Genomic DNA, 56,187 nt, shown 5'->3' on the forward strand with positions numbered 1-56,187 from the left:
CACACCATAATCGGTTCCGGTTGCCAGACCGAATACACTGGCCCCCATTAATCCACCAGCCAACACTGTCGCACTGGATACAGGTTCGGACATTCATCCCCCTCTGGTTGTGTGGGTCCTCTCAGTTATGAGGGGAAATAATAAATATCCTCCGGCATAGCCGGAGGATATTTATTCATAAAGAACACAATTAAGAATAATACCGATTTAATTAAAATAACTTGATCTCACAGTTGAAGAATGAATAATAGCGAGCCCTGCCAAGGCAGGGCATAGAAATAACCAACGAGAAGAAATAGGTAGGAACTAATGAAAAACACCGCTCTGGGTAAGTTCATTTTTATCGTCGGCACCGCGTTACTGCTCGGTGGCTGTAGTGGCATGGTCATGCCTCCCTATGCCACCCACGGTACATCGGTCGGAATCATTGCGCCGGCGGGAGGCTATAGCGAGTGGCACACGGATAGCCGCAACCACACCACAGGAGACAGTCACAGCCAGTCACAGGGAAACTGCACCCAAAGTGAAGATAGCCAGCTCAGCGAAAATGGTCTCACACGGACACACCAAAGCAACTGTAACACCCGTAGTCAAACCCACAGCAGTAGCACCAGCAAAACCCGCTCCAGCAGCGTCGGTTTCAGCGTCGGGGGGCCTGTTGGTGCTAGCATAGGGTTGATCAAGCAGATGGAGTCGATGAACCGTGCGCCAGCCAACGATATGAGTAGTAATGAGATGTTCAAGAATTTCGGTTTCTAGCACATAACGCCACCTGGTACCGTTGTGGTGTCTGGCCCGGCGGCTATCTGTAACGACTCACAATCGAAAAAAGTCAGACTCGCAATCAGCGCAAATTTTGGCTCACAATAACTGCAACTGAAATCGGACGTGGACTCACGCTAAGTGAGAGCGAAATCCGACGCTCAGAGCCAAATGAGAAGTTTTTTCCATTGGCAGTAATTGTGAGCCAGCAAAAATAGATTGTGAGTCCATTGAATGGGGATCGTTGTGCATTTTCATAAGCCTCACCTCCGATAGCTCGGATGGCGCAGTGTGAAGTAGGAAGGCCGCCCGGTGGATCAACGACAAAACTCAGAGGGATTATTCCGGACGGCACAAACAGAAAAGCCCCGGCAATCACCGAGGCTTAAATTGTTGCCGGTTACCGCTCCGGCGCGATCAGCAAAAGCTATCGCGGTATCAGATTGTGGTCCTGCCTGTGTGAGCTTTGCGGTCGGCTGGAACATGTAGACTCCGCATCACTCCCCGCACTTTGTCTTATTGGCGTCGGGAATCCATAAAAGAAAACCCCGCCGAGGCGAGGTTCTTAATTCTTGTAACGTCACAGGCATAATAACCCATCGTTGGAATCAGGTTAGCCATTTTCCGTTAAGTTTGCAATAGCTAAATTATTTTGGTCATCGAGTCACGTTTCCCAGAACCTTTTCTGCATACGATTCCTCAATATGGCAATGCTCCACCAGCCGATCGAAAAACAGTTTATAGTTGTACCGCCATACCATTTCCGTTACTCCTAGTGCTTTAAAAATCTCGGTATCTTTGAGACGTGGGTAGCCTCTTCCCTTGCATCTTGGGCATTTTTTATAAACCGGCACGCCCTGCAACTCAGATTTTTTCTTATCGAGAATTTCTCCGCGTCCCCGGCAACGACATTCATTTTTCACATGGCCTTTGCCATCACACGCCTTACACACTACGCGCACCTGCTCACGAACTGATTTCCACACCTCCCAGTCGGACGGAGAAATACCTTTCGTATCTTTTACCCATTTTGGTGGCTTACCATCCGGATAGGTAACCTTGTTCGTGAAAACCTCAGCATCAATTAATTTAGCACCATGACAGCTACTGCACGTCACCAAGCTGGCCGCGCTGAGGGAATAATCGCGAAATACATAACGCGCCATAGTGTCGAGAAATTTTGAACGCTTACCCTCTTCCATTTTCCGTAATGCCCCATGCCGTTCTGCACGCTGCTCTGCTAATAGCCTGATATAGGCGATGATATTTTCAGAAGATAAAACCCCAGCTTTTGCAAGATACAATTCAATACCCACTGCGGCTTTTGCAGTAAGTAGCCCGAGGGATGCCATTACGTCAGTAATAGTCAGCGTATCAGACGTTATTCCGCATGGTACTGCGCCGGGCATCATGGATTTAGGTGAAAAATATTTCGGTAAGGACTCAAGATTCATTTCGATGCTCCCGTTTTGCTTCAATGCGGACGTAATTACGAAGAATGCGGTATGCCACAGGAAAAGATCCCCGGTATCGATAAATTCGGAGACGCAACCAGCGCATGCGGAGTATCTCGATCAGTTCTGGTTTCATGCGGCCTCCAGCTTTTTTAGCGCACGCAGATCCGCCAGAGCCGCGAGCCTGATTTCCTTCAGCTCCTCGACCGTCCAGCGGTGCGGGGTGTTATTGTTCTCGAGTGCCAGCACCGCCGCCTCACCGTAACGCTCAACCAGCGCGGTACGATATGCTTCGATGTTCCCTGATTTGTAGACGTTGCAGACATCACACTGAAGATGGATGTTGAAGCGAGTGAAGCGCAGATGTCCGGCGGCGGCCGTACTTCTGTAATGGCCTGCATGCCATGCGAACGCCGTCTTCGTTCCACAGGAGATGCAACCGAGTCCTTCTGCCAGTTCGGTTTCGCGGCAAATGTCATTTACGGCGCGCTGCGTCAAGTCAATCCAGTGCTTCAGCGGCTTAACCGCGGCTTTCCGCTGGCGCCAGGTGGCGCGTTCTTTTTTCTCAGCGGCGCGCTGAAGGGATTGCGCCTTACGTTGCGCGGCTTCGCGAGCTTTTCTGGTTTGTTCTTTGCCGACGGCGCTGGCGCACTGGTACGAGCAAACGATCTGCCCCTCGCGTATCGGGTGAAACCACTGGCGGCATTCTTTGTTTGCGCACTTACGGCGCGGTAATTTAGCCATGTTCACCCCCAGACCTTTTGGCGTAAGGATTTTGGCGTCCGCACCCGGTGTGCATATTCAGGTAATTTCGCGCTGACAGTCCAGGTAATGAAGTCAGGGTTCAGGCTCTTTTCTGTCCTTACGCCCCGCTTCTGATAATCCGATATCAGCGTGTCGGCCTGCTCGGTTGTGCAGTCATGATGATGGAACCAGGAGTATTTCATCGCCATCACCCCGCAAAGCTCATGAGCTGGGCGGCGGCGTTCCCGGCCTCGCGCTGAGTACGGAATGTACGTGATAAAATCCAGCGCCAGAGAACATCAAGCGCAGATTTATACAACTGCTGAAATTCGACCTCATCCATACTGGAAAAAGCGATGCTGCGGGGATGTTTGCGAAGGGTGCCGTCCGGTAGCTGGATGGCGTCATAGTGACCAGCCTCAACCGTCACCCATGCGCGGTAGGCATCGAAAGATTTAAGAAGGGCGACGTCCCCGGTTCGCAGGGTAGCTACGTTATGGAGGTACTGTTCCGCCGCCTCGTTAAGGGCCGGGGTATATTCCTGGCCTGCGGAGTCGCAAAGAAAATTAACGAACCCGGAGATAAGTTTCTGTTCCCGCGATGTGACCGTGCCGCCCGTTGGCGTCCAGTAGTCGAAACCAAGCTGAAGGAGTTTAAAAAATCGTTTATGAAAGGCGTAGTTGCGGACACGCTTAAAATCGGCGTGTATCCACTCACCGATTTTTACTGAGCGCAGGAAATCCCCACTCTCCGGCGTCGCCGGGAGCAGAAGCCCTGATGAGGTTTGCTTGACCAGTTGTAAATGCGCCATCGTTCTCTCCGGTGGCGCAGTAGATTGGGAGTTCAGCCCTCAGACGAGTATAACAAAGGATGATTATTCATGATAACCGGCCCTGATAGTCAGCTCATTAATCAGGGTATCGCTCCCCATGATGTCATTTTGCAACAACGGCAGAAACCGGACATAGCGGCCATCCCGATACATCAATGACCTGTTGCAGTCAGGAAAAAAATCCATTTCAGCAATTACTGTCATGTCATCACGGCGAATAACAGCATATTTACAAGTGAATGTTTTATTTAATTTTTTCACGGTGTCTCCATAGATAACGAACTTGAGCATTTTTAAAGCATCTTCATTCTCACCATGAATATATAGCTGGCTACTAATTATCATTATTGATAAATATGACTGATTTTTGACCACATGCAATGACATTTTCACTGTGTTCTATTTATAATTTTAAAACTGGTGATTTTTGACATGCTCATTTCCCGGGCATTAAAAAAACCGCCGGAGCGGGTTGAATGTGGGTGCATTGAGGATACCTGACACATCAGGGGCGGCGGGGATTTCTCCCCGCCGGGTCTCTTACCCCTCAAATTCGTAAGCCGTGAAGACAGCGGCCTCCGTCTGTCCGTACAAAGTTCATATTCATCTGATAATATTTAATCAGACACTACTTTAAGGTAAATTTATCACGCTCGGTATTAAAAAAACATTCACTTTTTCTAACTATCATACCCATACAGATAGGCTCCCGACTCAAAGGATGCTCTAATCCCTGACACACCAGGTTGAGGAATGCCTCTTTGTCAAATAAGCAACAAATATCTGACTGTGATGATACTTTAACAAAAACACCGTTTGTTGGAATATCCAGCGTTATCGGACAAGTTAAATGTTCTTCAGAACATGCAAAACTTCCTGCTTCAACCTGAAAACTACAGAAATTAATCCTAACAGGTAATAAATCTCTTATGTTGGCAGGTTGAGTATTAAAATGGTATCTAGCGTTCTGGGATTCAGAAAAAGTTAAAGATGCAGGCGGTGCAGGCATATTCCATGTACGATTTAATTGGCGTGCCAGCCTTTCTGCATTGCTAAACCTTTCTGGATAACTCCTGCGAATATCACTATAAACCTGCCCCGGCTCACGCCATGGAACCACCTCAAATGCTCCTTCGTCGGGGCTATGACGTACCAGGTATAATGCATCACGTAGTTGCACCTGTATTTCAGTCGGCCCAGTCGCGCCATCAGGAGGTCTGGCTGCATTACGTATACTGTCGAGAATATCCGAGGGTAATGTCTCTATTCTCATATGGGTATTTAAATATACATTTGGAAAACTTAATGGCATATTTCATTTCCTTTTATATTATTAAAGTTAAGAACACAGTAGTTATTATTTTTTTGAAAACATACCCCACACCATCTCACTATCATCCACACCTAACTAATACTTAAACATCCTGAATGATCTAGTATTTTTAATGCAACGCTTTCAATCAAATTTAGGACATATTCCATTTAGTCTGTTCATTATTCACACGTAGTTTCAGACGGGACTCAGCACATCCTTCCTGGTATTCGATTTTCATTCAGATTTCGCCTCCCGGTAATTTCCCCGATAAAATGCCAGTACCCTTTGCATCGTCACGCTGTTCCGGCACTCCGTACAGATAACGTTTCTGGTCCGGTCGTAGGAACGCACCACACCCTCCGGTGTTTTCAGAAAGCGGGTAATCCTGGCATCTTCACGTTTCTGCTTCCAAAGCAGGAAAGCCTGTTCCGAAGGGAAAATACCGCTTCTCCCGGCCTGATACAGATCCCCACAACTTTCCGCCTTTTCCAGGTAGTGACGGGCTGAAAAAATGGTTAACCCCGTTATCTTCCGCAGTTCTCCAAACGTCATCCGACCGTGGTTTCGTACCAGTTCCGTCAGGCGCTTCTGTATTTCAGCTTTCTGCGCCGGTGTGTAATTTCTGCTCATAAGTCCCCCCTGTTAAAGCCTTCCCGCCGCCTTACGCCGTCTGAATTCTTCCATCATCAGTTGTGCCGGGGTTGGCCCTGCCGGATGACGCGGCGCTGCCAGTTGACGGCGTACCGGCGGTATGCTGAAACCATTACCGACGTGTTTTGTCCACTTCGCCAGTAACCGTTCTGCAAGTCGTTTCAGTTCGCCTTCCGTCATCTGGTGCTCAACGCCCGTTCTGCGCATCTCGGTGCAGATGTGATACAGAACCGGCTGAGGCCACGGATATTTATCACTGCCGGAGTAGCGCCAGGACTCGTTACGCCAGTGACGATATTCCGCCAGCACCGCATCGGCTGTGAGACCAAACGCATTAGCTCCGCTTTCAGAAACCAGCGAAATAAACTCAGCCAGGTCCGGCGGCCATGTCTCAGCCGCCCGGCATCGCTCCATACACTGCTGACAAATCAGCCGGATTTGGCGCTCAGTCATCGCCCCAATCTGGGCCACCCACAGCTTCGAAGGTGCCGCGCCGTTCTTCTGCGTCCATCGGTTCGAATAAATTTCCCCCATGACTTCCCAGAGTCGCCAGGCCGTCTCCGTCGCTGGCGATCCCGTTTTCGCGTTCCCACTGCACGCGGGCTGCCCTGATTTGCTGTACTGCCCGCGATGCGGTGCTGTCTGGCTGGATTTCTGCATGGTTTTCTCCCCTGCTGGCTGGTTTCGCCTTTGCCCTAACGTGGTTTACGTGACGGGCGAATTTTTGTTCCCACTGGATTTGTGTGAACACCTTTCCCTCCGACGTCCAGTAATCCCTGAACGCGACAAGCTCCGTAGGTAAATATTCCGGCTCTGGTAACGCAACGCCCCACTGGGCGGCCCGTTGTCGGAAATCCAGCGAGGGATGCCAGTCATCCATCATTGAGAATTTCCCGATCGGCTCGTTCAGGCCTTCCCGGTATTCCGGTTCAGTCACGACAGGCTGTTCCATAATTCCAGGCTGACTAACCGGAGCACTCGCGCGCGCGCACGCGTTATGTGTGGGGTTTAATTCTTTTAGATCTATATCTTTATTAGTTCCCTTTTTGTTGGCTTCCTGTTTAAACACCAAACCAACACCTGTTGAACTTGTGTTACTTCCACTGGCGGCCTGCGTTTTCTTCCTGTTCCTTCTGGACTGAACAGATGCTTTCCCTGCTGCCGACTTTTTCGCCAGAACATCCCTGACCGCAGCGAGATCATTTTCGATACGCTCATGAATCCATTCAGTACCGTTATCAATGAAAAACTCTCTCAGGGACTCTTCCACTGCCCCCCAGCGTTCACTGCTAATCCGAGCAATTTTTGCCAGCCTGCTTTTCGGGATAGCTCTTCCGGTCTGCCAGTAATTGAACATCAACAGCAAATAGGCTCCATGCTCCTCGGCAGAAAGGTGCATGGTGTCCGCCAGATAATCAGCGATGTAAAGCTGCATGTATGGAAGTGCGGCCATAAAGCCTCTCTACGCTCTTTTCCGGGCGATAAAACATAAAAAATTACTCACTCTGGTACTGCTGGCGATAACCGCTACGTAACGCCTGTAACGCATATATGGCCTCGTCACACTTTCGCTCAAAATCCGCCAGCGGCGCGCCAAGAAGTACCGCGCTTGCCACTGCGGTTTTTTTAAAAGCTGTGAAAGCAGGTATTCAATGCTCTGCCCTGCCGTTATTCGTTTATGCAGTTCCGGCGCACTTTTGCGGATCGCCTCCAGAATAGCGGGGATCAGCGCAGAGAATTTCTCGCAGTGCTCCGCCGTTTCCCGTTTCCGCCAGCGCTGAAAAATGTTTATCCGGTTACGGCGCCATGCGTCGTAATCCACCGTTCCGTCGTCACGCTCGATACGGTGAACCGCTATTTCCGGTCGCGCCGGCTGCTCCAGGAATGCGCGGGTGATCAGTTGCGTGGCGGTTTCCTGGGTTATCTGTAGATATGCCAGCCATGACGATAACGCCTGACTGGCTGTTTCAGGGGTGATCATGGTTGTTCACCTTCGCTAATATGGTTCTGCTATCGTTCACATGAGGCGGGAAAACATCATCAAGAACACAGCGAGATCCCAGATGGTTAAGTGTGGCAACAATTTTTCGGCACTCCTCCAGTCCGGGTGTGCGAAAATTTGCTTCGTAGTTCGCCAGACGGCTCTGTATCCATCCCAAATGAGTCGCAAGCTGCCTTTGAGATAGCCCCAGTTGCTTTCTGTATGTTGAAATTTTGTTCATTTAAAACCTCCGCCACAATTCTAAACACAATTTGTGTTGCATGGTCAAGCTGTTTTGTGTTTTGCGTAAATCACGCATCGTGATAAAAGGGAGCCATGAGAAAAGAAAATGAAAAAATTGCCGCCAGCCGGCTTAATGATGAGATCGCAATGCGCCTCAAGGAGCGCAGACAAAAACTCGGCCTGTCTCAAGGTAAACTAGCTGAGATTTGTGGATGGACTCAGTCACGCATAGGAAACTATGAAGCAGGAAGTAGAAATGTTGGGGTGTATGATGCAGTTGTACTTGGTGAAGCACTAGGTATTTCCCCACCCGAACTTCTATTTGGTGAAAGGGACTCCTCGCAGGCATGGCTAAGTGATCAACATAAAAAATTGCTTGAGTTATTCAATCAGTTACCAAGCTCAGAGCAACAACGAATGATTGATCTCTTTGAGGTTCGTTTAAAAGAGATTGATGACTATGTTGAAACGTACCTAAGAAATCGCCTTAAAAACTCAACTCAACCTCCAGAAAACTAACTTAAGACTTGACCTGAATAGTTTAAAACCTGCCACTGGCGGGTTTTTTATTGCCTCAAGCCCAGCAGAACGCCCCCCCCAACAAAAAACACATTTTGTGTTGACAATTGCGCATCATTTCGTGTTTAATGAATTCATCAAGACAACGTCAGACCAGATAACAGCCGGACAATACCATGAGTTATCCCGCTGCTGAGTCGGGCTAAGTAGCCAGCCTGAGGCATACGAACATGACGGCAGTTGTTGTTAAGTAACAAGCGCAGTAGATAAAACGTTCCGCCGCCGGGCGTTAAGCGGATGAGGGAAAAATGAAAGCAATCGACTTAGGCAACAATGAATCTGTGGTTTATGGCGTATTTCCCAATAATGACGGTACGTTTACCGCCATGACGTTTACCAGAAGCAAAACTTTCAAAACTGAAGCTGGCGCACAACGCTGGTTAACAAGAAACCATTGTGAGTAAGAGCCAGACAGGAAGCCGGATTCAGAAAAGCATCCGGCGCAACACGAAAGCGCACTACGCAGAACCTTCCCTTGTCAGGTCTGTCGTTTAATCCACTGCGACAGTGCGCTTCCGGTTGCGAGTGGAACCCGTGACATTGCTGTGTGTAGTCTTTGGCGGTACCAGTTCATTCCTTTCTGGTTTCCGCCCTTTTTAAAGCGAATTTTGTGGTGTGGTGAATGCGGCTAAGCGCACGCGGCACAGTTAAAAAGACATAACGGTCCTTCATGTTGTGGGTGGAAATAGTAGTCGGCGGTAATGGTTAACTGGTTATCGTCACCTGGAGGCACCAGGCACCGCACCAACAAAATTCGCTTATAAACAGGCAAAGAGGATAAAACGATGAAACCTGTCATTACACCTCGTTCCGACTGGATGCGCAGTCCGGTTAAACAGCAGACTGCAATAAACAGAAAACCGGGCTTGATTCGTAAAATTTATACTCTACTCACCCAGAAAGGAGACCCGACATTAATTAACTGCGCATATTGTCAGAAAGCAATACCGGAAGAGACCGCATACGAATATGAACTGATATATATGCACGGAACGCTTATTTCACGTAAAAAACAAAAATATTGCAGTAAACGCTGTGCCAGCCATGACCAGATGGCACATGAACTTTAATTAATCATTTACTGAAACAATAAAACTATGCCAGCAATGGCAGGGATTCACTCAACCTGAAAAAGGAAATAAAAATGAAAAATACAACGCCTGATGCAGCAGTATTACAGGAACTAAAAGAACTCACCAGCCGTATATTTAAGATATGCGAGCAAAACAATATGCCGGTAGTTATTGGCTATTCATACGAGTTAAGCAGAAACGAAGATGGCTATTCAATAAATAAATCAATAACTGCATATGCAGATGAAAAAACAGGAGCATGGGACTCCACTATAGCCGCAGCAGCCATGTTGCTCAAAGTGAAAGACGTCCCCAGGGAGGTTATTGGTGCATTGAAGAGCTTGTCTGTTGCCAGTGATTTTGCGCGGGCGATGTCTGAGGCCTCAAAGGAAAAAAGCCTGCATTAAATGCAGGCGCTTCCCCGGCTTTACATCCCGGCGATGCTGAGGTGAGCGACCAGACCCACCACCAGAGACATGACCAGTGAGCACCCGGAGAGGATTTTCACTGGCAAAACGATTTTAATCTTAACTGAGGTTAAAAAACAATGAGCATTAAGCAGGAAGAATATTCATTTTATTACAAGGTTAAAAATGAAAGTGCCAGGAAACGCCTCGGCTTTAAAGCCGGTTTTTTCTGGTGTACAGCTAAAAAGCAGTCACTCTCCCTCTCCCGTGGCGAACTGGCTATGGATGCTGCCGGATTTGATGAAGCTGATTTTGCCAGACCTGTACGCGTACATTTTCCGGTAGAAAATGACATTCCGCCCGAGGGTGTCTTTGACACTAAATTTTGTGAAAACCGCGAACCCGGTGGCGAAGACGGCAAAATCCTGACACTTATCCCCGGCGCAGCTTCTGCTGTTAAATCAGATGAAACAGAACGCGCCGACGGTGCTGGCACTCCTGCCGGAGAAAACGGGATACAGGAATCTCATAACCCGCCAGCAAACCCTCAACTGACCGTGGTTGCGACACTGGCGTTCCGCCATCGCGTTCTGGCACAGTATATTGGCGATGGAGAATATCTTTATCACGTCGATACAGACCAGAAAAAAGAAATCGCGTGTCTGGAGATGGATACTCAGAATACCACTGTCCAGAACCTGATACTCGCAGCAGAAAATGTAGAGCCGTTCAAAAAAGCTATCGAGCACGATATTCACAAAGCAGTGAATGCGTATAAACAGGTATTTCCTGTCGATGGAAAAGTGCCTGAGTTATGCACCACTATTAAGTTTTTTAAGGAATGGTTCAGTGCTGAACACATTAACCGCGGCCTGCTGGTTAAGGAATGGGCTGAGCGCCTGAAGAATAAACCTGCGCCCGTTAAAAAAACCGGGCCACATAAAGTAATTGTCGCCGACGTAAATAAGCCAGAACGTCCACGCCGTAGCGAAAAACCGACACACAGAACGATTAACTATGAGCTCGCCTGTGGTTTCTGTGAGGAGCTGGATCTGAATAACCTGCGTCCTGCAATGGATTTTGCAAAACGTATCATCGCCGAAGACCGGGAAGACTGGAAACAAATGTCGATGACAGTGGGCATTATTCCCGACATCAAAGGCTACGACCGACAGACCATTATTGACCTGGTACGCAAAGCGCCAAAGGCCGTACATAACGGTAATCCTGATCTTCGCCGGACGTGGTGCGAAAGCTTTCTTGCCGTTCATGGTGTTCGCGATCCGGACTGGTACGAATATGTGCCTGATAACACCCCAACAACCCATGAAGAAAATGCAGCAAGGCTTCGTCAGGCGGGCAAATGTCTGCGGGATATTGAGACAGGGAGATTTCAGTGTGATGAAGAAAAACCGCAACCGACAGGCGAACTGGCAGATGAACCAGCAACGCCTGAAGCAGTGGAACAGGACACAACTGAACATCATCCGGACCCGCAGCCGCTGGAGAATGAGCCACCTGTAAGCCAGACAGAAGCAGGCTACCAGAAAATACGGGCAGAACTGCACGAAGCACGTAAAAACATTTCACCCAAAAACCCGGTTGATGTTGGTAAACAACTGGCAGCCGCGCGCGGTGAATATGTCGAAGGCATCAGCGACCCTGACGATCCGAAGTGGGTTCATAACAATTACAGCGCCTCAAATCAGGGTGAAAAAGAAGAAGTGGTGCCAGAGGAAAAACAACCAGCAGCAGACCCGGAGGCTGTCACCAGAAACGCGGACGGGACTTTCGATGTCTCAGCGCTATTCCCGCCCCCCTCAAACCAGACCGAAAAAACGGAAGCCAGAACAGAAAGAGATGGAGAAACGCCGAAAGAGAGTAACCAGCAGGAAACGGCTGGCGATACAGGACAGGAAATTACAACGGACGGTGGATCAGGTACTGGCGGTGATGAAGCTGGCGAAGCGGCAGATCCCGTAGAAAACGGAAATTTCACTGTCCCTGATGATATACAGCCAGGTATTTACTATGACATCCCTAACGAGGCGTATCACGCTGGCCCCGGCGTCAGTAAATCACAGCTTGATGATATCGCAGATACACCAGCAATTTATCTTTGGCGCAAAAATGCCCCCGTGGACACGGAGAAAACAAAATCTCTCGATACAGGAACGGCTTTTCACTGCCGGGTACTGGAACCAGAGGAATTCAGTAAACGCTTCATCATCGCACCGGAGTTTAACCGCCGTACCAGTGCAGGAAAAGAAGAAGAGAAAACCTTTCTGGAAGAGTGCGCCCGGACAGGAAGAACCGTGCTTACGGCAGAAGAAGGCCGGAAAATCGAACTTATGTACCAGAGTGTGATGGCGTTACCGCTGGGGCAGTGGCTGGTTGAAAGCGCCGGATATGCTGAATCATCAGTCTACTGGGAAGATCCGGAAACAGGAATTTTGTGTCGGTGCCGTCCGGACAAAATCATCCCTGAATTTCTCTGGATCATGGATGTGAAAACCACTGCTGATATCCAGCGGTTCAGGACAGCTTATTACGATTATCGCTACCACGTACAGGACGCTTTCTACAGCGACGGTTATCGGGCGCAGTTCGGTGAGATACCCACCTTCGTCTTCCTTGTTGCCAGTACAACCGCCGAATGTGGGCGTTACCCGGTTGAGATTTTCATGATGGGTGAAGACGCAAAACTGGCAGGTCAGCGGGAATATCGTCGCAATCTGCAAACCCTGGCCGAATGCCTTAATAACGATGAATGGCCTGCCATTAAAACTTTATCACTGCCCCGCTGGGCGAAGGAGAATGCAAATGCCTAAACAACCACCTATTGCAAAAGCCGACCTGCAAAAAACACAGGGAGCACGCACCCCGACGGCAGTGAAAAATAACAACGATGTGATCAGCTTTATCAACCAGCCTTCCATGAAAGAACAACTGGCGGCGGCCCTGCCCCGCCACATGACAGCGGAACGCATGATCCGGATAGCCACAACGGAAATCCGAAAAGTTCCGGCGCTGGGTGACTGTGACACCATGAGTTTTGTCAGCGCCATCGTTCAGTGTTCCCAGCTTGGGCTGGAACCCGGCGGCGCGCTCGGTCATGCCTATCTGCTACCGTTCGGAAACAGAAACGAAAAGTCAGGCAAAAAAAACGTTCAGTTAATTATTGGCTACCGGGGAATGATCGACCTTGCCCGCCGTTCCGGACAGATTGCAAGTCTTTCCGCGCGCGTCGTCCGCGAAGGTGACGATTTCAGCTTCGAGTTTGGTCTGGAAGAGAAGCTGGTACACCGTCCGGGTGAGAACGAAGATGCACCAGTTACTCATGTCTATGCCGTTGCCCGCCTTAAAGATGGCGGCACACAGTTTGAGGTAATGACCCGTAAACAGATAGAGCTGGTACGGGCACAGAGCAAAGCCGGTAACAACGGCCCGTGGGTTACTCACTGGGAGGAAATGGCAAAAAAAACCGCCATACGCCGCCTGTTCAAATACCTGCCTGTATCCATTGAGATCCAGCGCGCGGTATCAATGGACGAAAAGGAGACGCTGACTATCGATCCGGCTGATGCGTCTGTCATCACAGGTGAGTACAGCGTCGTCGAAAACGCTGGCGTGGAAGAGAACGTGACCGCATAACGGAGGCTGGCGGTCGCTGACCGCCTGAAATGATAATGAACAAAATCACTGCATTACCCGTAGAGCGCGATAATTACGGTTACTGGACTCACCCGCTGTACGAACAGTTTTGCGATGGTCGTGAGGTTATCTCTCCAGACGAGTTTAATGCCTGGCTGGAGGCTAACGGTTTGGAATGGAAAGTCTCATACCTGGATGACGAGGAAATAGATCCTGACGTTGACGGGTGCGACATTTCAACGTGGCAACCAGATCCGCCAGCAGGTAACGGCTGGTTTGTCGGTTCCATTCACGACACCGAAGACGGCGCGGTCTGTATCTGGTTACGCAACGTGCAGGACGGTCATTATGAGTAACAAAATTGTCTTTGTGAACGGCAAATCAAAGTGTGGTTGTGTAATGGCATTCAGTGACGGCGGCGGCGAATACTCAGACGTTCACACAATAATCCCGTGTGCCGAACATTCCATGCCTGAATCGGCACTTACTCAGCGTGATGATATGCGACAGGTGCGCGAACAACTGGAAGAAGCAGAAAAGCAAGTGGAAGAATTAACGATGTGGATTAAGCGTCTGGCCCACTCGCTTAGAAACGCCAGGCCGAACAGCAAGTTACACGGCGCCGCAATGAACTATTTGAGCCGTAAAGGGTTAATCAGTGTGGAGGATGTATTGCGATGAGCAATAACAAACTAACAGACAGGAAAATAGCTGAAATTCTGGCGCGCGCTGAAATCTGCGACGATTCAGTTTTGACTGACTACACCGATATTGCAGCGGCGATGCGAGAGCTACAGGAACGCCGCAGGCTGGACGGGATACAGCACGCTGTCTGTGAGGTGTGTGGAGTGCCGTGTAATAATCCCAATCACCCACAAATGGCTGTGGCACATGAGTACAGCGCCCAGCCAGTGCCGGTAGTGCCGGAGGAATGCCCTGCCGAGTTGCCATACGCGCAGGTTAAGGCAGCCGCTGACCTGTACGCCCTGTGCTGGCAATCGGGAGAAGTGGTTACTTATACGCCTGACCCAGAAAAGGCGACTATCTGGCTAAATAACTACTCGGGAACTTGCGTTCAGGAATACGTGAAGCTTGAACGACTGCAAGAAGCGCTTTCTGGCTACTCTCCGGTAATTCCGCGTGTTTATCTGGCTGATATTAATACCGACCACCAGCACTGATATTTGATGTTACAGCCCGGGTGCAGCCGGGCTTTGTGGAGAAAAATAAATGTCACGAATGATCCCCTTACTCGACTGGGCCAATGAGGAGTTCGGAGCGCAAGCACCAAGTGAGCGTATCCTTAAGAAATACGCTAAAGGCAAAATGATGATACCTCCAGCTGTTAAAGTAGGTCGTTACTGGATGGTAGACCGTAATGCTCGATTTGTTGGTACGCTTGCCGAACCGAAAATTCCGGCAAACGCCAGTCCAAGATTACAACGGATTATTGCAGATGGCTGCTAGACCACGTTCTCACAAAATTTCAATTCCGAATCTATACTGCAAGCTAGATAAGCGGACGGGCAAGATTTATTGGCAATATAAACATCCTGTTTCAGGACGCTTTCACAGCTTGGGTACTGATGAAGTGGAAGCTAAAAAGGTTGCATCCGAAGCGAACACGATCATTGCAGAACAAAGAACCAGGCAGGTTCTTAGTGTTAACGACCGTCTTGCCAGAATGAAAGGCAGAAGAACGGACATTACTGTCACTGAGTGGATTGATAAGTATATTGAAATTCAGGACGAACGGTTAAAACACCGTGAACTCAGACCTAATTCTTATCGACAGAAAGCAAAACCAGTCAGGTTATTTCGCGAACATTGCGGTATGCAATATTTGAAAGATATTTCCGCATTGGATATCTCTGAGATCACGGATGCAGTTAAGGCTGAAGGCCATAATCGTATGGCGCAAGTTGTTCGCATGGTTTTGATTGATGTATTCAAAGAAGCGCAACATAACGGTCATGTCCCTCCAGGCTATAACCCTGCCCTGGCGACCAAGCAGCCGAGAAACAGAGTCACTCGTCAGCGTCTTTCTCTGGAAGAGTGGAAAACTATTTATGAAGCTGCCGAAAAGCAAGAACCATACCTCCAGTGTGGAATGTTGCTCGCGATAATAACAGGTCAGCGTTTGGGCGATATCTGTAACATGAAGTTTAAAGACATATGGGACGATATGCTCCATGTCGAACAGGAAAAAACAGGATCGCGTTTAGCCATACCATTGGACTTGAAATGTGAAGCCCTGGGTTTAACTCTTCGGGACGTTGTATCTAAATGCCGGGATGCAATCATCAGTAAATATCTTGTGCATTTCAGACATACCACCTCACAAGCAAACCGCGGTGATCAGGTTTCAACCAGTTCTTTAACTTCAACATTCAAAAAAGCACGTGACAGAAGTGGACTGAAATGGGATAAGGGATCCCCACCCACTTTTCACGAACAGAGATCATTATCAGAACGCTTGTACAGAGAACAAGGTGTCGACACGCAAAAATTACTCGGCCATAAATCAAGAAAAATGACAGACAAATATAATGATGACAGAGGAAAAGATTGGGTGATCGTCAACACAAAAACAGGGTGAAATCATAAGGGTTTTGGGGAAACGTTTTGGGGAAAGTTTTGGGGAAGAACTTTAAGGAGGTAATAAAAACGGGAACCCTTCGGCTCCCGTTCTTGTTTAATCCAAAAACTGGATTACATGTTTTCGATGATCGCGTCACCAAACTCTGAACATTTCAGCAGCTTAGCGCCTTCCATCAGGCGTTCAAAGTCATAGGTCACGGTCTTCGCGGCAATCGCGCCTTCCATACCTTTAACAATCAGATCCGCCGCTTCGAACCACTGCATGTGACGCAGCATCATCTCCGCCGACAGAATAATGGAGCCTGGGTTGACTTTATCCTGGCCCGCATATTTCGGCGCAGTCCCGTGAGTCGCTTCAAACAACGCGCATTCGTCGCCGATATTCGCACCCGGTGCAATACCGATACCGCCAACCTGAGCCGCCAGGGCATCGGAAATATAGTCACCGTTCAGGTTCATACAGGCGATAACGTCGTATTCCGCCGGACGCAACAGGATCTGTTGCAGGAACGCATCGGCGATAACGTCTTTAACCACGATCTCTTTACCCGTGTTCGGGTTCTTAATTTTCAGCCACGGACCGCCGTCAATAAGCTCACCGCCGAACTCGTCGCGCGCCAACTGGTAGCCCCAGTCTTTAAACGCGCCTTCGGTGAACTTCATGATATTGCCTTTATGTACCAGCGTAACGGAATCGCGATCGTTGGTAATAGCGTATTCAATCGCCGCGCGAACCAGACGTTTAGTGCCTTCTTCAGAACACGGTTTGATACCGATACCGCAGTGCTCCGGGAAGCGAATTTTCTTCACGCCCATCTCTTCGCGCAGGAACTTGATCACTTTCTCAGCGTCTGCAGAGTCAGCTTTCCATTCAATTCCGGCGTAGATGTCTTCAGAGTTTTCACGGAAGATGACCATATCGGTCAGCTCCGGATGTTTCACCGGACTTGGCGTGCCCTGATAGTAACGAACGGGACGCAGACAAACGTACAGGTCAAGCTCCTGACGCAGGGCAACGTTCAGAGAGCGAATACCGCCGCCAACCGGCGTGGTCAACGGACCTTTAATCGCTACGCGGTAATCACGAATCAAATCAAGGGTTTCAGCGGGGAGCCAGACATCCTGGCCGTAAACCTGTGTGGATTTTTCTCCGGTGTAAATTTCCATCCAGGAAATTTTACGCTCGCCTTTATAGGCTTTCTCGACGGCGGCATCGACCACTTTAAGCATGGCTGGAGTGACATCAACACCGATACCATCGCCTTCAATAAACGGGATAATCGGATTCTCAGGAACGTTGAGTTTGCCGTTTTGCAGGGTGATCTTCTTACCTTCCACCGGAACAACTACTTTGCTTTCCATTCACCTCTCCTTCGAGCGCTTCTGGTTTGCTCGTCTGTCATCGCGCTGCATGTGCAATGGCGTCCTGCTGCACGACTGCGTTAGAGCAATTTTTTGTTAATGTTTTGTAATGAGCATGTCAATACTACCCTATTGTTTGCCGCCATGAAAGACACTCATTATTGCGCTATAATGCGGCAATTAATAAGTTCTGAAAACACCATGCAAAAAACTTCTTTTAGAAATCACTACGTTAAGCGATTCAGCTCACGACAAGCATCTAAATCACGGAAAGAAAACCAGCCAAAACGCGTGGTTTTGTTCAATAAACCTTACGATGTGTTGCCGCAGTTCACGGATGAAGCAGGTCGCCGCACGTTAAAAGATTTTATTCCTGTGCAAGGCGTTTATGCCGCAGGCCGCCTGGACCGCGACAGCGAAGGGCTTTTGGTGCTGACTAATGACGGCGCGCTGCAGGCGCGCCTCACGCAACCGGGCAAGCGCACCGGCAAGATTTACTATGTTCAGGTAGAAGGCATCCCGGATAATGCAGCGCTGCAGGCGCTTCGTACTGGCGTCACGCTCAACGATGGCCCTACCCTGCCCGCCGGTATTGAGATTGTCGCGGAGCCTGACTGGCTGTGGCCGCGCACCCCGCCGATTCGCGAACGGAAGAATATTCCCACCAGTTGGCTAAAAGTCACCTTATATGAAGGCCGCAACCGCCAGGTAAGACGCATGACAGCGCATGTCGGTCATCCCACTCTACGATTAATTCGTTACAGCATGGGCGACTACACGCTCAACGGCCTCGATAATGGACAGTGGCGCGAGATCGCACAGGAGAAAGACAGATGAAACGGCTTCTCATAGCTTTTGCTTTATTAATACCGTTATCCGTTAATGCGGCCAGCTTCGACTGCCAGAAAGCGCAGGCTGCGGATGAAAAGGCTATCTGCGCGCACCTGACGCTGAATGATAAAGACGTGGAAATGCACACCAAATATCAGTTTCTGAAAGGGTTGTCCGCGATGGGCAGTCGCGGCGCGCTGCAGGACGCCCAGCAGAGCTGGCTTAAACAGCGTCAGCAGTGCAAGGCCGACGTCACCTGCCTGACAAAAGCTTATAACGAGCGTCTGAAACAGCTTGACGCGATCTATGACCACATTGATAAACCGCTTTAATAAGGATGCCTATGTTCAAGCCGCACGTGACCGTTGCCTGCATCGTACATGCCGAAGATAAATTTCTGGTGGTGGAAGAGACCATCAACGGTAAATCGTTATGGAATCAACCTGCCGGACACCTGGAGGCAGATGAAACGCTGGCGCAGGCCGCCGCGCGAGAACTGTGGGAAGAGACTGGCATCACGGCGCAACCACAGTATTTTATCCGTATGCATCAGTGGATTGCGCCGGATAAAACCCCGTTCCTGCGCTTTTTATTCGCTATCAAGCTTGATCATATTTGCGCGACCGCCCCCCATGACAATGACATCGATTGCTGCCGTTGGGTGAGCGCCGACGAGATTCTGAACGCACCGAATTTACGTTCTCCGCTGGTGGCTGAAAGCATTCGCAGTTATCAAACGGGACAACGTTACCCCTTATCCATAGTGGGCGAATTTAACTGGCCGTTTACAGAGGGTGTCAAGTAAAGGGCTGCGTGATAGAATACGCCGCCTTGAAGTTCAATGTCGCGAGTATTCCAATGTCAGAAAGCCCAAAAAAAGTGATCGTCGGCATGTCCGGCGGTGTCGATTCCTCCGTTTCCGCCTGGCTGTTGCAACAACAGGGTTATCAGGTAGAAGGCCTGTTCATGAAGAACTGGGAAGAGGACGATGGTGAGGAATACTGTACCGCGGCAGCCGATCTGGCTGACGCGCAGGCCGTGTGCGACAAGCTTGGCATTGAACTGCATACCGTTAATTTTGCCGCAGAATATTGGGATAACGTCTTTGAACTGTTCCTTGAAGAGTACAAAGCGGGCCGTACGCCGAACCCGGATATTCTGTGCAATAAAGAGATCAAATTTAAAGCCTTCCTTGAATTTGCCGCAGAAGATTTAGGCGCCGACTATATCGCCACCGGTCACTACGTTCGCCGCGCGGATGTAAACGGCAAAAGCCGGTTGTTGCGCGGGCTCGACGGTAACAAAGATCAGAGCTACTTCCTCTATACGCTTGGCCATGAGCAGATTGCGCAAAGTCTGTTCCCGGTTGGCGAGCTGGAAAAACCGCAGGTGCGTAAAATCGCCGAAGATCTGGGGCTGGTAACCGCAAAGAAAAAAGATTCTACCGGTATCTGCTTTATCGGCGAGCGCAAATTCCGCGACTTTTTAGGGCGCTATCTGCCTGCGCAGCCGGGGAAAATCATTACCGTTGACGGCGATGAAATCGGCGAGCATCAGGGTCTGATGTATCATACGCTCGGTCAGCGTAAAGGGCTGGGAATCGGCGGTACCAAAGACGGTAGCGAAGACCCCTGGTATGTGGTGGATAAAAACGTTGAAAACAATGTGTTAATTGTCGCCCAGGGGCATGAGCACCCACGCCTGATGTCGGTAGGCCTCATCGCCCAGCAGCTACATTGGGTCGATCGCGAACCGTTCACCGGCACCCTGCGCTGTACGGTAAAAACCCGCTACCGCCAGACCGATATTCCGTGCACGATTAACGCGCTGGATGACGATCGTATCGAGGTCATTTTTGACGAGCCGGTTGCCGCCGTTACGCCGGGCCAGTCCGCTGTCTTTTACAGCGGCGAAGTCTGCCTGGGCGGCGGCATTATCGAGCAGCGACTGCCGCTGACGGTCTGATTATTCAATACACAACACCATTCAAGTCGCCTCAAAGCGGCTTAAAAGATGAAGTGTATTTTATTTGATACAAGGAAGCAGTGATTGTGGCAAAGAATTATTATGACATCACCCTCGCGCTGTCTGGCATTTGCCAGTCGGCACGCCTGGTGCAACAACTGGCGCACCAGGGGCACTGTGATGCCGACGCGTTGCACGTTTCACTCAACAGTGTCATTGATATGAATCCCAGTTCTACTCTGGGCGTGTTCGGCGGCAGCGAAGCTAACCTGCGTCTTGGTCTGGAAACACTGCTCGGCGTGCTGAATGCCAGCAGCCGACAAGGACTTAACGCCGAACTGACGCGTTATACGCTTAGCCTGATGGTGCTGGAGCGCAAGCTGTCATCCGCCAAAGGCGCGTTGAATACGTTAGGCGATCGCATTAACGGCCTGCAGCGCCAGCTTGACCATTTTGATTTACAGTCAGACACGTTAATGAGCGCCATGGCGGGCATCTACGTGGATGTGATTAGCCCATTGGGCCCGCGCATTCAGGTGACGGGCTCCCCGGCCGTTCTGCAAAGTCCGCAGGTGCAGGCCAAAGTCCGCGCCTCGCTACTGGCAGGCATCCGTGCAGCCGTGCTCTGGCATCAGGTAGGCGGTGGTCGCCTACAGCTTATGTTTTCTCGTCATCGCCTGACGACTCAGGCAAAACAAATTCTTGCTCATTTAACCCCGGAGTTATGATCTATGGAATTATCCTCACTGACCGCCGTTTCCCCTGTCGATGGACGCTACGGCGATAAAGTCAGCGCGCTGCGCGGAATTTTTAGCGAATACGGTTTGCTGAAATTTCGTGTACAAGTCGAAGTACGTTGGCTGCAGAAATTAGCCGCGCACGCAGCGATCAAGGAAGTTCCTGCTTTTGCTGCCGACGCAAACGGTTACCTGGATACGCTTGTTGCAAACTTCAATGAAGAAGATGCCGCGCGCATTAAAACCATTGAGCGTACGACTAACCATGATGTGAAGGCAGTTGAGTATTTCCTGAAAGAAAAAGTCGCCGCGATCCCGGCGCTACATGACGTTTCCGAATTTATCCACTTTGCCTGCACTTCTGAGGACATTAACAACCTGTCGCACGCGTTAATGCTCAAAACCGCGCGCGATGAAGTGATCCTGCCTTACTGGCGTCAGGTGATTAACGCGGTTAAAGATCTCGCCACGCAGTATCGCGACATTCCTCTGCTCTCCCGCACCCATGGCCAGCCGGCAACGCCTTCCACTCTGGGGAAAGAGATGGCGAACGTGGCGTATCGTATGGAGCGTCAGTTCCGCCAGCTCAACCAGGTGGAGATCCTCGGTAAAATCAACGGTGCCGTAGGCAACTATAACGCGCATATCGCCGCCTATCCGGAAGTTGACTGGCATCAGTTCAGCGAAGAGTTCGTCACCTCGCTGGGCATCCAGTGGAACCCTTACACCACCCAGATTGAACCACATGATTATATTGCGGAACTGTTTGACTGTATCGCGCGCTTTAACACCATCCTGATCGATTTCGATCGCGATGTCTGGGGCTATATTGCGTTGAACCATTTCAAACAGAAAACCATCGCCGGGGAGATCGGTTCTTCTACTATGCCGCATAAAGTTAACCCCATTGACTTTGAAAACTCAGAAGGCAACCTCGGTCTGTCTAACGCAGTGTTGCACCATCTGGCAAACAAACTGCCGGTTTCCCGCTGGCAGCGCGATCTGACCGACTCAACCGTCCTGCGTAACCTAGGTGTCGGCATCGGCTATGCGCTTATCGCTTATCAGTCCACCCTGAAGGGCGTCAGCAAGCTGGAAGTAAACCGCGATCATCTGCTTGACGAACTGGATCACAACTGGGAAGTATTAGCCGAACCGATCCAGACCGTCATGCGCCGCTATGGTATTGAAAAACCATATGAAAAACTGAAAGAGTTGACCCGTGGCAAGCGTGTTGATGCCGAAGGAATGAAACAGTTTATTGATAGTCTGGCCCTGCCGGAAGCAGAAAAAACGCGCCTTAAAGCCATGACGCCGGCAAATTATATCGGTCGCGCTGTGACTCTGGTCGACGAACTTAAATAATGCCTGCCTCACCCTCTTTTCTTCAGAAAGAGGGTGACTATTTGTCTGGTTTATTAACTGTTTATCCCCAAAGCACCATAATCAACGCTAGACTGTTCTTATTGTTAACACAAGGGAGAAGAGATGATGCGCGTACTGGTTGTAGAGGATAATGCATTATTACGCCACCACCTGAAGGTTCAGCTCCAGGATTCAGGTCACCAGGTCGATGCCGCAGAAGATGCCAGGGAAGCTGATTACTACCTTAATGAACACCTTCCGGATATCGCTATTGTCGATTTAGGTCTGCCGGATGAAGACGGCCTTTCCTTAATACGCCGCTGGCGCAGCAGTGATGTTTCACTGCCGGTTCTGGTGTTAACCGCGCGCGAAGGCTGGCAGGATAAAGTCGAGGTTCTCAGCTCCGGGGCCGATGACTACGTGACGAAGCCATTCCACATCGAAGAGGTAATGGCGCGTATGCAGGCGTTAATGCGCCGTAATAGCGGTCTGGCCTCCCAGGTGATCAACATCCCGCCGTTCCAGGTGGATCTCTCACGCCGGGAATTATCCGTCAATGAAGAGGTCATCAAACTCACGGCGTTCGAATACACCATTATGGAAACGCTTATCCGTAACAACGGTAAAGTGGTCAGCAAAGATTCGCTGATGCTTCAGCTGTATCCGGATGCGGAACTGCGGGAAAGTCATACCATTGATGTTCTCATGGGGCGTCTGCGGAAAAAAATACAGGCCCAGTATCCGCACGATGTCATTACCACCGTACGCGGACAAGGATATCTTTTTGAATTGCGCTAATGAATAAATTTGCTCGCCATTTTCTGCCGCTGTCGCTGCGGGTTCGTTTTTTGCTGGCGACAGCCGGCGTCGTGCTGGTGCTTTCTTTGGCATATGGCATAGTGGCGCTGGTCGGCTATAGCGTAAGTTTTGATAAAACCACCTTTCGTCTGCTGCGCGGCGAAAGCAACCTGTTTTACACCCTCGCCAAATGGGAAAATAATAAAATCAGCGTTGAGCTGCCTGAAAATCTGGACATGCAAAGCCCGACCATGACGCTGATTTACGATGAAACGGGCAAATTATTATGGACGCAGCGCAACATCCCCTGGCTGATTAAAAGCATTCAACCGGAATGGTTAAAAACGAACGGCTTCCATGAAATTGAAACCAACGTAGACGCTACCAGCACGCTGTTGAGCGAGGATCATTCCGCGCAGGAAAAACTCAAAGAAGTACGTGAAGATGACGATGATGCCGAGATGACCCACTCGGTAGCGGTAAATATTTATCCTGCCACGGCGCGGATGCCGCAGTTAACCATCGTGGTGGTCGATACCATTCCGATAGAACTAAAACGCTCCTATATGGTGTGGAGCTGGTTCGTATACGTGCTGGCCGCCAATTTACTGTTAGTCATTCCTTTACTGTGGATCGCCGCCTGGTGGAGCTTACGCCCTATCGAGGCGCTGGCGCGGGAAGTCCGCGAGCTTGAAGATCATCACCGCGAAATGCTCAATCCGGAGACGACGCGTGAGCTGACCAGCCTTGTGCGCAACCTTAATCAACTGCTCAAAAGCGAGCGTGAACGTTATAACAAATACCGCACGACCCTGACCGACCTGACGCACAGTTTAAAAACGCCGCTCGCGGTTTTGCAGAGTACGTTACGCTCTTTACGCAACGAAAAGATGAGCGTCAGCAAAGCTGAACCGGTGATGCTGGAACAGATCAGCCGGATTTCCCAGCAGATCGGCTATTATCTGCATCGCGCCAGTATGCGCGGTAGCGGCGTATTGTTAAGCCGCGAACTGCATCCCGTCGCGCCGTTGTTAGATAACCTGATTTCTGCGCTAAATAAAGTTTATCAGCGTAAAGGGGTGAATATCAGTATGGATATTTCACCAGAGATCAGTTTTGTCGGCGAGCAAAACGACTTTGTCGAAGTAATGGGCAACGTACTGGACAACGCTTGTAAATATTGCCTGGAGTTTGTCGAGATTTCGGCTCGCCAGACCGACGATCATTTGCATATTTTCGTCGAAGATGATGGCCCAGGCATTCCCCACAGTAAACGATCCCTGGTGTTTGATCGCGGTCAGCGCGCCGATACCCTACGACCAGGACAAGGCGTGGGGCTGGCTGTCGCGCGCGAGATTACGGAACAATACGCCGGGCAGATCATTGCCAGCGACAGTCTGCTCGGCGGTGCCCGTATGGAGGTCGTTTTTGGCCGACAGCACCCCACACAGAAAGAGGAATAAACATTTCTGTGCGTTCTTCCACGCATCTCGTTAAGCATCCGTTATAATCGGTGTCAGATACCAGCCTGCGGATACTTAACATGGAATACCAATTAACTCTTAACTGGCCCGACTTTCTTGAACACCACTGGCAAAAACGCCCGGTGGTCTTAAAACGTGGGTTTAGCAACTTTATCGATCCGCTCTCGCCGGATGAGCTGGCGGGGCTGGCGATGGAAAGCGAAATCGACAGCCGACTCGTTAGCCATCAGGATGGCAAATGGCAGGTCAGCCATGGCCCTTTCGAAAGCTACGATCATCTGGGTGAGAGCAACTGGTCGCTGCTGGTACAGGCGGTAAACCACTGGCACGAACCCACCGCCGCCTTGATGCGCCCGTTCCGCGCTCTGCCGGACTGGCGTATCGACGATCTGATGATCTCCTTTTCCGTTCCCGGCGGCGGCGTTGGCCCGCATCTGGATCAGTATGATGTGTTTATTATTCAGGGAACCGGTCGCCGTCGCTGGCGCGTGGGCGAAAAGCTGCAAATGCGTCAGCACTGCCCGCATCCCGACCTGTTGCAAGTCGATCCGTTCGAGGCCATTATTGATGAAGAGCTGGAGCCGGGCGACATTCTGTATATTCCGCCAGGATTCCCGCATGAAGGCTATGCGCTGGAAAACGCCATGAACTATTCGGTCGGTTTTCGCGCGCCCAATAGCCGTGAGCTGATCAGCGGTTTTGCCGATTACGTCCTACAACGGGAGTTGGGCAATACATACTACAGCGATCCGGATATGCCGTCCCGCAAGCATGCGGCGGATATCCTGCCGCAGGAGATGGATAAACTGCGTAATATGATGCTCGATTTGATCAATCAACCCGCGCATTTCCAACAGTGGCTTGGCGAGTTTATCTCTCAGTCACGCCACGAACTGGATATTGCGCCGCCGGAGCCGCCGTATCAGCCTGATGAAATTTACGATGCCTTAAAGCAAGGCGAGGTATTAGTACGTCTCGGCGGGCTTCGCGTATTGCGTATCGGCGATGAGGTCTATGCGAATGGCGAAAAAATAGACTCTCCGCATCGCCCCGCTCTGGAGGCGCTCGCCAGTCATATTGCACTGACCGCTGAAAACTTCGGCGATGCGCTGGAAGACCCGTCCTTCCTCGCGATGCTGGCGGCGCTGGTGAATAGCGGGTACTGGTTCTTCGAAGGATAAGAACATTGCAATGCCCGGCGACCGCCGGGCTGACGCAAACTATCCACAACGATCGCCGCCAGGTTTGGCGACATCGTTATATTGCGGATCGCCCGGATAAATCGAGTGGGCCATTCGATGGCGAAATGACATTTGCCGATAGCGCCGCGCCAGTACGTTATCTCCAAGACCTTCGGCAATATTAGCCAGTTGCTGTAATCGTTCATACTGCATCTTTGCTGGATAAGCTACGGCATCAAGCGCAAAGGCGCGTTCCGCAAAGTCTTTTGCTTGTTCAAGCTGTTGATTATTCTTATAAAGCAGCGAAATACCATACAACACCATGGATACGTCGGACTGCCGACGTTTATATTCTGCCAGCAATGGGAGATAGGGGGAGGTACTGTCCAGGTCGATGTTTTCGGGCAAATAAAAGCGTAATCGTGATATTACCGTCGCCATTGGCGTTAAACGGCTCTGGTAATACGCGATAAGTTTAAGGTAGAGATCTTTCGCTTCCTTATAATGATGGCCCTGTGCATAAAAGCCAGCAAGATTATTGCTGTCAACCGTCATTTCGCCGAATTCGGCACCATAAAGCGTTTGCTCAATTTTTAGCGCCTGACTTAGCGCATTAATCGCCTCGCTAATATGCCCTGCATTATAAGCAATATCCGCTTTCTGCTGCAAAAAAGAGGCGACGCGCTCACGATTATCCCAGGTTTTATCTCGTAAAATAACGCTCAGCCACTGCCGCTCCGTTGCGTCTACCTTCGCCAAATAATAGGCTTTACGCGCACTATCACATTCGACATCCCGCTCTTCCAGCGCATCAGAATAAGCGTCGCGCATCCTGTTTAAGGTATAAACCAATGCCTCCGTCGATGCCTTTTTGTCTTTAAGACGCCACGTTAATGCCTGCTCTTGCCAGGCTATTTGCTGACGGTAATCAACCTTAATCTCGTATCGCCACTGCTCTGTCGGTGAATACTCTATATGGCGATCGTCACTGTAAACATAAAAGGCCGCCAGGTGTTCAAACATATCGGCCCGATCGCCCGGATAAGTGCCCGCCGGAAATGTTTTCATTATTGCCCGCGCTCGCAGCAGCATTTGCGGCGTTAATTCAGGTTTACCCAGCCATTGATAAATATCGCTTTGTAATAGCAGGCTACGAACAAGCTGTATTGAGCGTTTGCCATATTGCCGCGAGGCCAGCCTCACCGCATCATCAATAAACGTCATGCAGGTTTCATCGCCGGTCATAAAACATGCTGCAGATTGTTGCTGGCGCTGGGACCAGGAAGGCGGATATTCGGCGCTCCAGGCAGAAAAATTGATGGCGGAAAATATCCCGCCATAAATAATAAAACGCTTCACCACAATGCGTAACATTCGCTACTGGCCGCGCTTCGCCGTCAGCTCCGCGATACGTACAATCACCTGTACCGCTTTTTCCATCCCCTCCAGCGTCACAAACTCATGTTTACCATGATAGTTATATCCGCCGGTAAAGAGATTAGGACACGGCAAGCCCATAAACGACAGTTGCGCCCCGTCTGTACCGCCGCGAATCGGTTTCATCTCCGGCGTAATATGACAGTCGCGCATGGCCTGCTGGGCGATATCGAGAATATGCGGATGCTCAACCACTTTTTCGCGCATATTGTAATAACTGTCTTCAATCACCAGTTCGATATAGCAGTCCGGATGCAGCCCCTTACCGACTTTTTTGGCAATCTCCATCATTTTGCGTTTACGCGCTTCAAACTGCTTACGGTCGAAATCGCGAATGATGTAGTGCATTTCGGCCCGGTCAACGGTGCCTTTCATGCTGGCCAGATGATAAAACCCTTCGTAACCTTCGGTGGTTTCAGGCGCTTCATCCGCCGGCACTTCCGCGTGAATCCTCGCCGCCAACGACAGCGCATTGACCATCACGCCTTTCGCCGTACCGGGATGCACGTTATTGCCGACGATTTTGATATTCACCGAGGCGGCATTGAAGTTTTCAAACTCCAGTTCGCCCACGCCGCCGCCGTCGACCGTATAGGCCCACTGCGCGCCAAAGGCCTCAACATCGAAGTGCTTCGCGCCTTTCCCTACCTCTTCGTCAGGCGTAAACGCCACTTTAATGTCGCCGTGGGGAATAGGATTACCTTTCAGCACCGCCAGCGCGGTCATGATCTCCGCAACGCCGGCTTTATCGTCCGCGCCCAGCAATGTCTTACCATCGGTAGTAATCAGCGTCTGTCCCAGTAATTGATGCAGTACCGGGAACATCACGGGTGACAACACCTCATCGCCAATCCCTAATGCTATATCGCCGCCGCGATAATTCTCGACAATCTGCGGATTAACGTTTTTACCGCTGAAATCCGGAGAGGTATCCACATGGGAGATAAAACCAATGGCGGGAATATCCCCCTCAACATTGGCCGGGAGCGTCGCCATCAACGTCCCTTTTTCACTTAATGTAATGTTAACCAGCCCCATCTCTTCGAGCTGCTGTTTGAGCAAACGTAGTAACTTCCACTGCCCCTCAGTGCTGGGAACCTGCCGAACACCCGACTTTGATTGGGTATCCAGCGATACGTAGTGTAAAAAACGCTCAAGTAGTTTATCCATGCAGTCACCCTCACTTTTCGTGACAACATTATTAATAAGCAAGAAAAGACAAATATTGCGTCAGGTCACTTTTATCCCTGCAAACAAGAATATTTCACTTTGACACGCTTTCTGACTATAAAGCTAAGTCAGTAATTCGCAACAAGGATTGGCGATCACAGTGGTTTGCCGTAGAATGACCGCCCTCATTAAGAGTGATTAAGGTGGTTAACCACAAACCCCGCAGCGGTCAGCCATCCGTTGCGTTTACATGGGACAGAGTAAGAAATTGAATAATCAACCGCGTTCGCTTTCACCGCTGGTGCTTTTATCGGGAATTAGCAAAAGTTTCGATGGCAAAGAGGTCATTTCACAGCTGGATTTGACCATTAACAATGGCGAATTCCTCACGCTGCTTGGCCCTTCCGGCTGCGGTAAAACAACCGTTCTTCGCCTGATTGCCGGCCTGGAAACCGTTGATGCCGGGCATATCATGTTGGATAGCCAGGATATCACCCACGTTCCCGCCGAAAATCGTTATGTAAATACCGTATTTCAAAGCTACGCTTTATTTCCGCATATGACGGTGTTTGAAAATGTCGCGTTTGGCTTACGAATGCAAAAAACGCCAGCCGCCGAGATTGCGCCCCGCGTGACCGATGCGCTGCGTATGGTGCAGCTTGAAGAGTTTGCACAACGTAAACCGCACCAGCTTTCCGGCGGACAGCAGCAGCGTGTGGCTATCGCTCGCGCGGTGGTGAATAAACCTCGCCTGTTATTACTGGATGAATCGCTCTCCGCGCTGGACTATAAATTGCGCAAACAAATGCAGAACGAGCTTAAAGCATTACAGCGTAAACTCGGTATCACGTTTGTTTTTGTCACTCACGATCAGGAAGAAGCGCTCACCATGTCCGATCGTATCGTGGTAATGCGTAATGGCGTGATTGAGCAAGACGGCACGCCGCGTGAAATCTATGAAGAGCCAAAAAACCTGTTTGTCGCCGGTTTTATCGGCGAAATTAACCGCTTTGACGCAACCGTCATTGAACGGCTTGATGAACAGCGCGTCCGCGCCAGCGTAGAAGGTCGGGAGTGCAATATATACGTCAATTTCGCTGTCGAACCGGGCCAAAAACTGAACGTCCTGCTGCGACCGGAAGATCTACGCGTCGAAGAGATCAACGATGATAACCACATCGAAGGGCTTATCGGCTACGTGCGCGAGCGCAATTATAAAGGTATGACGCTGGAGTCGGTGGTTGAACTGGAAAATGGCAAAATGGTGATGGTCAGCGAATTCTTCAACGAAGACGATCCTGACTTCGACCATTCACTTGACCAAAAAATGGCCATTAGTTGGGTAGAAAGCTGGGAGGTCGTACTGGCTGATGAAGAACACAAGTAAATTCCAGAATGTAGTGATTGTCACTATCGTCGGTTGGCTTGTGTTGTTTGTTTTTCTGCCCAACCTGATGATCATTGGCACCAGCTTTCTGACCCGTGACGACGCCAGTTTCGTCAAGATGGTCTTTACGCTGGATAACTACGCGCGCCTGCTCGATCCGCTCTATTTTGAAGTGCTCCTGCACTCTCTGAATATGGCGCTGATCGCCACCCTCTCCTGCCTGGTGCTGGGCTATCCTTTTGCCTGGTTTCTGGCGAAGTTACCAGAAAAGATACGTCCGTTATTGCTGTTTTTGCTGATTGTTCCTTTCTGGACCAACTCACTGATCCGCATCTATGGGCTGAAAATATTCCTGAGCACTAAAGGTTATCTCAATGAATTCCTGCTGTGGCTGGGCGTGATTGATACACCGATTCGCATCATGTTCACCCCGAGCGCCGTTATTATCGGCCTGGTTTACATTTTGCTGCCATTTATGGTCATGCCGCTCTACTCCAGCATTGAGAAGCTCGACAAACCACTACTGGAGGCCGCACGCGATCTCGGCGCCAGTAAAATGCAAACGTTCATCCGCATCATTATTCCATTAACCATGCCGGGCATTGTCGCCGGTTGCCTGCTCGTGATGCTACCGGCAATGGGCCTGTTCTACGTCTCCGATTTAATGGGTGGCGCGAAAAACCTGCTGATTGGTAACGTCATTAAGGTACAGTTCCTGAATATTCGCGATTGGCCGTTTGGCGCGGCTACCAGCATTACGCTGACCATTGTGATGGGACTCATGCTGTTGATTTACTGGCGGGCTTCCCGCTTATTGAATAAGAAGGTGAGTGATATAAGCGATTAATTGCGCAACGCTAACAAATCCACACGCATCCAGGCATGAAGTTTATTCAAGGGTAAACTTCATGCCTTCGGCATAAAAAACGCATGAAAGAAGTTGCCGCCAGTATTGCAAATCTACAACATCATCCGCGGTAGTCCTTCTTTTATTTTTACCTGTAGCGACGCTATCACAGACAGTAATGCGTTTATACGCGAAGCTCTCAGGTTTTATACTGATTGCCAGTCTCTTTTAAAAATTATATTACATCCGATGCGCCCGCAGTTGAGATAAAAAGGGTCGATTTAATCAATTATGTAGTCATTTTTACTCCAGTATAAGTGAGATTAATATGCCGATTACTATAGGGAATGGTTTTTTAAAAAGTGAAATCCTTACCAACTCCCCAAGGAATACTAAAGAAGCATGGTGGAAAGTTTTATGGGAAAAAATTAAAGACTTCTTTTTTTCTACTGGCAAAGCAAAAGCGGACCGTTGTCTACATGAGATGTTGTTTGCCGAACGCGCCCCCACACGAGAGCGGCTTACAGAGATTTTTTTTGAGTTGAAAGAGTTAGCCTGCGCATCGCAAAGAGATAGATTTCAGGTTCATAATCCTCATGAAAATGATGCCACCATTATCCTTCGCATCATGGATCAAAACGAAGAGAACGAATTGTTACGTATCACTCAAAATACCGATACCTTTAGCTGTGAAGTCATGGGGAATCTTTATTTTTTAATGAAAGATCGCCCGGATATTTTAAAATCGCATCCACAAATGACGGCCATGATTAAGAGAAGATATAGCGAAATCGTAGACTACCCCCTCCCTTCGACATTATGTCTCAATCCTGCTGGCGCGCCGATATTATCGGTTCCATTAGACAACATAGAGGGGTATTTATATACTGAATTGAGAAAAGGACATTTAGATGGGTGGAAAGCGCAAGAAAAGGCAACCTTCCTGGCAGCGAAAATTCAGTCTGGGATTGAAAAGACAACGCGCATTTTACACCATGCGAATATATCCGAAAGTACTCAGCAAAACGCATTTTTAGAAACAATGGCGATGTGTGGATTAAAACAGCTTGAAATACCACCACCGCATACCCACATACCTATTGAAAAAATGGTAAAAGAGGTTTTACTGGCGGATAAGACGTTTCAGGCGTTCCTCGTAACGGATCCCAGCACCAGCCAAAGTATGTTAGCTGAGATAGTCGAAACCCTCTCTGATCAGGTTTTTCACGCCATTTTTAGAATAGACCCCCAGGCTATACAAAAAATGGCGGAAGAACAGTTAACCACGCTACACGTTCGCTCAGAACAACAAAGCGGCTGTTTATGTTGTTTTTTATAAAATCAGACGACGCTTTCTCAGACGTCACGTTCAGGGTTTACTCACGTACTTCCTGTTTGCCTACAGAGTAACCTCTTGCCAGGCGCAATAATGCCGCATATGACCGGATCGGATGAGAATAGTCATTTAAATGGCCTTTTTTTCCCGCTCGTCTGGCAATTTGTTGTAAAATTCGCGGCTTCAAGCGGCAGCTTGCTTCTTCCTGGCTGCTGATAACCGCGAGACGTTTTGGAGAGATTTTGGAGAAGAGAAAAAATTGATCATTTTCAATACTCTAAAAGCACCCCATCCTCTGAATAAGAAGGTGGAACTTGAATGATCGGTCGGCTGCTCCGTGGCGGTTTCATGACTGCCATCTATGCGTATCTGTATATTCCCATCATTATTCTGATCGTGAACTCCTTCAACAGTTCGCGGTTCGGCATTAACTGGCAGGGCTTTACCACTAAATGGTACGAACTACTGGTCAATAACGACAGTCTGTTGCAGGCCGCTCAACATTCACTGACGATGGCGATTTTCTCAGCGACCTTCGCCACGTTGATTGGCTCGTTAACCGCGGTGGCGCTTTATCGCTACCGCTTTCGCGGGAAGCCATTCGTCAGCGGGATGCTGTTTGTGGTGATGATGTCGCCGGATATCGTGATGGCGATCTCCCTGCTGGTGCTGTTTATGTTACTCGGCATTCAACTGGGCTTTTGGTCGTTGCTGTTCTCGCACATCACCTTTAGCCTGCCGTTTGTGGTCGTCACGGTCTATTCGCGCCTGAAAGGCTTTGATGTCAGAATGCTGGAAGCCGCAAAAGACCTGGGGGCCAGTGAGGTAACGATTTTACGCAAAATCATTCTGCCGCTGGCGATGCCGGCGGTAGCGGCGGGCTGGTTGCTAAGTTTTACGTTATCGATGGACGATGTCGTGGTCTCGTCGTTTGTCACCGGGCCGGGCTATGAAATTTTACCCTTAAAGATTTATTCCATGGTAAAAGTCGGCGTTTCACCAGAAGTGAACGCGCTGGCGACCGTTTTATTGGTGCTGTCTCTGGTAATGGTCATTGCCAGCCAGCTTATTGCTCGTGATAAAACCAAGGGCCGATAAGGCCCGTAATTCAGGGGACGTTAAATGAAAAAATGGTCACGCCACCTGCTCGCGGCGGGCGCCCTGGCGCTGGGTATGAGTGCCGCTCATGCCTCCGACAACGACACGCTCTATTTCTATAACTGGACTGAGTATGTACCGCCGGGCCTGCTGGAACAGTTCACTAAAGAGACAGGCATTAAGGTGATTTATTCGACCTACGAGTCGAACGAAACCATGTATGCCAAACTCAAAACCTATAAAGATGGCGCGTATGACCTGGTTGTTCCTTCTACATACTATGTCGACAAAATGCGCAAAGAAGGCATGATCCAGAAGATCGATAAGTCGAAATTAACCAATTTCCACAACCTCGATCCGGAAATGCTCAACAAACCGTTTGACCCCAACAACGATTATTCTGTTCCGTATATCTGGGGCGCAACGGCGATTGGCGTGAACAGCGATGCTATCGATCCAAAAACCATTACCAGCTGGGCTGACTTGTGGAAACCGGAATATAAAAACAGCCTGCTTTTAACCGACGATGCGCGAGAAGTCTTCCAGATGGCGCTGCGCAAGCTAGGTTATTCCGGTAACACTACCGATCCGAAAGAGATCGAAGCGGCATATGAAGAGTTGAAAAAACTGATGCCGAACGTAGCGGCCTTCAACTCCGATAATCCGGCGAATCCGTATATGGAAGGGGAAGTCAACCTGGGTATGGTGTGGAACGGTTCGGCCTTCGTTGCTCGTCAGGCTGGCACGCCGCTGGAGGTCGTCTGGCCGAAGGAAGGCGGTATTTTCTGGATGGACAGCCTGGCTATTCCGGCGAACGCGAAAAATAAAGAGGGCGCGCTGAAGCTAATCAACTTCCTGCTGCGTCCTGACGTCGCGAAAGAGGTGGCAGAAACCATCGGCTACCCTACCCCCAACCTGGCGGCGCGTAAGCTGTTAAGCCCGGAGGTCGCCAATGATAAGTCGCTCTATCCGGATGCGCAAACCATCAGCAAAGGCGAGTGGCAAAACGATGTCGGCGACGCCAGCGCCATTTATGAAGAGTATTATCAGAAGCTAAAAGCAGGACGCTAATTCAGCCAAAGCACCTGTCAGGCCTACAGATGAACGTAACGTGAAATGTAGGCCGGATAAGGCGTTACCGGGCAAACAGCACTACAGCCCTTTCAGGAATTTATCAACAAATTCCGGCACAACCTGGCTTGCCGGGCCGTAGTGCTTCTCTTCAAACTCGCTGCCGACCTGGCTTGGCTCAAGATTCAGTTCCACCGTATGTGCGCCGTGCAGTTTTGCTTCATGCACAAACCCCGCAGCCGGATAGACATGACCGGATGTGCCAATGGCGATAAAAATATCCGCCATCGACAGCGCCATATAAATTTCATCCATGCCAAGCGGCATCTCGCCAAACCACACCACGTGCGGACGTAGCGGCGCCGGGAACTGGCAGCAGTGACATTTATCTTCCGGCATCACATCGCCGTTCCATTCCAGAATCTGGCCGCTTTGCGAACAGCGCACCTTCAACAGCTCGCCATGCATATGAATGATGTTGCGATTGCCCGCGCGTTCATGCAAATTGTCGATGTTTTGCGTCACCAGCAAAAAGCGATCGCCAAGCGCTTCTTCAAGCTTCGCTAACGCCAGATGCGCCGCATTGGGTTGTATTTCCGGCTGTTGAAGCTGCTGACGGCGGGCATTATAAAATGTCTGCACCAGCCCCGGATTACGGGCGAATCCTTCCGGCGTTGCCACGTCTTCAACCCGATGCTCTTCCCAAAGGCCATCCGCCGCGCGAAACGTACGAATACCAGACTCTGCAGAAATTCCTGCACCTGTAAGGACTAATACTCTTGGGTTTTCCATCATTTCCGGCACCACTCTGTCTCTGAAAAAGATCCGCTGGCGCAGACGTTCACGCAACAGACGTTTATTTTTACGAAAGCGGCTTAATCGATGAAACCGACGCGACTGCATAACAACCTCTTTTTTTGATTAGTCGGTAAGATGTAAAAAAGCAGCACCGCGCATCCCACCTGCATCCCCATGCCGCGCACGCTCAATGCGCGGCGCGCGGGCAACAGGGAGGAGATGGCGCGGCAGTCTTTCCGCCAGTTGCGTTGTTATTGCCGTAAAGTTCGATAGTCCGCCGCCGATCACCAATAAATCGGGATCGACAATCGTCAGTATATTCCCCAGACAAACCGCCAGTAAATTCAGATAGCGCTCAACATGCGCGTGCGCCTGCTCATCGCCCTGCTCCCACAACGCGATAATCTCCGGCGCCTGCAGCGATTGATCATAATAATGCTGATATAGCCACGCAAACCCGCGCCCGGACAGATAATTCTCAATGCAGCCCATCTGACCGCATCCACAACGGCGGAGAGGAAAATCAAACCCCATCAACGTTAGCGCGTCAACCGGCAAACGCATATGACCAAACTCGCCGGTGATATAGCTCTGACCAGTAATCGGCTTCCCGTTTAGCACCAGGCCGCCGCCGACGCCGGTGCCGAGGATAAGCCCCATAACCAAAGGATATTGCGTGAATTCATCATCCCAGGCTTCGGACAAGGCAAAACAGTTAGCGTCATTGTCCAGACGCACATCGCGATCCAGTCGGGCGCTGAGATCGGCGCGCAACGGCTTACCGCTGGCTGCCGGGACATTCGCGGCGTACAGCGTGCCGTCTTCGGTTTCCGGCATACCGGGTATGCCAATCCCTACCGACCCTTTTACGCCAAATCGCTGGTCGGCTTCCGCGACCAGTTCGCACACGGCGTCTAAAAAGGCGCTATAGCTGGTATGGGGCGTGGGAACCCGTTTTTCCCACTGCAGCCGCCGCGTTGAGTCAAATACGCCTAACGCAATCTTTGTTCCGCCAATGTCAAACCCGTAATACATCACCGCTCCTTGTTTTTATATTCCGCGATTACTGGCCGCTCAATACTCGCGCAGGGTCAATGTTGCTCGCCCGCCGCGCCGGATACCAGCTCGCCAGTAAGCTTAACAACAACGCCGTGACCAGTACGTAAACAACGTCCAGCCAATGTAATTCGGATGGCAGGAAGTCGATAAAATAGATATCGCCGGACAAAAACTGATGCCCGATCGCCTTTTCAATCCCATTAATAATGGCGGTAAGCTGAAGCGAAACGACAACGCCGATCGCCACGCCAATCAAGCTGCCCAGCAAGCCCGCCAGTAGCCCGTACCAGACGAAAATGGCACGAATCAAACCATCTTTCGCCCCCAGCGTTCTTAATACCGCAATGTCGCCGCTTTTGTCTTTTACCGCCATCACTAAGGTGGAAACGATATTAAAACAGGCCACGCCGATCACCAGAATCATCGCCAGATACATAATGGCGCGAATCATCTGGATATCGCGATACATATAGCCGTAGGTGCCGATCCAGCTCTTAATGTAGACATAGCTGTTAGTCACTTCACCCGCGTCACGCACCAGTTTGTTCGCATTAAACACGTCGTGGACTTTAAGCGCGATACCGGAAACGCTGGACCCCATATCCAGATACTGCTGCGCATCCTCAAGCGGGATCATGGCGAAGCTGTGATCGAGCTGGCCGCTCAGTTGCAGAATCCCAATGACATGCAAACGCACGCGTTTGGGCTGGAGCAACTTATGGTCGGCATTCGCATTGGGGATCATGATGGACACCCAGTCGCCCTGTTTCACGTTCAGCGCATCGGCGACGCCTTTACCGATAATGATCTGCTGCTCGCCCGCTTTGAAATGATCCCAGGCGTGATTTTGCACAAATGACGGTAACGCGCTAAGCTGCTGCTCTTGCTTAGGGTCGACGCCTTTAACCTGAATGGCGCGCAAATTGGCCCCGCTCTCTACCAGGCCGGTAAAATTGATATACGGCGCGGCGGCGGCAATGCCTGGCACCTTCTGCACTTTTGCCAGCGCTTCACGCCAGTTGGTCCACGGCTGATTGACCGCTTCAATCTCCCCGTGTGGAACCACCGCCAGAATACGGTTATTCAACTCGCGTTCGAAACCGTTCATCGCGCTTAAACCGACAATCAATACCGCCACGCCCAGCGCGATACCGATGGTAGAAATGACGGAAATGAGCGAAACCATACCGCCGCGCCGCCGTCCACGGCTGAAACGTAAGCCAATTAACAATGATAAAGGCGACGCCATTACTCCGCCCCCATCAGGCTCAGTTCCGCCGTCAGGCGGCCATCGCGCATCTCAAGTTGGCGGCTCATACGTTTCGCCAGTTGCAAATCGTGAGTCACCACCAGAAACGCGGTTCCCTGCAGACGATTTAACTCGCCCAGAAGCTCAAAAATACTGTCGGCATTACGCGCATCCAGATTACCGGTCGGCTCATCCGCCAGTACCAGACGCGGGTTATTCACCAACGCGCGCGCAATCGCGACACGCTGGCGCTCACCGCCGGAAAGTTCCGAAGGTCGATGGGTTGCGCGATGCTCCAGCCCTACAGCATGCAGCATTTCTCGCGCCCGAGCGTCAATCTCCGCCGGTTTCTTTTTGCCAATCAATAATGGCATCGCCACGTTTTCCAGCGCCGTAAAATCCGGCAGGAGATGATGAAACTGATAGATAAACCCCAGTTTCTGGTTACGTAATTCCGCTTTTGCCGCAGAAGAGAGTTTGCTCATCGGCTGGCCGCTAAAAATCACATCGCCAGAGGTAGGCGTATCCAGCCCGCCTAACAGATGCAGCAACGTACTTTTACCCGAACCGGAACTGCCGACGATCGCCATCATTTCGCCTTCGCCGATACTGAAGCTGACATCGTGCAACACGTCGGTTTGTACGGTGCCTTCCTGATAGCGTTTGCACAGGTTGTCGCATTGCAACAGGATCTTATTCATAACGTAAAGCCTCAGCGGGTTGAGTGGCGGCAGCGCGCCAGGAAGGATAAAGCGTAGAAAGCAGCGCGATGGCCATTGCCACCAGAGCGATAACGATCACCTGTAACGGCTCTATCGCCACGGGCAACGCAGCGCCATCCAGAAACGCGCCGATGATCGGCATCAGGTTATTCAGTTGGCTGGCAAGCAATGCGCCCAGCGCGGCGCCCAACAGCGCGCCGATAATCCCGGCGCTGGCGCCCTGCACCATAAAGACCATCATAATTTGTCGCGGCGTCAGCCCTTGAGTTTGTAAAATCGCCACTTCACCCTGCTTCTCCATGACCATCAGGCCCAACGAAGTAATTATGTTAAAAGCCGCGACCGCCACGATGAGGCTCAGCAACAATCCCATCATGTTCTTTTCCATGCGCACAGCCTGGAACAACTCGCCTTTGCGTTCGCGCCAGTCCTGCCACTTCGTGCCTTGCGGCAGCGTCTGTTGGCTGAGGGTATCGACTTGCAGCGGTTCATCCAGCCACAGACGCCAGCCGGTAATATTGCCTGCCGGATAGCGCATTAAACGCGACGCGTCCTGAATATTGACCAGCATTTCATAGCCATCGACCTCGCTATTGGCGGCAAATGTGCCAATCACCGTAAACAGACGCTGACTGGGCAGGCGTCCCATTGGCGTAAACTGGCTGGCAGATGGCACCATTAGCCGAATCTGATCGCCGCGGTTGACCCCTAACTGTCCGGCGAGCTGCTCGCCGAGGATGACATTATACTTACCCGGCTGTAATTCGCTTTGCTTCACATTGACCAGATACGGCGTTAACGGATCTTTTTGCGCCGGATCGATACCCAACATCACGCCAACCGCAACGCTACGCGCGCTTTGCAGTACGACATCGCCCGTCGTCAGCGGCGCAATACGGTTAACGCCTTGCAGATTCACCGCTTTTTCCGGCATCTGATTCGGGTTAAGAGAACCATGTTCAGCAGAGAGGATGGCCTGAGGCATCAAACCAAGAATGTTATTTTGCAGTTCGCGCTCAAAACCGTTCATCACCGACAATACCGTGACCAGCGCCATCACCCCCAGGGTAATGCCGATAGTGGAAAGCCAGGAAACGAAGCGACCGAAGCGATCTGCTGCACGCCCGCGCATGTAACGCAGGCCAATGAATAGAGCGACAGGTTGATACATGTAATCCGTCTGGTTGCTGTTAGCAAAGTCCCGAGTATATAAGCGAAAGCGGAATGCGTAAATGTCTGAACCGTAAGAGTTCGTCAGCGTTATTCTGAAAAAGGCCGACAAATCAAGTCACTTACATGTTCATACTTTACCTGTTCGGCGCGTTATCCGGCGGATTCAATTTGCTAATAAACAACGATCGCGGATAATAAAGAACATTGCTTATCAGTCATATGCCCCTGAATACCTGAGTCCTTCATGCTGTCCCGGCGCGCAGCCAACCATGAAGCAGCCTGAAGGGTGACGCGTAGAGTGCGGCGTAAAACAAAAAGAGATACTGACAACCGTTATGCCTGAAAAACAACGTTACACGCTGCCGACAAAAGCGGGCGATCAGCGCCAGTTGGGCGAACTTACCGGTGCCGCCTGCGCTACGCTGGTGGCGGAGATAGCCGAACGCCATGCCGGTCCGGTGGTACTCATAGCGCCTGACATGCAAAATGCTCTGCGATTGCATGATGAAATCCGCCAGTTTACCGATCAGATGGTGATGAACCTGGCGGACTGGGAAACGCTACCGTATGACAGCTTCTCCCCGCATCAGGAAATTATCTCTTCGCGCCTGTCCACGCTCTACCAGTTGCCGTCGATGCAGCGCGGCGTCTTGATTGTACCGGTAAACACCCTGATGCAGCGCGTTTGTCCGCATAGCTATCTGCATGGTCATGCGCTGGTGATGAAAAAAGGCCAGCGGCTGTCCCGCGACGCTCTGCGCGCGCAGCTTGACAGCGCCGGTTATCGGCATGTCGATCAGGTGATGGAGCATGGCGAATACGCGACGCGCGGCGCGCTGTTGGATCTCTTTCCGATGGGCAGCGAACAGCCTTATCGCCTCGACTTTTTTGATGATGAAATCGACAGCCTGCGTCTGTTTGACGCGGATACCCAGCGTACGCTGGAGGAGGTCGAGGCCATCAATTTGTTGCCCGCGCACGAATTTCCTACCGACAAAGCCGCTATTGAGCTTTTCCGTAGCCAGTGGCGCGATACCTTTGAGGTAAAACGCGACGCCGAGCACATCTATCAGCAGGTCAGCAAAGGCACTCTGCCCGCCGGGATCGAATACTGGCAGCCGCTCTTTTTCAGCGAACCGTTACCGCCATTATTTAGCTATTTCCCCGCCAATACTCTGGTGGTGAATACCGGCTCGCTGGAAACCAGCGCCGAACGCTTTCAGGCCGATACGCTGGCGCGTTTTGAAAATCGTGGCGTCGATCCTATGCGCCCGCTTTTGCCGCCGGAAGCCCTCTGGCTACGGGTAGATGAGCTCTTTTCCGAGCTTAAACGCTGGCCTCGCCTCCAGCTTAAAACCGACCATCTGCCGGAAAAAGCCGCCAATACCAATCTCGGTTTCCAGAAATTACCGGATTTGGCTATCCAGGCGCAGCAGAAAGCGCCGCTGGACGCGCTGCGTAAGTTCCTCGAATCTTTCAGCGGCCCGGTGATTTTTTCTGTGGAAAGCGAAGGACGCCGCGAAGCTCTGGGAGAGCTCCTGGCTCGCATAAAAATCGCGCCGAAGCGGATATTACGCCTGGACGAGGCGCAGGATGCGGGACGCTATCTGATGATTGGCGCCGCAGAACATGGCTTTATCGACACCCAACGCAATCTGGCGCTGATTTGTGAAAGCGATCTCCTGGGTGAACGGGTCGCGCGTCGCCGCCTGGATTCCCGTCGTACGATCAACCCGGATACGTTGATTCGTAACCTGGCGGAGCTCCACGTCGGTCAACCGGTAGTGCATCTGGAGCACGGCGTCGGACGCTATGCCGGCATGACCACTCTGGAGGCTGGCGGCATCAAGGGTGAGTATCTGATGCTCACCTACGCCAATGACGCCAAACTGTATGTGCCGGTCTCCTCATTGCATCTGATTAGCCGCTATGCCGGCGGCGCGGAAGAAAGTGCGCCGCTGCATAAACTGGGCGGCGACGCCTGGTCGCGCGCCCGGCAGAAAGCGGCGGAAAAAGTGCGCGATGTCGCAGCGGAACTGTTGGATATTTATGCGCAACGGGCGGCAAAAGAGGGGTTTGCCTTTAAGCATGATCGTGAGCAGTATCAGTTATTCTGCGACAGCTTCCCGTTTGAAACGACGCCCGATCAGGCACAGGCGATTAACGCCGTATTGAGCGATATGTGCCAACCACTGGCGATGGACAGGCTGGTGTGCGGCGACGTCGGCTTCGGCAAAACCGAAGTGGCGATGCGCGCCGCGTTCCTGGCAGTGGAAAACCATAAACAGGTAGCGGTACTGGTGCCGACCACGCTGCTGGCGCAGCAACACTATGACAACTTCCGCGACCGTTTCGCCAACTGGCCGGTACGCATTGAGATGCTGTCCCGCTTTCGCAGCGCCAAAGAGCAGACGCAAATCCTGGCGGAAGCCGCCGAGGGTAAGATCGATATTCTGATCGGTACGCATAAACTGCTACAAAGCGATGTGAAGCTGCGCGACCTCGGCCTGCTGATTGTCGATGAAGAGCACCGTTTCGGCGTGCGCCACAAAGAGCGAATTAAGGCGATGCGCGCCGATGTCGATATTCTGACGCTCACGGCGACGCCGATCCCGCGGACGCTGAATATGGCGATGAGCGGTATGCGCGATCTCTCTATTATCGCCACCCCCCCTGCCCGTCGTCTGGCGGTAAAAACCTTTGTCCGCGAGTATGATAGCCTGGTAGTAAGGGAAGCGATTCTGCGTGAAATCCTGCGCGGCGGCCAGGTTTACTATTTGTACAATGACGTCGAAAATATTCAGAAAGCCGCAGAGCGGCTGGCGGAACTGGTGCCGGAAGCGCGAATCGCTATAGGCCACGGGCAGATGCGCGAACGTGAGCTGGAACGGGTCATGAACGATTTCCACCATCAACGTTTTAACGTGCTGGTGTGTACTACCATTATCGAAACGGGGATCGACATTCCCACCGCTAACACGATCATCATTGAACGCGCGGATCATTTCGGCCTCGCGCAGTTGCACCAGCTGCGTGGCCGCGTAGGGCGCTCGCACCACCAGGCCTACGCCTGGCTGTTGACGCCACATCCTAAGGCCATGACCACCGATGCGCAAAAACGGCTGGAGGCGATTGCGTCGCTAGAGGATTTAGGCGCCGGGTTTGCGCTGGCGACCCACGATCTGGAGATCCGCGGCGCGGGCGAGCTGCTTGGCGAAGAGCAAAGCGGCTCAATGGAAACCATTGGCTTCTCACTCTACATGGAACTGTTGGAAAACGCCGTTGATGCGCTGAAAGCAGGCCGCGAACCCTCGCTGGAAGATCTCACCAGTCAGCAAACGGAAGTCGAGCTGCGAATGCCGTCGTTACTGCCGGATGATTTTATTCCGGATGTTAATACCCGGCTGTCATTCTATAAACGCATTGCCAGCGCGAAGAACGAAAACGAGCTGGAAGAGATCAAAGTGGAATTGATCGACCGCTTCGGCCTGCTGCCCGATCCGGCGCGTAATCTGCTGGATATCGCCCGCCTGCGCCAACAGGCGCAAAAGCTCGGCATCCGAAAACTGGAGGGTAACGAGAAAGGTGGAACGATTGAGTTCGCCGAGAAAAACCACGTTGACCCCGCCTGGCTTATCGGGTTACTGCAAAAACAGCCGCAGCATTTCCGTCTGGATGGTCCGACGCGCCTCAAGTTTATTCAGGATTTAAGCGAACGTAAAACGCGTATAGACTGGGTACGCCAGTTCATGCAGCAACTGGAAGAAAACGCTATTGCATAAGCGTCAGGCCGGGCGTCATTACTCTGCGCCCGGCCTAATCTTTACAAATTCTTTGCAATTCCCTGCAGTTCCAGACACAGCCAACCGCCATAATTCTTATTTCCTCTTTTATAAAAATAACCACATAATAATCATGGGTTTATTATAATGTTCAACAATACGCGACTCTCTCGCTGGTGGGCGTTGCTTGCGCTTACCGCGACCATCATGCTTGCCCTTCCCGCGCAGGCGAATACGTGGCCTCTTCCGCCCCCCGGCAGTCGACTGGTGGGAGAAAATAAATTCCATGTCGTTGAAGACGACGGCGGCTCGCTGGAGGCGATCGCCAAAAAATATAACGTGGGCTTTTTAGCCCTGTTACAGGCCAACCCCGGCATTGATCCTTACGTGCCACGCGCAGGCAGCGTGCTGACGATTCCGCTGCAAACGCTGCTACCGGACGCGCCACGTGAAGGTATCGTCATTAACCTCGCTGAATTACGGCTTTACTATTATCAACCGGGGAAAAATACGGTCACGGTCTACCCTATCGGCATTGGCCAACTGGGCGGCGATACCCTGACGCCAACGATGGTGACGACCATTTCGGATAAACGCGCCAATCCAACCTGGACGCCGACCACCAATATTCGCGCCCGTTATAAAGCGCAAGGCATCGATCTCCCCGCCGTGGTGCCTGCCGGTCCCGATAACCCAATGGGGCATCACGCGATTCGTTTAGCGGCCTACGGCGGCGTCTATCTGTTACATGGCACGAATGCCGATTTTGGCATTGGTATGCGCGTCAGTTCCGGCTGTATCCGTCTGCGCGACGGTGATATAGAGACATTGTTCCGTCAAGTCACGCCGGGAACCAAAGTGAATATTATCAATACGCCGATTAAAGCCTCGGTGGAGCCAGGCGGCGTGCGACTGGTGGAAGTTCATCAGCCGCTGTCTAAAAATATAGGCGACGATCCGCAGGTGCTGCCGATTGTGCTGAATGGCCCGATGCAGGCCTTTAAGGACGCGCCGCAGACCGATGCCGCGGTGATGGAACATGTTATGGAAGTGCGTTCCGGAATGCCGGTGGATGTAACCCGTCAAGCAGAGGCGAAACCGCAGTCGCTGTAAGCGTGAATAGCTGACCGACAAAAAAGCCTCGCGATGCATCGCGAGGCTTTCTCTTTTTATTGTGGCAATCGCAGCGGCATTAATGAGGGTTAATGCTTACTTATAGATTACCGCCGTACCGTGGAGGGTATTCGGGCCGGTAACAGAGGTAATACGGAAAGACTTCGCCCCCATTTCCTCCGCTTTTTGCGCCAGCTGATCTTCCAGCGAGCCCAGATTCGTGCCGCCATTCGCGGAAATGGTGCCGAACTTCTGTTGACCTTCTGGCGTTGCCTGAACTTCAACAGCGGCGAAGCTGGCGAATGAGAGCGAACTCAGTACGGCAGCAGCGATGAGGTTTTTTACGTTTTTCATAGTGATGACCTTTAGCAGATGAATGGGTGTCGTAAGCATTAACTTAACGATCGATAAATTAATCATAGATGTGATCTACATCACACGTCAACCTCTTTTTATAATGATCGTTATATAATTTATAAAGATGTTATTTTTCATGTGAATAGAATTGATTTATTTTTCAAATGAATACTCTGGAGCCAGAAGTGGTTTGTTTTTATAATAGAGAGACCGCTCTTTAAACAGGTACAACGGCATCATGACAACGGATACCACGAGTCGCGCGAAGAAAAGCCGTGGCCGACCAAAAGTGTTCGACAGGGAAGCCGCGCTTGATAAGGCCATGACTCTCTTCTGGCAGCACGGCTATGAAGCAACTTCGCTTGCCGATCTCGTAGAGGCTACCGGGGCGAAAGCGCCTACTCTCTATGCGGAATTCACTAACAAAGAAGGATTATTTCGCGCTGTCCTGGATCGCTACATCACTCGCTTTGCCTCAAAGCACGAAGCCCAGCTCTTTTGTGAAGAGAAAAGCGTGGAATCGGCGCTGGAAGATTACTTCACAGAAATTGCCGCCTGCTTTACCAGTACAGACACGCCGGCTGGCTGCTTTATGATTAATACGTCCGCCACCCTCGCCGCCTCCTCGCGCGATATCGCCCGCACGGTAAAATCACGCCACGCCATGCAGGAACAGACGCTCATCCAGTTTCTGCGCCAACGTCAGGAGCGCGGTGAAATTCCGGCGCACTGTAACCCGCAGGCGCTCGCGGAATATATAAACTGTATTTTACAGGGAATGTCGATCAGCGCCCGTGAAGGAGCCACCTTCGAACAACTGATGCAAATTACGCGTACGACTCTGCGCATCTGGCCTGAACTACTCAAGTCCTGAACGACGCGGCTTCGGATAAAAAAAGCCCCTCAGCCTGAGCGAATGAGGGGCTAACTTGCAGAGTACAGCTTTTTTATGCTTTGTTATTCAGAACCAGTTGGCCATTGCCGTCGAGGGGAATTTGCGTTCCGGGGTCTTTATCCATGCGGATTTTGCCCTGCTGATCGCCAATTTTGTAGGTCACGTCGTAGCCAAGCATCTTTTCAGATTTGTCATACACCGTCTTACAGCGTTGCTGCGTGGTAGTGTAGGTATCACTTTCTTGCATTGATCCCTGGATTTGATTGCCAGCATAACCGCCGCCCAGCGCCCCGACGACCGTCGCCACATCTTTACCACGACCGCCGCCAAATTGATGTCCAATCACGCCGCCTGCTACTGCGCCAAGCACCGAGCCGGCAATACGGTTTTCGTCCTGAACCGGTCTGCGATGCGTGACCGTGACATTACGGCACTCCTGACGCGGCGTTTTTACCGTCTCTTTAATCGGTTTAGCCGATATCACCTGCGCATATTGCGGACCACGATCAAATACGTTGAGACTGGCCACTGCCGCCACACCCAGCGCAGCCGCTACGCCAATCCCTATACCCGCCAACATTGATTTATTCACGGGAGTTCCTCCTTCGTTGCTATTGGTAACAATTTTGCAACCAGTATGCGAACAAAGCCAATCGGAATGAGGATGAAAAATGCGGGATGAGGCGGTAAAGCTGAAGGATTCGGACAACTCCGAAGCGAGTGATGTAGAAGCGCTCACCGGCGCGAGCAGCCGGTGAGGCGCAGAGAAATTAATGCAGTTTCAGGCGCGGACGAATGACGCGGTTAATACTGCCCACCAACATCATCAGGCCGGTTTTAAAGTATCCATGCAGCGCTATCTGGTGCATACGGTATAGCGAGATATACACGAAGCGGGCGATACGTCCTTCAATCATCATTGAACCGCGGGTCAGGTTCCCCATCAGACTACCCACGGTAGAGAAGTTGGACAGAGAGACCAGCGAACCATGATCTTTATACTGGTAAGCTTTCAGCGGTTTGCCATTCATCTGCGCCAGAATGTTATTCATCGCGCAGGTAGCCATCTGATGCGCCGCCTGAGCGCGAGGCGGCACAAAACCTCCCTCCGGACGTGCGCAGGAAGCGCAGTCGCCAATCGCATAAATATCAGGATCGCGCGTGGTTTGCAGCGTCGGTTCCACCACCAGTTGGTTAATGCGGTTCGTTTCCAGACCACCAATCTCTTTCATAAAATCTGGCGCTTTGATACCCGCCGCCCACACCATCAGATCGGCCTGAATATATTCACCTTCTTTCGTATGCAGGCCGCCTTCGTCGGCGCTGGTGACCATAGTTTGCGTCAGCACGCGAACGCCCAGTTTGGTCAGTTCATTATGCGCGGCGCTGGAGATACGCGGCGGCAACGCAGGCAGAATACGCTCGCCAGCCTCAACCAACGTCACGTTAAGCGCGTCGTTGGTCAGCCCCTTATAACCATAGCTATGCAGCTGTTTTACCGCATTATGCAGTTCAGCCGACAGCTCAACCCCCGTCGCACCGCCGCCAACGATGGCGATATTGACCTTACCGTTCGCGCCCAGATTAGCCGAATACTTGAGGAACAAGTTCAGCATCTCCTGGTGAAAACGGCGCGCCTGATGCGGGTTATCGAGGAAGATACAGTGCTCTTTCACGCCCGGCGTGTTGAAATCATTAGAGGTGCTGCCCAGCGCCATCACCAGCGTGTCATACGCGATTTTGCGCTCCGGCACCAGCAGTTCGCCCTTTTCATCACGCAACTCGGCAATGGTGATGGTCTTCGCTTCGCGATCGATATCCATCACCGACCCCAGCTGGAACTGGAAACCATGATTACGCGCATGAGCCAGATAGCTCAGCGCATCCACGCCTTCGTCCAGAGAGCCAGTCGCCACTTCGTGCAGCAATGGTTTCCACAGATGGCTGTGATTTCTGTCTACCAGCGTAATTTTCGCTTTTTTCTTGCGCCCCAGTTTATGGCCTAACTGCGTCGCCATTTCCAGCCCGCCAGCGCCGCCGCCGACAATCACGATCTTTTTTAATGGTGTAGTCAACGTGACCCCCTTAAATTTATTAACCAATTGTTAATTAAAAGTTATTAGTATAACCTTTAATTAACAACAAGTTACGTTAATGAGAATAAGCTTCTGATATGAGAATAGCATGAACGGTGCATTGGTCATACCAAAATTGATGTGCATCAAGTTTTCATGCTGAAAAGATAGACAGTTTGCGAGAATTGAGCATAAAAAAACCAGCCGCAAGGCTGGTTATCCGGTCACTGATAACGCCATATTGCCGGGGGCGTTACCCCAGCGCTTTAAACGCTTTGATACGTTGCAAATGCGGCGAAATATTTTTGAATTTGTGAGTCTGTTCCTCATCCCACACAATTTCATAAAACGGGTGAAGCGCTTGCGCTGAGCGTTGGCTGTCCAGCGCTTCGTCATGACGCGAGAGGATCACCAGACAACGATCGCGATTTTTTTCGCGAAAGTTGGTCACGCACTTTGTAGCGATGTCCGCATATTCTTCCGGGCGATCGATTTTCCCCTCCATGTTTTCATAGGGGAACAGGTTCGGGTTAAAAACCACCTGACGGATATCGCACAAAAAGCCAATCCGCTCCGCCCAATAACCGCCCAGCCCCACGCCACAGATTAAAGGGCGCTCGTCCACATTCAACTGCAACATTTTGTCCACTTCTTTCAGCAGATGCTGCATATCGTGCTTAGGATGCCGCGTACTGTAGCTTACCAGCCGAACATCCGGGTCGATAAACTGTAATTGCAACACTTTTTCATGGTTGCCCGGACTATTTGAATCAAAACCGTGTAAATAAATAATCATCTGGCACCCTCACGAAAACTCGAGTTAATGACCTGCTTTTTCTTCCTGCCAGCGTTCATGTAACTGGTTGAGCTGGGCGCTGGCTGTTTTCCAGCGTGCTGAGTCCATGAGCTCCCGGCGTGAAAATGAACCTTTATGATACAAACGTGTAACACGTTCTGCTTTGATCGGCGACAGATTATCCAGCACGCTGACTGCGCCTTTACGATTATTGCAGACCAGAATCATATCGCAACCCGCATCCAGCGACGCCTGAGCGCGCTCAGCATAGCTGCCCATAATCGCCGCGCCCTCCATAGACAGATCGTCGGAGAAAATGACGCCGTCAAAGCCTAGCTCCTGACGCAGCACCGTTTTCAGCCAGTACGGCGAACCGCTTGCCGGACGCGGATCGATAGCGCGGTAGATCACGTGGGCAGGCATAATCGCATCCAGTTTATTCTCGCTAATCAGCGTGCGGAACACCGACATATCTTTGCCACGGATGTCCGTTTCAGGACGTGGATCGCACGGCGTCTCTTTGTGGGAGTCCGCCGTGACCGCGCCGTGACCGGGGAAATGCTTACCGGTCGTTTTCATCCCGGCGTCATGCATGCCGTCAATAAAGCGTGTTGCCATTGCCAACGCTTTTGCGGGATCGGCATGATAAGAACGCTCGCCAATTGCCGCGCTGATATGCCCGACATCCAGCACTGGCGCAAAACTGATATCAATATCCATCGCGATCATTTCGCTGGCCATCAGCCACCCTGCCTCCTGCGCCAGTCGCCCCCCCTCTTCCAGCCCATGCAGCGCAAAAAAAGATTGCGCCGCGGGCAGGCGGGTAAACCCTTCACGGAAACGCTGTACGCGCCCGCCTTCCTGATCGACGGCCACCACCAGATGGTTACGCGATGCCGCCCGAATCTGGCGCACTAATTCGCGCAGCTGTTCCGGGTCATGGTAATTACGCGTGAACAGAATAAGCCCGCCAACCAGCGGATGCGCCAGTATCTCGCGCTCCTCCGCATCCAGCTCACATCCTTCGACATTCAACATTACTGGGCCCACACTGCTCTCCTTATCCTTTCATACGTAGCTGGCGCCAGGTTTCATCGGCCAGCCTGATAAATTGTTGCTCGCCGGTTTGTCGCCAGCGGTATTCGAACCACCCTGCTTTTAGCATAATGACCCAGGGGTGCCATAATCGTATCTGTCGCCATAGCTGCCGGGCGTCGATTCGCGCGCGCGCGGCATAAGCGTTTGCCAAGTGTCGGTGCTGGCGTTCATTCTCAACCCATACTGCCGCCAGCTCCAACGCAATATCGCCGTCGCCGGCATACTCCCAGTCAATCAGTCTCAACCCGGCGGACGTTAATACTATATTGTCGCCATGGACATCCATATGCAAAGGCGCAAGCCGCAGCGGGCGAGGTTCACCGTTTTTTTGCAACTGTTTGAGCCGCCGCAACCAAAACGGCGTACGCCTTGCCGGATCGCAACACGACCAGTACTGCGCCAATAGTGGCGATAGCGCAATACGCCAGCCAAAACGCGGCTGTCGATGCAAATGATACAGTAAGGCCGCCAGTTCGTCGGCATCTGGCAGAGCGGAATTTACCACACCATGCAGATATTCTACCGCCATCCAGCCTGGCGTATAAAAAAGCGCTCGCGGCGCCAGACTGGCCGGCAATTGGGATAAGGCGCGGTAATGACGTAAAAAATGGGCTGGTGGAGCGTCGGGGTCGTGATGACGGCGCAGCACGACGCGGTGAGTATCGTGAGCAATAATACAGCTCCCGCCGCTTAGCCCCTGCGATGCGGCGACGGCGGGACGATACTGGGGAAAATAGCGCGACAGGATCTCGTCGCGCGTTAAGGGATTATTGTTGTTGGACCACACCTTTACCTGACCAGATTATCTCGCCAGTTTGCACCAGCATTAACTGCATCTGTAATGCAGGCGCGTTAACGTTACCGGATGCGCTGGAGTAAAGTACATATTGCGCCCCGACATTGCGCGCAATGCCAATAGCTTTACTGCGCGTTCCCAGACTATCCTGCGGAGACAACCCTAACTGCTGTTTTGCCATCGAGAGTTGCTGTACGGAGACCAGCGTAAATTTACCGTTGTTCGCCAGCGCATTACGTAACGTTTCCGTTGCCTCGTTCGCATTTAATGACCCATTCGTCCGGTTATTCACGCTGTCGACAAGCAATACGTTTCCGGCCGTCACGCCATCAGCCTGCAACATTTTGCTGACCAGCGGTTGCATCGCGCCGTTCCAGTCATAGTGGCGCACCTTAGGCGCTGGCTGGCCCGTTTGATCTTCATGTTCGATCGGCCCCGGTTGCTGTGGAATGGTTGGCACAGACGGCACAACAGGAGGCTGCGGCGGCTGCGCGGGTTGTTCTGGCGCTGGTTTTACCTCTTCAACTGGCGCAGGTTGACGTTGCGCCATACACCCGGAGAGAAATATCGCCAGCGCAGCAATGGCAGCGTAGCGATGCATTTTTGTCATCAAAATTCACTCCTCACAAATAAAGATAAAGCCTGACCTTATGCGCCCCCAGATAATTGGCGCTGCCAAATAGCGTTACCGACGAACGCGCGGGTATGGTTACGCTACGCGGCGCCTCCAGCGGATGCATCTCCAGCCCCCGCGCGTCATACCAGTAAAACCGATAATGAACGGTTATGGGCTCTTGCCTTTCGTTATAGACGCGGGAAGAGGCTGATGGCTGGATATCAGACGCCGTCAGTTCAGGCGGCTCTGCGGTGACGCCCGCCGCCAGAACCGTGGACTCCATCACCAGCGACTGCGCGTCGCTTACCGGAATTTCAGGGTGTGACCGGCAGCCGGTAAGCAGCAGCAAGCCCAGAGAAACCACGATGCATCCTTTGATCATACTTACAAGCCTTTATGCGCCAGCATCGGGCCTAGCGGGCGGCCGCCCAGTAGGTGCATATGGATATGATAAACCTCCTGGCCCCCATGACGGTTGGTATTCATGATTAAACGATACCCATCTTCGGCAATGCCTTCTTGTTCGGCGATTTTCGCCGCCACGGTGATCATCCGACCTAACGCCTGTTCATGTTCCGCCGTCACGTCATTGACGGTTGGGATCAGGATATTGGGAATAATCAAGATATGCGTCGGCGCCTGCGGTGAAATATCACGAAAGGCGGTGACCAGCTCATCCTGATAAACGATATCCGAAGGGATTTCACGACGAATAATTTTGCTGAATATAGTTTCTTCTGCCACGACGTTTTCCTTTTTCATAATAGCCCTTGCAGCGCACATGCTACGCCGAGCCATACTGCGAGTATAGAGTATGAGCGAGTTACCGACGCTCTTTCAACTTTAACCCACGATTTATTAAGCGAAAAATGACTACATGCTGGACTTACCGCCATATCCCCCTGCCATGACGCCTTTGTACGCTTAAAAAATATTTCTAGTTTCCCTGGTTATACCGTTTTACACATTTAATACAAATGCGTATATTTCTCATTTGCATTTTTATGCGCATTAACTAGCAAAGAATGAAAAGGTTCAACGTCATACGTCCTGAACTTACCCCAATAACAAGCAAGGATTTTCAGATGTCTTTCATTCAATACCGCCGGGACAAACACCTTCCGTCCACCGCCGCACCGTCGCTGTTAGCTATGAGTATGGCGATGGCATTTATGCCTGCCGCCTTCGCGGCTGAGGATACCGTTATTGTCGAAGGCGAGACGACCGCTGACGCCGTAAACCGTGAAGAACAGGATTACAGCGTGAAAACGACCGCAGCGGGCACCAAAATGCCGATGACTCAGCGCGATATCCCGCAGTCGGTCAGTATTGTCAGCCAGCAGCGTATGGAAGACCAGCAGTTGCAAACCCTGGGCGAGGTGATGACCAATACGCTGGGAATCAGTGGAAGCCAGGCTGACTCCGATCGCATCAGCTATTACTCGCGCGGGTTTGAAATTGACAACTATATGGTTGACGGTATTCCAACGTATTTTGAGTCCCGTTGGAATCTGGGCGATGCGCTAACGGATACCGCGCTGTATGAGCGCGTGGAGGTGGTTCGCGGCGCGAATGGGCTGATGACCGGAACCGGCAATCCTTCTGCCTCAATTAATATGATCCGTAAACACGCCACCAGTCGGGAGTTCAAAGGTAACGTCTCCACAGAATACGGTAGCTGGAATAAGCAGCGTTACGTCATGGATCTGCAAAGTCCGCTCACCGCAGACGGCAATGTCCGTGGGCGCATCGTGGCGGGTTATCAGAATAATGATTCCTGGCTGGACCGCTATAACAGTGAGAAAGCGTTCTTTTCCGGAATTATCGATGCCGATCTGGGTGCAACTACCAGCCTTTCAGCCGGTTATGAATATCAAAAAATTGATGTCAACAGCCCGACCTGGGGCGGTCTGCCGCGCTGGAACACCGATGGCAGCAAAAATAGCTATGACCGCGCGCGTAGTACCGCCCCGGACTGGGCTTATAACAACAAAGAGATAAATAAATTCTTCGTCACGCTTAAACAGCGTTTTGCCGAAAGCTGGCAGGCGACCCTGAATGCGACCCATACTGAGGTCAAATTCGACAGTAAAATGATGTATATCGATGCGTTAGTCGATAAAGAGACAGGTACGCTGGTGAGTCCTTATGGCGCAAGCTACCCCGTGGTCGGCGGTACGGGCTGGAACAGCGGCAAGCGCAAAGTAGATGCCATAGATCTCTTTGCCGATGGCGCTTATGAGCTGTTTGGCCGTCAGCACAATATGATGTTTGGCGGTAGTTATAGTAAGCAGAATAACCGCTATTTTAGCGCCTGGGCGAACGTCTTTCCGGACGACATTGGCAACTTCAGCGCCTTTAACGGTAATTTCCCCCAAACTCACTGGGCGCCACAAAATCTGGCGCAGGACGATACCACGCATATGAAATCGCTGTATGCCGCTACGCGCATTTCGCTGGCCGATCCGCTGCATCTGATTCTTGGCGCTCGTTATACCAACTGGCGTGTTGATACACTGACCTACAGCATGGAGAAAAACCATACCACGCCGTATGCCGGGCTGATTTATGATATCAACGACAACTGGTCCGCTTATGCCAGTTATACCTCTATCTTTCAGCCGCAGAATAAACGCGACAAAGCGGGTCAATATCTGGCTCCGATTACCGGTAATAACTATGAAGCGGGTCTGAAGTCCGACTGGATGAACAGTCGCCTCACCACCACGTTGTCCGTGTTCCGCATTGAGCAGAATAACGTCGCTCAGGCAACCACTATTCCCATCCCTGGCAGTAATGGGGAGTTTGCCTGGAAGTCTACTGACGGAACGGTGAGCAAAGGCGTCGAATTTGAAGTGAACGGCGCAATTACCGATAACTGGCAGATGACTTTCGGGGCTACCCGGTATGTTGCCGAGGACAATGAAGGTAACGCCGTGAACCCTAATCTTCCGCGCACCAGCGTGAAGTTATTCACCCGCTATCGTCTGCCGGCGATACCGGAGCTGACGGTCGGCGGCGGCGTGAACTGGCAGAATCGGGTTTACAAAGATACCACGACGCCGTACGGCACTTTCCGCGCCGAACAGGGCAGCTATGCGCTGGTCGATCTGTTTACCCGCTATCAGGTGACGAAAAATTTCTCCGTACAGGGAAACATCAACAACCTGTTTGATAAAACCTACGACACCAATATTGATGGTTCCATTGTTTACGGCGCACCGCGTAACGTCAGCCTCACCGCCAATTATCAGTTCTGACAGACTGTCGGAGAGCGGCATGTAAAGCGCCATTAAAAAAGGCAGCCGAATGGCTGCCTTAATTCTCCCCAACATCATTACTGCTTAGCTGTTACGGATGTACTCATCCATTTCCGTTTTCAGGTTATCGGATTTCGTACCGAAAATAGCCTGAACGCCGGAACCCGCGACGACAACGCCTGCCGCGCCCAGTTTCTTCAGGCCAGCCTGATCCACTTTCGCTACATCGGCTACGCTCACGCGCAGACGCGTGATACAGGCATCCAGGTTAGTGATGTTCTCTTTACCGCCAAACGCCGCAACCAAAGCCGGCGCCATTTCGCTGGTCGCCCCCGCTTTTGCGTCATCAGTAGTGTCTTCACGACCCGGCGTTTTCAGATCCAGCGCTTTGATCAGCACGCGGAACACGGTGTAGTACACAATCGCATAACCGGCGCCAACAATCGGGAACAGCCACAATTTGCTGCTGTTACCGGACAGCACGATAAAGTCGATCAGACCGTGGGAGAACGACGTACCGTCACGCATCCCCAGCAGGATACAGATCGGGAATGCCAGACCTGCCAGAATCGCGTGAATGATGTACAGGATCGGCGCCACGAACATGAAGGAGAACTCGATAGGCTCGGTAATACCCGTCAAAAACGAGGTCAGCGCGGCGGAAATCATGATACCGCCCACTTTTGCGCGGTTTTCCGGTTTAGCAGAGTGCCAGATAGCAATGGCCGCAGCCGGCAGACCGTACATTTTGAACAGGAAGCCGCCAGACAACATACCCGCCGTCGGGTCGCCCGCCATATAGCGCGGAATGTCGCCGTGGAATACCTGACCCGCTGCGTTGGTGTATTCGCCGATCTGCATCTGGAAAGGAACGTTCCAGATATGATGCAGACCAAACGGCACCAGGCAACGCTCGATAAAACCGTAAATACCAAACGCGACAACCGGATTCTGATAAGCCGCCCACTGCGAGAACGCCTGGATAGCCGTACCGATTGGCGGCCATACGAAAGACAGCACCACACCGGTAAAAATAGCGGCCAGACCCGAAATGATCGGCACGAAGCGTTTGCCCGCAAAGAAGCCCAGATACTCAGGCAGTTTGATACGGTAGAAGCGGTTAAACATATACGCTGCGATCGCACCGGAGATAATCCCCCCGAGAACACCCGTATCAGCAAGGTGTTTAGCGGCGATCTCTTCAGCAGGTAAATGCAGAACCAGCGGCGCAACCACAGCCATGGTTTTCACCATGATGCCATACGCTACTACCGCCGCCAGAGCCGAAACGCCGTCGTTGTTGGTAAAGCCCAACGCCACGCCGATAGCGAAAATCAGCGGCATATTGGCAAAAACAGATCCGCCCGCTTCTGCCATAACGTGCGATACAACGGCTGGCAGCCAGCTGAAGTTAGCGGAACCGACACCCAGCAGGATACCTGCGATAGGGAGTACGGATACCGGCAGCATCAGCGATTTACCGACCTTTTGCAGGTTAGCAAATGCATTCTTAAACATAATTGAGAGTGCTCCTGAGTATTTGTGCTTTTCTACGTTCTCACGCATTGGCGAGGGGGGAGAACCCCGCCGTGGACAGGACATCTAAGTGCCCTTTTATTTATTACACAGAGTAAAATAAATACGTCTGATTTTGTTTGACGGCTATCACGTTTCAGCGCCAGATAGCCTAAAAAGTATCACATTCTGCCAAAATGAGTTTCCGAATGTTTCCATAAGCTCGCTCACCGCCCCTTTTGTGGCGGTGAACTTTACGCGCTTTGCTTATTAATTACGAGCTTTAAAAAAACTCGTTTAACGGATTGATGACAGGCGAGACGCGTCAATATGGAACAGGCGAGCAAAGTTATCGGTGGTGATCTGCGCCAGTTCTTCAACGGCAACCCCTTTCAATACCGCCATATATTCTGCGACGTCGCGTACCATCGCAGGCTGGTTCTCTTTACCGCGATGCGGCACCGGCGCCAGATAAGGAGAATCGGTCTCGACTAATAACCGATCCAGCGGCACATAGC

At 51.3% G+C, this 56,187-nt stretch carries 62 protein-coding genes (1 of these 62 only partly in view); 30 read left to right on the forward strand and 32 right to left on the reverse strand.

The genetic code is table 11. The annotated features are described in order from the left end of the window. Positions 1-309 precede the first annotated feature (309 nt). The gene (locus tag HV477_RS03105; RefSeq protein WP_000798706.1) at positions 310-759 is read left to right on the forward strand and encodes a lipoprotein; all 450 of its coding nucleotides are present in this window, start codon (positions 310-312) and stop codon (positions 757-759) included. Positions 760-894: 135 nt separating this feature from the next. Here HV477_RS03105 and HV477_RS03110 read toward each other — a convergent pair whose 3' ends face one another. The 13 genes from HV477_RS03110 to HV477_RS03165 all read right to left on the reverse strand — a co-directional run bounded on the left by HV477_RS03110 (position 895) and on the right by HV477_RS03165 (position 7,980). Next, positions 895-1,020, reverse strand: a complete 126-nt coding sequence (locus HV477_RS03110; RefSeq protein WP_001534733.1) for a hypothetical protein — start codon at positions 1,018-1,020, stop codon at positions 895-897. Between the two features lie 398 nt (positions 1,021-1,418). Further along, positions 1,419-2,216: an antitermination protein gene (locus HV477_RS03115; RefSeq protein WP_001047630.1), complete on the reverse strand. Its 798-nt coding sequence runs from the start codon at positions 2,214-2,216 to the stop codon at positions 1,419-1,421. After that, positions 2,206-2,352 carry a YlcG family protein gene (locus HV477_RS03120; protein WP_001617856.1) on the reverse strand — a complete coding sequence of 49 codons (147 nt, stop codon included), beginning with the start codon at positions 2,350-2,352 and terminating at the stop codon, positions 2,206-2,208. Before HV477_RS03120 ends, HV477_RS03115 begins: the two co-directional genes overlap by 11 nt. Further along, on the reverse strand, positions 2,349-2,960 hold the full coding sequence (locus HV477_RS03125; RefSeq protein ID WP_079899178.1) for a recombination protein NinG: 612 nt from the start codon (positions 2,958-2,960) through the stop codon (positions 2,349-2,351). The genes HV477_RS03120 and HV477_RS03125 overlap by 4 nt, the downstream gene beginning before the upstream one ends. Positions 2,961-2,962: 2 nt before the next feature. Next, positions 2,963-3,169 carry a hypothetical protein gene (locus tag HV477_RS28355; RefSeq protein WP_001241019.1) on the reverse strand — a complete coding sequence of 69 codons (207 nt, stop codon included), beginning with the start codon at positions 3,167-3,169 and terminating at the stop codon, positions 2,963-2,965. Continuing rightward, a complete protein-coding gene (locus HV477_RS03130; protein ID WP_000940762.1) occupies positions 3,169-3,771 on the reverse strand; it encodes a DUF1367 family protein in 603 nt (200 codons plus the stop codon). Before HV477_RS03130 ends, HV477_RS28355 begins: the two co-directional genes overlap by 1 nt. Before the next feature lie 63 nt (positions 3,772-3,834). After that, entirely contained in the window at positions 3,835-4,083 is a 249-nt protein-coding gene (locus HV477_RS03135; RefSeq protein WP_000911592.1) for a hypothetical protein, read from the reverse strand. A gap of 337 nt (positions 4,084-4,420) precedes the next feature. After that, positions 4,421-5,104 (reverse strand): T3SS effector NleG family protein, encoded by a 684-nt coding sequence (locus tag HV477_RS28360; protein WP_001131212.1) that lies wholly within the window; start codon positions 5,102-5,104, stop codon positions 4,421-4,423. A gap of 237 nt (positions 5,105-5,341) precedes the next feature. Further along, complete coding sequence (locus tag HV477_RS03145) at positions 5,342-5,737, reverse strand: DUF977 family protein (protein ID WP_000089409.1); 396 nt, start codon at positions 5,735-5,737, stop codon at positions 5,342-5,344. Positions 5,738-5,749: 12 nt separating this feature from the next. Beyond that, positions 5,750-6,292, reverse strand: coding sequence for a replication protein P (locus tag HV477_RS03150; RefSeq protein ID WP_157872077.1), 543 nt, complete (start codon positions 6,290-6,292; stop codon positions 5,750-5,752). Next, positions 6,204-7,211: a DUF1376 domain-containing protein gene (locus tag HV477_RS03155; protein ID WP_000729544.1), complete on the reverse strand. Its 1,008-nt coding sequence runs from the start codon at positions 7,209-7,211 to the stop codon at positions 6,204-6,206. The genes HV477_RS03150 and HV477_RS03155 overlap by 89 nt, the downstream gene beginning before the upstream one ends. Positions 7,212-7,220: 9 nt before the next feature. Next, positions 7,221-7,739 (reverse strand): hypothetical protein, encoded by a 519-nt coding sequence (locus tag HV477_RS03160; RefSeq protein WP_001674122.1) that lies wholly within the window; start codon positions 7,737-7,739, stop codon positions 7,221-7,223. Continuing rightward, a complete protein-coding gene (locus HV477_RS03165; protein ID WP_001033911.1) occupies positions 7,726-7,980 on the reverse strand; it encodes a helix-turn-helix transcriptional regulator in 255 nt (84 codons plus the stop codon). The genes HV477_RS03160 and HV477_RS03165 overlap by 14 nt, the downstream gene beginning before the upstream one ends. Positions 7,981-8,075: 95 nt before the next feature. Between HV477_RS03165 and HV477_RS03170 the strand changes: the two genes are divergently transcribed. The 11 genes from HV477_RS03170 (at position 8,076) to HV477_RS03220 (ending at position 16,294) form a co-directional block, all read left to right on the forward strand. Continuing rightward, the gene (locus HV477_RS03170) at positions 8,076-8,501 is read left to right on the forward strand and encodes a helix-turn-helix domain-containing protein (RefSeq protein WP_001224470.1); all 426 of its coding nucleotides are present in this window, start codon (positions 8,076-8,078) and stop codon (positions 8,499-8,501) included. Positions 8,502-8,809: 308 nt separating this feature from the next. Then, positions 8,810-8,965 carry a DUF1391 family protein gene (locus HV477_RS03175; RefSeq protein ID WP_001674119.1) on the forward strand — a complete coding sequence of 52 codons (156 nt, stop codon included), beginning with the start codon at positions 8,810-8,812 and terminating at the stop codon, positions 8,963-8,965. A 381-nt stretch (positions 8,966-9,346) separates the two neighbouring features. Beyond that, positions 9,347-9,631 (forward strand): YdaE family protein, encoded by a 285-nt coding sequence (locus tag HV477_RS03180; protein WP_000805616.1) that lies wholly within the window; start codon positions 9,347-9,349, stop codon positions 9,629-9,631. Positions 9,632-9,705: 74 nt separating this feature from the next. Further along, positions 9,706-10,041 (forward strand): hypothetical protein, encoded by a 336-nt coding sequence (locus HV477_RS03185; protein ID WP_000799629.1) that lies wholly within the window; start codon positions 9,706-9,708, stop codon positions 10,039-10,041. A gap of 140 nt (positions 10,042-10,181) precedes the next feature. Next, positions 10,182-12,872, forward strand: a complete 2,691-nt coding sequence (gene recE, locus HV477_RS03190) for an exodeoxyribonuclease VIII (protein ID WP_079899177.1) — start codon at positions 10,182-10,184, stop codon at positions 12,870-12,872. Further along, complete coding sequence (recT, locus tag HV477_RS03195) at positions 12,865-13,695, forward strand: recombination protein RecT (RefSeq protein WP_001126032.1); 831 nt, start codon at positions 12,865-12,867, stop codon at positions 13,693-13,695. Before recE ends, recT begins: the two co-directional genes overlap by 8 nt. 35 nt (positions 13,696-13,730) lie before the next feature. After that, positions 13,731-14,051: a hypothetical protein gene (locus tag HV477_RS03200; protein ID WP_001033921.1), complete on the forward strand. Its 321-nt coding sequence runs from the start codon at positions 13,731-13,733 to the stop codon at positions 14,049-14,051. Beyond that, the gene (locus HV477_RS03205; protein WP_000066251.1) at positions 14,044-14,376 is read left to right on the forward strand and encodes a hypothetical protein; all 333 of its coding nucleotides are present in this window, start codon (positions 14,044-14,046) and stop codon (positions 14,374-14,376) included. The genes HV477_RS03200 and HV477_RS03205 overlap by 8 nt, the downstream gene beginning before the upstream one ends. Then, the gene (locus tag HV477_RS03210) at positions 14,373-14,876 is read left to right on the forward strand and encodes a hypothetical protein (protein ID WP_000069466.1); all 504 of its coding nucleotides are present in this window, start codon (positions 14,373-14,375) and stop codon (positions 14,874-14,876) included. Before HV477_RS03205 ends, HV477_RS03210 begins: the two co-directional genes overlap by 4 nt. Before the next feature lie 49 nt (positions 14,877-14,925). After that, positions 14,926-15,162 carry an excisionase gene (locus HV477_RS03215; RefSeq protein WP_000089141.1) on the forward strand — a complete coding sequence of 79 codons (237 nt, stop codon included), beginning with the start codon at positions 14,926-14,928 and terminating at the stop codon, positions 15,160-15,162. Beyond that, positions 15,152-16,294, forward strand: a complete 1,143-nt coding sequence (locus tag HV477_RS03220) for a site-specific integrase (protein WP_000741323.1) — start codon at positions 15,152-15,154, stop codon at positions 16,292-16,294. Before HV477_RS03215 ends, HV477_RS03220 begins: the two co-directional genes overlap by 11 nt. 113 nt (positions 16,295-16,407) lie before the next feature. Here HV477_RS03220 and icd read toward each other — a convergent pair whose 3' ends face one another. After that, a complete protein-coding gene (icd, locus tag HV477_RS03225) occupies positions 16,408-17,658 on the reverse strand; it encodes an NADP-dependent isocitrate dehydrogenase (RefSeq protein ID WP_000444509.1) in 1,251 nt (416 codons plus the stop codon). 171 nt (positions 17,659-17,829) lie between these two features. Here icd and rluE point away from each other — a divergent pair, with 171 nt between their 5' ends. The 9 genes from rluE (at position 17,830) to HV477_RS03270 (ending at position 26,019) form a co-directional block, all read left to right on the forward strand. Then, positions 17,830-18,495 carry a 23S rRNA pseudouridine(2457) synthase RluE gene (gene rluE / locus HV477_RS03230; RefSeq protein WP_001249412.1) on the forward strand — a complete coding sequence of 222 codons (666 nt, stop codon included), beginning with the start codon at positions 17,830-17,832 and terminating at the stop codon, positions 18,493-18,495. Continuing rightward, the gene (locus HV477_RS03235) at positions 18,492-18,821 is read left to right on the forward strand and encodes a lysozyme inhibitor LprI family protein (RefSeq protein ID WP_079899176.1); all 330 of its coding nucleotides are present in this window, start codon (positions 18,492-18,494) and stop codon (positions 18,819-18,821) included. Before rluE ends, HV477_RS03235 begins: the two co-directional genes overlap by 4 nt. Positions 18,822-18,832: 11 nt before the next feature. After that, positions 18,833-19,294 carry an NUDIX hydrolase gene (locus HV477_RS03240; protein WP_000476064.1) on the forward strand — a complete coding sequence of 154 codons (462 nt, stop codon included), beginning with the start codon at positions 18,833-18,835 and terminating at the stop codon, positions 19,292-19,294. 53 nt (positions 19,295-19,347) lie between these two features. After that, positions 19,348-20,454: a tRNA 2-thiouridine(34) synthase MnmA gene (gene mnmA, locus HV477_RS03245; protein WP_001728468.1), complete on the forward strand. Its 1,107-nt coding sequence runs from the start codon at positions 19,348-19,350 to the stop codon at positions 20,452-20,454. Between the two features lie 86 nt (positions 20,455-20,540). Continuing rightward, complete coding sequence (gene hflD / locus HV477_RS03250) at positions 20,541-21,182, forward strand: high frequency lysogenization protein HflD (protein ID WP_001519653.1); 642 nt, start codon at positions 20,541-20,543, stop codon at positions 21,180-21,182. 3 nt (positions 21,183-21,185) lie between these two features. Then, a complete protein-coding gene (gene purB, locus HV477_RS03255; protein ID WP_000423763.1) occupies positions 21,186-22,556 on the forward strand; it encodes an adenylosuccinate lyase in 1,371 nt (456 codons plus the stop codon). Positions 22,557-22,682: 126 nt separating this feature from the next. Then, positions 22,683-23,354 carry a two-component system response regulator PhoP gene (gene phoP / locus HV477_RS03260; RefSeq protein ID WP_001537766.1) on the forward strand — a complete coding sequence of 224 codons (672 nt, stop codon included), beginning with the start codon at positions 22,683-22,685 and terminating at the stop codon, positions 23,352-23,354. Beyond that, a complete protein-coding gene (gene phoQ, locus HV477_RS03265; RefSeq protein WP_001031687.1) occupies positions 23,354-24,817 on the forward strand; it encodes a two-component system sensor histidine kinase PhoQ in 1,464 nt (487 codons plus the stop codon). The genes phoP and phoQ overlap by 1 nt, the downstream gene beginning before the upstream one ends. Before the next feature lie 80 nt (positions 24,818-24,897). Then, positions 24,898-26,019, forward strand: a complete 1,122-nt coding sequence (locus HV477_RS03270; protein ID WP_045718432.1) for a cupin domain-containing protein — start codon at positions 24,898-24,900, stop codon at positions 26,017-26,019. A gap of 39 nt (positions 26,020-26,058) precedes the next feature. On the opposite strand, the gene HV477_RS03275 is transcribed toward HV477_RS03270, so the two are convergent. Next, on the reverse strand, positions 26,059-27,393 hold the full coding sequence (locus tag HV477_RS03275; protein ID WP_079899175.1) for a hypothetical protein: 1,335 nt from the start codon (positions 27,391-27,393) through the stop codon (positions 26,059-26,061). A gap of 3 nt (positions 27,394-27,396) precedes the next feature. Continuing rightward, positions 27,397-28,626, reverse strand: coding sequence for a peptidase T (pepT, locus tag HV477_RS03280; protein ID WP_000359410.1), 1,230 nt, complete (start codon positions 28,624-28,626; stop codon positions 27,397-27,399). A 250-nt stretch (positions 28,627-28,876) separates the two neighbouring features. On the opposite strand from pepT, the gene potA reads away from it, so the two are divergent. The 5 genes from potA (at position 28,877) to potD (ending at position 34,365) form a co-directional block, all read left to right on the forward strand. Further along, positions 28,877-30,013: a spermidine/putrescine ABC transporter ATP-binding protein PotA gene (gene potA / locus HV477_RS03285; protein WP_079899174.1), complete on the forward strand. Its 1,137-nt coding sequence runs from the start codon at positions 28,877-28,879 to the stop codon at positions 30,011-30,013. Continuing rightward, a complete protein-coding gene (gene potB, locus HV477_RS03290) occupies positions 29,997-30,860 on the forward strand; it encodes a spermidine/putrescine ABC transporter permease PotB (protein ID WP_000799391.1) in 864 nt (287 codons plus the stop codon). The genes potA and potB overlap by 17 nt, the downstream gene beginning before the upstream one ends. Positions 30,861-31,188: 328 nt before the next feature. After that, complete coding sequence (sifA, locus tag HV477_RS03295) at positions 31,189-32,199, forward strand: SPI-2 type III secretion system effector SifA (protein ID WP_079899173.1); 1,011 nt, start codon at positions 31,189-31,191, stop codon at positions 32,197-32,199. Positions 32,200-32,514: 315 nt separating this feature from the next. Beyond that, complete coding sequence (potC, locus tag HV477_RS03300) at positions 32,515-33,294, forward strand: spermidine/putrescine ABC transporter permease PotC (protein ID WP_000580299.1); 780 nt, start codon at positions 32,515-32,517, stop codon at positions 33,292-33,294. Positions 33,295-33,318: 24 nt separating this feature from the next. Continuing rightward, a complete protein-coding gene (gene potD / locus HV477_RS03305; protein ID WP_000759329.1) occupies positions 33,319-34,365 on the forward strand; it encodes a spermidine/putrescine ABC transporter substrate-binding protein PotD in 1,047 nt (348 codons plus the stop codon). A gap of 81 nt (positions 34,366-34,446) precedes the next feature. On the opposite strand, the gene cobB is transcribed toward potD, so the two are convergent. The 5 genes from cobB to lolC are packed head-to-tail and all read right to left on the reverse strand — an operon-like array spanning position 34,447 to position 39,364. Beyond that, complete coding sequence (gene cobB, locus HV477_RS03310) at positions 34,447-35,268, reverse strand: Sir2 family NAD+-dependent deacetylase (RefSeq protein WP_001191856.1); 822 nt, start codon at positions 35,266-35,268, stop codon at positions 34,447-34,449. Between the two features lie 18 nt (positions 35,269-35,286). Continuing rightward, positions 35,287-36,198, reverse strand: coding sequence for an N-acetylglucosamine kinase (gene nagK, locus HV477_RS03315; protein WP_000291331.1), 912 nt, complete (start codon positions 36,196-36,198; stop codon positions 35,287-35,289). 28 nt (positions 36,199-36,226) lie between these two features. Continuing rightward, complete coding sequence (gene lolE, locus HV477_RS03320) at positions 36,227-37,471, reverse strand: lipoprotein-releasing ABC transporter permease subunit LolE (protein WP_000168091.1); 1,245 nt, start codon at positions 37,469-37,471, stop codon at positions 36,227-36,229. Then, positions 37,471-38,172, reverse strand: a complete 702-nt coding sequence (gene lolD, locus HV477_RS03325; RefSeq protein ID WP_001033714.1) for a lipoprotein-releasing ABC transporter ATP-binding protein LolD — start codon at positions 38,170-38,172, stop codon at positions 37,471-37,473. Before lolD ends, lolE begins: the two co-directional genes overlap by 1 nt. After that, on the reverse strand, positions 38,165-39,364 hold the full coding sequence (gene lolC / locus HV477_RS03330) for a lipoprotein-releasing ABC transporter permease subunit LolC (RefSeq protein WP_001518787.1): 1,200 nt from the start codon (positions 39,362-39,364) through the stop codon (positions 38,165-38,167). The genes lolD and lolC overlap by 8 nt, the downstream gene beginning before the upstream one ends. 337 nt (positions 39,365-39,701) lie before the next feature. Here lolC and mfd point away from each other — a divergent pair, with 337 nt between their 5' ends. Both mfd and HV477_RS03340 read left to right on the forward strand, forming a co-directional pair. After that, complete coding sequence (gene mfd, locus HV477_RS03335; RefSeq protein WP_001114323.1) at positions 39,702-43,148, forward strand: transcription-repair coupling factor; 3,447 nt, start codon at positions 39,702-39,704, stop codon at positions 43,146-43,148. 147 nt (positions 43,149-43,295) lie between these two features. After that, complete coding sequence (locus tag HV477_RS03340; protein WP_076736959.1) at positions 43,296-44,261, forward strand: L,D-transpeptidase family protein; 966 nt, start codon at positions 43,296-43,298, stop codon at positions 44,259-44,261. 96 nt (positions 44,262-44,357) lie between these two features. Here HV477_RS03340 and bhsA read toward each other — a convergent pair whose 3' ends face one another. Next, positions 44,358-44,615, reverse strand: a complete 258-nt coding sequence (gene bhsA / locus HV477_RS03345; protein WP_000800133.1) for a multiple stress resistance protein BhsA — start codon at positions 44,613-44,615, stop codon at positions 44,358-44,360. Positions 44,616-44,856: 241 nt separating this feature from the next. Here bhsA and comR point away from each other — a divergent pair, with 241 nt between their 5' ends. Further along, entirely contained in the window at positions 44,857-45,492 is a 636-nt protein-coding gene (comR, locus tag HV477_RS03350) for a TetR family copper-responsive transcriptional repressor ComR (protein WP_079899172.1), read from the forward strand. Between the two features lie 73 nt (positions 45,493-45,565). Here the strand turns inward: comR and HV477_RS03355 are convergent, their stop codons facing one another. From HV477_RS03355 to hinT, 8 genes are all read right to left on the reverse strand, one after another. Further along, a complete protein-coding gene (locus HV477_RS03355) occupies positions 45,566-46,105 on the reverse strand; it encodes a glycine zipper 2TM domain-containing protein (RefSeq protein ID WP_001043449.1) in 540 nt (179 codons plus the stop codon). 178 nt (positions 46,106-46,283) lie between these two features. Further along, a complete protein-coding gene (ndh, locus tag HV477_RS03360) occupies positions 46,284-47,588 on the reverse strand; it encodes an NADH-quinone dehydrogenase (protein WP_000211053.1) in 1,305 nt (434 codons plus the stop codon). Between the two features lie 253 nt (positions 47,589-47,841). Then, entirely contained in the window at positions 47,842-48,384 is a 543-nt protein-coding gene (gene ycfP / locus HV477_RS03365) for an alpha/beta hydrolase YcfP (RefSeq protein ID WP_023233934.1), read from the reverse strand. Positions 48,385-48,408: 24 nt separating this feature from the next. Beyond that, a complete protein-coding gene (gene nagZ, locus HV477_RS03370; RefSeq protein ID WP_000529340.1) occupies positions 48,409-49,434 on the reverse strand; it encodes a beta-N-acetylhexosaminidase in 1,026 nt (341 codons plus the stop codon). 10 nt (positions 49,435-49,444) lie between these two features. Beyond that, positions 49,445-50,269 (reverse strand): thiamine kinase, encoded by an 825-nt coding sequence (thiK, locus tag HV477_RS03375; RefSeq protein WP_175064922.1) that lies wholly within the window; start codon positions 50,267-50,269, stop codon positions 49,445-49,447. Then, on the reverse strand, positions 50,250-50,888 hold the full coding sequence (gene lpoB / locus HV477_RS03380) for a penicillin-binding protein activator LpoB (protein ID WP_175064923.1): 639 nt from the start codon (positions 50,886-50,888) through the stop codon (positions 50,250-50,252). Before lpoB ends, thiK begins: the two co-directional genes overlap by 20 nt. A gap of 13 nt (positions 50,889-50,901) precedes the next feature. Then, positions 50,902-51,276 carry a YcfL family protein gene (locus HV477_RS03385; protein ID WP_001589187.1) on the reverse strand — a complete coding sequence of 125 codons (375 nt, stop codon included), beginning with the start codon at positions 51,274-51,276 and terminating at the stop codon, positions 50,902-50,904. A 2-nt stretch (positions 51,277-51,278) separates the two neighbouring features. Then, positions 51,279-51,638, reverse strand: a complete 360-nt coding sequence (gene hinT / locus HV477_RS03390; protein ID WP_001532068.1) for a purine nucleoside phosphoramidase — start codon at positions 51,636-51,638, stop codon at positions 51,279-51,281. A gap of 341 nt (positions 51,639-51,979) precedes the next feature. On the opposite strand from hinT, the gene fhuE reads away from it, so the two are divergent. After that, positions 51,980-54,154, forward strand: a complete 2,175-nt coding sequence (gene fhuE / locus HV477_RS03395; protein ID WP_052931978.1) for a ferric-rhodotorulic acid/ferric-coprogen receptor FhuE — start codon at positions 51,980-51,982, stop codon at positions 54,152-54,154. Positions 54,155-54,238: 84 nt separating this feature from the next. On the opposite strand, the gene ptsG is transcribed toward fhuE, so the two are convergent. Next, entirely contained in the window at positions 54,239-55,672 is a 1,434-nt protein-coding gene (ptsG, locus tag HV477_RS03400) for a PTS glucose transporter subunit IIBC (protein WP_000475705.1), read from the reverse strand. Positions 55,673-55,966: 294 nt separating this feature from the next. After that, positions 55,967-56,187 carry the 3' portion of a metal-dependent hydrolase gene (locus HV477_RS03405; RefSeq protein ID WP_000480277.1) on the reverse strand. It continues 577 nt past the right edge of the window, so 221 of the gene's 798 nt are visible here — the last part of the coding sequence; its start codon lies beyond the right edge, outside the window — the gene reads right to left on this strand; the stop codon is at positions 55,967-55,969.

The sequence above is a fragment of the Salmonella sp. SG203 genome (assembly GCF_013350575.1).
In the GTDB taxonomy this organism is placed as follows: Bacteria; Pseudomonadota; Gammaproteobacteria; order Enterobacterales; family Enterobacteriaceae; genus Salmonella; species Salmonella enterica.

Bases quoted from the DNA above. Each gene is read 5' to 3' on its own strand.
- HV477_RS03105 (WP_000798706.1), top strand. From the start codon at position 310: ATGAAAAACACCGCTCTGGGTAAGTTCATTTTTATCGTCGGCACCGCG.
- HV477_RS03110 (WP_001534733.1), bottom strand. From the start codon at position 1,020: ATGAAAATGCACAACGATCCCCATTCAATGGACTCACAATCTATTTTT.
- HV477_RS03115 (WP_001047630.1), bottom strand. From the start codon at position 2,216: ATGAATCTTGAGTCCTTACCGAAATATTTTTCACCTAAATCCATGATG.
- HV477_RS03120 (WP_001617856.1), bottom strand. From the start codon at position 2,352: ATGAAACCAGAACTGATCGAGATACTCCGCATGCGCTGGTTGCGTCTC.
- HV477_RS03125 (WP_079899178.1), bottom strand. From the start codon at position 2,960: ATGGCTAAATTACCGCGCCGTAAGTGCGCAAACAAAGAATGCCGCCAG.
- HV477_RS28355 (WP_001241019.1), bottom strand. From the start codon at position 3,169: ATGGCGATGAAATACTCCTGGTTCCATCATCATGACTGCACAACCGAG.
- HV477_RS03130 (WP_000940762.1), bottom strand. From the start codon at position 3,771: ATGGCGCATTTACAACTGGTCAAGCAAACCTCATCAGGGCTTCTGCTC.
- HV477_RS03135 (WP_000911592.1), bottom strand. From the start codon at position 4,083: ATGCTCAAGTTCGTTATCTATGGAGACACCGTGAAAAAATTAAATAAA.
- HV477_RS28360 (WP_001131212.1), bottom strand. From the start codon at position 5,104: ATGCCATTAAGTTTTCCAAATGTATATTTAAATACCCATATGAGAATA.
- HV477_RS03145 (WP_000089409.1), bottom strand. From the start codon at position 5,737: ATGAGCAGAAATTACACACCGGCGCAGAAAGCTGAAATACAGAAGCGC.
- HV477_RS03150 (WP_157872077.1), bottom strand. From the start codon at position 6,292: ATGGGGGAAATTTATTCGAACCGATGGACGCAGAAGAACGGCGCGGCA.
- HV477_RS03155 (WP_000729544.1), bottom strand. From the start codon at position 7,211: ATGGCCGCACTTCCATACATGCAGCTTTACATCGCTGATTATCTGGCG.
- HV477_RS03160 (WP_001674122.1), bottom strand. From the start codon at position 7,739: ATGATCACCCCTGAAACAGCCAGTCAGGCGTTATCGTCATGGCTGGCA.
- HV477_RS03165 (WP_001033911.1), bottom strand. From the start codon at position 7,980: ATGAACAAAATTTCAACATACAGAAAGCAACTGGGGCTATCTCAAAGG.
- HV477_RS03170 (WP_001224470.1), top strand. From the start codon at position 8,076: ATGAGAAAAGAAAATGAAAAAATTGCCGCCAGCCGGCTTAATGATGAG.
- HV477_RS03175 (WP_001674119.1), top strand. From the start codon at position 8,810: ATGAAAGCAATCGACTTAGGCAACAATGAATCTGTGGTTTATGGCGTA.
- HV477_RS03180 (WP_000805616.1), top strand. From the start codon at position 9,347: ATGAAACCTGTCATTACACCTCGTTCCGACTGGATGCGCAGTCCGGTT.
- HV477_RS03185 (WP_000799629.1), top strand. From the start codon at position 9,706: ATGAAAAATACAACGCCTGATGCAGCAGTATTACAGGAACTAAAAGAA.
- recE (WP_079899177.1), top strand. From the start codon at position 10,182: ATGAGCATTAAGCAGGAAGAATATTCATTTTATTACAAGGTTAAAAAT.
- recT (WP_001126032.1), top strand. From the start codon at position 12,865: ATGCCTAAACAACCACCTATTGCAAAAGCCGACCTGCAAAAAACACAG.
- HV477_RS03200 (WP_001033921.1), top strand. From the start codon at position 13,731: ATGAACAAAATCACTGCATTACCCGTAGAGCGCGATAATTACGGTTAC.
- HV477_RS03205 (WP_000066251.1), top strand. From the start codon at position 14,044: ATGAGTAACAAAATTGTCTTTGTGAACGGCAAATCAAAGTGTGGTTGT.
- HV477_RS03210 (WP_000069466.1), top strand. From the start codon at position 14,373: ATGAGCAATAACAAACTAACAGACAGGAAAATAGCTGAAATTCTGGCG.
- HV477_RS03215 (WP_000089141.1), top strand. From the start codon at position 14,926: ATGTCACGAATGATCCCCTTACTCGACTGGGCCAATGAGGAGTTCGGA.
- HV477_RS03220 (WP_000741323.1), top strand. From the start codon at position 15,152: ATGGCTGCTAGACCACGTTCTCACAAAATTTCAATTCCGAATCTATAC.
- icd (WP_000444509.1), bottom strand. From the start codon at position 17,658: ATGGAAAGCAAAGTAGTTGTTCCGGTGGAAGGTAAGAAGATCACCCTG.
- rluE (WP_001249412.1), top strand. From the start codon at position 17,830: ATGCGGCAATTAATAAGTTCTGAAAACACCATGCAAAAAACTTCTTTT.
- HV477_RS03235 (WP_079899176.1), top strand. From the start codon at position 18,492: ATGAAACGGCTTCTCATAGCTTTTGCTTTATTAATACCGTTATCCGTT.
- HV477_RS03240 (WP_000476064.1), top strand. From the start codon at position 18,833: ATGTTCAAGCCGCACGTGACCGTTGCCTGCATCGTACATGCCGAAGAT.
- mnmA (WP_001728468.1), top strand. From the start codon at position 19,348: ATGTCAGAAAGCCCAAAAAAAGTGATCGTCGGCATGTCCGGCGGTGTC.
- purB (WP_000423763.1), top strand. From the start codon at position 21,186: ATGGAATTATCCTCACTGACCGCCGTTTCCCCTGTCGATGGACGCTAC.
- phoP (WP_001537766.1), top strand. From the start codon at position 22,683: ATGCGCGTACTGGTTGTAGAGGATAATGCATTATTACGCCACCACCTG.
- phoQ (WP_001031687.1), top strand. From the start codon at position 23,354: ATGAATAAATTTGCTCGCCATTTTCTGCCGCTGTCGCTGCGGGTTCGT.
- HV477_RS03270 (WP_045718432.1), top strand. From the start codon at position 24,898: ATGGAATACCAATTAACTCTTAACTGGCCCGACTTTCTTGAACACCAC.
- HV477_RS03275 (WP_079899175.1), bottom strand. From the start codon at position 27,393: ATGTTACGCATTGTGGTGAAGCGTTTTATTATTTATGGCGGGATATTT.
- pepT (WP_000359410.1), bottom strand. From the start codon at position 28,626: ATGGATAAACTACTTGAGCGTTTTTTACACTACGTATCGCTGGATACC.
- potA (WP_079899174.1), top strand. From the start codon at position 28,877: ATGGGACAGAGTAAGAAATTGAATAATCAACCGCGTTCGCTTTCACCG.
- potB (WP_000799391.1), top strand. From the start codon at position 29,997: ATGAAGAACACAAGTAAATTCCAGAATGTAGTGATTGTCACTATCGTC.
- sifA (WP_079899173.1), top strand. From the start codon at position 31,189: ATGCCGATTACTATAGGGAATGGTTTTTTAAAAAGTGAAATCCTTACC.
- potC (WP_000580299.1), top strand. From the start codon at position 32,515: ATGATCGGTCGGCTGCTCCGTGGCGGTTTCATGACTGCCATCTATGCG.
- potD (WP_000759329.1), top strand. From the start codon at position 33,319: ATGAAAAAATGGTCACGCCACCTGCTCGCGGCGGGCGCCCTGGCGCTG.
- cobB (WP_001191856.1), bottom strand. From the start codon at position 35,268: ATGCAGTCGCGTCGGTTTCATCGATTAAGCCGCTTTCGTAAAAATAAA.
- nagK (WP_000291331.1), bottom strand. From the start codon at position 36,198: ATGTATTACGGGTTTGACATTGGCGGAACAAAGATTGCGTTAGGCGTA.
- lolE (WP_000168091.1), bottom strand. From the start codon at position 37,471: ATGGCGTCGCCTTTATCATTGTTAATTGGCTTACGTTTCAGCCGTGGA.
- lolD (WP_001033714.1), bottom strand. From the start codon at position 38,172: ATGAATAAGATCCTGTTGCAATGCGACAACCTGTGCAAACGCTATCAG.
- lolC (WP_001518787.1), bottom strand. From the start codon at position 39,364: ATGTATCAACCTGTCGCTCTATTCATTGGCCTGCGTTACATGCGCGGG.
- mfd (WP_001114323.1), top strand. From the start codon at position 39,702: ATGCCTGAAAAACAACGTTACACGCTGCCGACAAAAGCGGGCGATCAG.
- HV477_RS03340 (WP_076736959.1), top strand. From the start codon at position 43,296: ATGTTCAACAATACGCGACTCTCTCGCTGGTGGGCGTTGCTTGCGCTT.
- bhsA (WP_000800133.1), bottom strand. From the start codon at position 44,615: ATGAAAAACGTAAAAAACCTCATCGCTGCTGCCGTACTGAGTTCGCTC.
- comR (WP_079899172.1), top strand. From the start codon at position 44,857: ATGACAACGGATACCACGAGTCGCGCGAAGAAAAGCCGTGGCCGACCA.
- ycfP (WP_023233934.1), bottom strand. From the start codon at position 48,384: ATGATTATTTATTTACACGGTTTTGATTCAAATAGTCCGGGCAACCAT.
- lpoB (WP_175064923.1), bottom strand. From the start codon at position 50,888: ATGACAAAAATGCATCGCTACGCTGCCATTGCTGCGCTGGCGATATTT.
- HV477_RS03385 (WP_001589187.1), bottom strand. From the start codon at position 51,276: ATGATCAAAGGATGCATCGTGGTTTCTCTGGGCTTGCTGCTGCTTACC.
- fhuE (WP_052931978.1), top strand. From the start codon at position 51,980: ATGTCTTTCATTCAATACCGCCGGGACAAACACCTTCCGTCCACCGCC.
- ptsG (WP_000475705.1), bottom strand. From the start codon at position 55,672: ATGTTTAAGAATGCATTTGCTAACCTGCAAAAGGTCGGTAAATCGCTG.